This is a genomic window from Roseibaca sp. Y0-43 (assembly GCF_020667835.1).
Lineage (GTDB): Bacteria > Pseudomonadota > Alphaproteobacteria > Rhodobacterales > Rhodobacteraceae > Roseinatronobacter.
Genome location: NZ_JAFMPR010000010.1, coordinates 55,104 through 108,191 on the forward strand (window position 1 = coordinate 55,104; position 53,088 = coordinate 108,191).

Genomic DNA, 53,088 nt, shown 5'->3' on the forward strand with positions numbered 1-53,088 from the left:
TGCGCGCACTGGATCGCACCATTCTGCACACCGCTGACCAGCTCGCCACCAGAGCCGAGCTGACCGCCGGGGGCAAGACGCACATAGACCTTGCCGTTGGTGGCGTTCTGGATGTTTTCCTTCAGGTCCAGCTGCATGATCGGATAGCTGCGGGTCGCGCCCAACACATAGGCGGTCGCGATGGTCATGACATGTTCGGCGGCGGCCTGGCGCTCGCGCTCTTCGGCGGCGGTCTGCGCTGCGGCTTCGGACGACCACAAAGTGCCGGCGGCCCCCGCGACAACGGCGGCGGTAAAGCTGCCGGTCGTGGCAAGTTTCAGGAAATTGCGGCGCTCCGCACTTTCCAGCTCCATGCGAGTTTTCTTGTCCGTCATGACCTGTCTCCTCCCTAGATATTGGTCAGTTTTTCTTGCGCTCGTGCGCTTCGCGCCCAAGGCTGCCAGCGGCAAAGCACAGCACCGCGATGCCCAGCAAAATCGCTTCCTGCTTCAGGCTGATGACCGGGCTGCGCGTGCTGGCCGCGTAAACCACATGCCCGAAATACCCGGAAAACAACGTCAGCGACGCCAACAAAGCCAGATTATCCCATCGTGGCATGATGCCTCCCCTCATGCGTGCCGCGTCATGTCCTTGCTTGTGTAAACGCTTACATACCGACCCCCACGAGTCAAACAATTTCTATATAGTTTACATAAAATAATTGAATGGCGGCGGCGGCGCGTGGTATGTAAATTTTACATTTTGCAAGGCAGCACCATGCCAAAACGTTCAAAACCCACGCTTATTGATATCGCTGCCGCGTGCGACACCTCTATCGCGACGGTCTCGCGGGCCTTGTCGAAACCGGGGCTTGTGCAACCCGAAACTCTGGAACGGGTACGCTCTGTGGCCGCCAGCATGGGGTATGTGCCCAACCGCCGGGCGCGCGCGCTGGTCTCGGGGCGCTCGAACACGGTGGGGGTGGCGGTGCCCACGCTCAACAGCCCGATCTTTTCCGCAACGCTGCAAGAAATGCAGAAAGCGCTTTCGGCCAATGGCTACCAACTGCTGATCGCTTCGCATGAATACGACCCCGCCGCCGAAGCGGCGGCGCTGTCGCAGCTCATCTCTCATGGCGTGGATGCCTTGGTCGTGGTGGGCGGTATGCGCCCACAATCGACATGGTCGCTGATCGACAGCGCCGAAATTCCGCTGATCCAGCTTTGGGAAGGGCGCGAGGGGTTCGACCAGGTTCGGGTCGACAACCATCTGGCAGGCGACCTTGCCGCACGCCACCTGCTGGAGCTTGGGCATACGCGCATTGGCGTCATCTGCGGCCATCGCGCGATGAATGACCGGCAGGCGGCACGGGTCGAGGGGGTGCGCCGCGCGCTGGGTGATGCGGGGCTGGACCTGCCCGCTGCGCTGATCTCGGAGCAGACGCCAACGATCATGGCCGGGCGGGCGGGCTGCGCGGAATTGTTGGCACACGACCCGCGCCCGACCGCGCTGATCGGCGCGATGGATATGCTGGCGATGGGGGCCATGCTGGAAGCTCAAGCGCGCGGCATATCCGTGCCGGGTGACATGTCGATCATCGGGATCGACAATATCGACGTCTCGGCGCATCTGTCGCCCGCGCTGACCACGGTCGAGATTCCGGCCACTCGTATTGGTGCCGAAGCCGCCGCAATGGTCCTGCGGCGGCTGGGCGATGAAAGCTTGGAATGTGAGAAACTGCTCTTGCCGATCAGCCTGGTCCTGCGCCAATCGACCGCCGCCTACCCCATGCGTTCCGACGCGTAAGAGCCGGGCGATGCCGGGAACACGACCGTCTTGTTCCCGTTCAGGAACACGCGGCGGTGGATATGCGCATGGATCGCGCGGGCCAGAACCTGGCTTTCGACATCGCGCCCAAGGCTGACATAGTCGCCAGCAGATTGCGCATGGGTCACGCGCACCGTGTCTTGCTCGATGATCGGACCTTCGTCCAGATCGGCCGTCACATAATGCGAGGTCGCGCCAATCAGCTTCACGCCGCGCTCGAACGCCTGCTTATAGGGGTTCGCCCCCTTGAAGCTGGGCAAAAAGCTGTGGTGGATGTTGATGATCCGCCCCGACATCTTGCGGCACATCTCGTCGGACAGAACCTGCATGTAGCGCGCCAGAACGATCAGTTCGGCGCCGGTATCCTCAACCACCTCCATTATGCGGGCCTCGGCTTGCGGTTTGTTGGCCTTGGTGACGGGAATGCAATGGAAGGGAATGTCGTGGTTCACGACCACCTTCTGATAGTCCATGTGGTTGGAAATCACCGCCACGATGTCGATGGGCAACGCCCCGATCCGCCAGCGATAGAGCAAATCGTTCAGGCAATGCCCGAAACGCGACACCATGATGATGACCTTCATGCGCGCCTTCTCGTCATGAAAGGCAAACTCCATGCCAAAGCGCGCACCGATTTCGGCAAAGGCGGCTTGCAAGCTGTCCAGCGTGGCATCCTGCTCGCTGGTGAAGCTGACGCGCATGAAAAAGCGGCCGGTTTCGATGTCGTCGAATTGCGAACTGTCGCGGATATTGCAGCCATGCTCTGCCAGAAACCCGGCAATGGCGGCCACGATCCCACGAGCGCTTTCGCAGGCAACGGTCAAGGCGAAGCTTTGCATGTGTTTTCCTTTTTCCTGCCCCGGCGGGCGCATCACGGCTTCACTATCAATCACGCCCTGAATTTCCCAGCGGGTGAAATGCGACACCACACCGGGCTTTTCCGGCGCAACCGCAAAAGGTTGCGCGCGATTGGCCGGTTGCGTTCGGCAGGATCGGTTAAAGCTCGCGCAATTCGCTGACGAAATCGTAGCGGTCGCCGCGATAGGCAGAGCGGGTGAATTCCACCATCGTGCCGTCGCGCAGGTAGCCGCGCCGCTCGATCCGCAGGATCGCGGCACCGGGCGGCACACACAGATGCCCCGCCTCTTCCTCTGTCGCCAACGATGCGGTTATCCGCTGCAAACCGGTCACGGGCTTGTTGCCAAGCCGGTCAAGCGCTTCGTAAAGCGAGCTTGTCACTTGGCCCAGATCGGGCAGGAAGCGCGCGGGCACGGTTGCCTGTTCCAGCGCCAAGGGTTCGTCATTGGCGGTGCGGATGCGCAGGAAGCGCGCCACTTGCGATGCCACGGGCAGGCCAAAGACCAGCACTTCCTCGGGCGAGGCGGGCGCAAGCACGCGCTCCAGCCAGACCGACCCCGGCGCCATGCCTCGGCGCGCAAGGTCCGCCGAGAAGCCCGCCAGAAGCGCCGAGGGCTGCTCTATCCGCGGGGCGACGAAGGTGCCTGATCCCTGCTTGCGCGACAGAACCCCCTCGCGCATCAGAAGTTCCAATGCCTTGCGCACGGTGACGCGCGACACATCCAATTGCTCTGACAGGTGGCGCTCGGACGGCAGCGCTTCGCCGACCGCGAACGCGCCGCTGCGCACCTGCTCGCGCAATAGCGCGGCCAAGCGCACATAAAGCGGGGTCGCATCTGATTTGCCCGACAGCAATTCGGGCCGCAATGTCATACCCGTGCCCCGTCGACATGGCGCAGCACGCCCTGCGCCTTGTCCAGCGCGGCATGGGCGGCTGCCAGATCATAGCCTTGGGCAACCAGAACGGCGGGTTTTATCTTCCAGCCCGTCATCTCCAGCGCAGCTTGGGCGGCAGCGTTATCGACCTGTGCGAGGCGCGCCACCATGCCCGTGGCGCGGCCACGCAACTTAATGTTCTGGGGCCGCATGTTCACCATCAACCCGCGATGCACATGACCCAGCCGCAGCATGATCTGCGTGGACAGCAGGTTCAGAATGGCCTTTTGCGCCGTGCCCGCCTTCATGCGGGTGGACCCGGCCACGGCCTCTGCCCCGGTTTCGGCAACCATGCCATGCTCTGCCACCGTGCAAATCGGCGCGCCGGGATTGCACGAAATTCCCACGGTCAGTGCGCCCGCCGCGCGCGCGGCGTCCAGCACAGCGACTGTAAAGGGAGTGCGCCCGCTGGCGGCAAGGCCGATGACCACGTCAACCGGGCCGATGCCGGCCTTCGCGACCTGCGCGCGGCCATCCTCGGCATTGTCCTCTGCGCCCTCAATGCCCAGCATCAGCGCCTGCTCCCCACCCGCGATCAGATACAGCGTGCGCGATTCGGGCCAGTCATAGGTCGGCCCCAGTTCGATCCCGTCCTGCACAGCGACCCGAATGGACGTGCCCGCGCCCGCATAGACCAGCCGCCCGCCCGCGCGCAGACGCGGCACCGCTGCGGCCACCACATCGGCCATCGCGGGCAATGCGGGCGCGATCGCGGCAATCGCGGCCATCTGCCCTTCGAGCATGGCGCGCAGCGCGGTCGCATCGTCCCAAGTGTCAATCTCGCGATAGCGGGGGTCGGCGTATTCGGTCATGGTCTGGTCCTTCAGGCAGGGGCCGGGTGCAGGCGCTGCCCGTTATCGTCGAAATAAAAGGCACGCGCCATGTCGGGGCGCATGATGACCTGATCGTTGACGGCATAGCTATGCTCGCCAAACAGCCGCACCGTGACCAACCCATGCGGGTCGGCCTTGACGTAAACCAGCGTCTCGCCGCCCAAATGTTCCACATGGCTGACACGGCCCGCGATCCCGTCGCCCTCTGTGGCCAGTTGGATATGTTCAGGACGTATGCCCACCGATTTGCCCGCCGCGCCCAGCGCGCCCGCGTTCAGGAAATTCATCTTGGGGCTGCCGATGAACCCTGCCACGAATTCGTTGGCGGGGTTGTTATACAGCTCCATCGGGGCACCGACCTGTTCGATGCGCCCGTCGCGCAGCACCACGATGCGGTCGGCCAGCGTCATCGCCTCGACCTGATCGTGGGTGACATAGATCATCGTCGCGCCAAGCTCGCGGTGCAGGTTCGCGATCTCTATCCGGGTTTGAACGCGCAACGCGGCATCAAGGTTTGACAGCGGTTCATCGAACAGGAACAGCTTGGGCTTGCGCACGATGGCGCGGCCAATGGCCACGCGCTGACGTTGCCCGCCCGACAATTCGCCGGGGCGGCGGGTCAGGTAGTTTTGCAGATCCAACATGCCTGCCGCGCGGTCCACCGCCGTGGCGATCTCTGCCTTGGGCTGGCCCGCCTGCTTCAGCCCCAGCCCCATATTGTCGCGCACGTTCAGATGCGGATAAAGCGCGTAGCTTTGGAACACCATCGCGATTTCACGCTGCGAGGGGGGCGTGGTGTTCACCAACTGCCCGTCGATCAGGATGTCGCCAGAGGTTATGTCCTCCAGCCCCGCGATCATGCGCAAGAGCGTGGATTTCCCGCAGCCCGACGGGCCGACAAAAACGCAGAATTCACCATCCTGCACCTCCAGGTTCACATCGCGGATCACATCGACCGAGCCGAAGGATTTGCAGGCGTTTTCAAGTTTCAGCTGTCCCATATTATCCTCAAGGCTTCAGGCGCACGGGCTGGCCGCTGCGCACGCTTTCATCTGCGGCAAGGCATATCGCGACCGAGCGGACGGCATCGGAAACATGGCGGCTAAGGTCATGGTCCTCGGTGATCGCCCTTGCCATTGCGGCGGCCTGACGATCGCACAAGCCTTGGTGGCCGGGGCTGTGGGCGAAATCGCGCAGGGTTTCCCCTTGCCCCGTGGGCGCGACGATCAACTGGTCAGCGGCGGTGTGCCCTTCGACATCGGCAGAGCCCACGCCAATCGGTGCGCGCAAGCTGACCGCGCCGCCGGGGCTGACCACGTCTTTCACGAAATGGGCGGTTTCCGACATCATCGGTCCCCAGCCTGCTTCATACCAGCCGCAAGAGCCGTCCTCGAACAGCACCTGGAAATGGCCGTAATTATACATCTCGGGCGCGATCTCATTCGACAGGCGCAGGCCCATGCCGCGCACTTCCACAGGCGCGGCGTCGGTGATCTGGCACATCACATCGACATAATGCACCCCACAATCCACGATGGGCGGCGTCGATTGCATCAGCGCCTTGTGGATCTCCCACGCCGGACCGGTGGAACGTTGGTTCAGGTTCAGCCGGAACACGTAAGGGCCGCGCAGCGCGCGGGCCTCTGCGATCAGCGCCTGCCATGTCGGGTGGTGGCGCAGGATATGGCCGACCATCAGCTTGCGTCCCGTGTCCTGCGCGACCTGCGCCACGCGCTCGCAATCGGCGACCGTGGTGGCAAGCGGTTTTTCCACGAAGACATGCGCGCCCGCTTGCATCGCCTTGATGGCCAGATCGGCATGGCTGTCGGAATAGGTGGCGATGGCGACCATATCGGGGTTCAGCCGCGCTAGGGCTACGTCGAAATCGCGCTCTATAGGCAGATGCGCCAAGGCATCGGGCAAGGCCACATCGCTGCGGTTGACCAGCCCGACCACGTCAAAGGCCGGGTCGGTTGCATAGGCCAAAGCGTGGCTTTGCCCCATCTGCCCAAGCCCCACGACAAGAACCCGGATCATTTGACCGCCCCTTTCGTGATGCCCCGGATCAGTTGCCGCGAGAAGATCAGATACAGCACCACCACCGGGAAGATCGCGAGCGACAGTGCCGCCAGCACCGCGTTCCAGTCGGTCACGTATTGGCCAAGGAAGATCTGGCTGCCCAGCGTCAGGGTCTTGGTGGCTTCACCCGGAGCAAGGATCAGCGGGAACCATAGGTCGTTCCAGATCGGGATCATGGTGAACACCGCCACCGTCGCCATGGCGGGCCGCACCAAGGGCAACGCGATGGTGAAAAAGATGCGGTATTCGCTCAGCCCGTCGATGCGCGCGGCGTTCTTCAGGTCATCCGACACCTGCCGCATGAATTCCGACAAGATGAACACCGCAAGCGGCAAGCCCTGCGCCGTGTAGACCAGCACCAAGGATGTGAGCGTGTTCACAAGCCCGGCGGCGACCATGATCTCCAGAATGGCGACGGTCCCAAGCCGAATGGGGATCATGATGCCCAGCGCCAGATAGAGGCCCATCAGCAGGTTGCCCCGGAAGCGGTATTCGGCCAACGCGAATGCCGCCATCGCCCCGAACAGCAGAACGAAAAACAGCGACGCGACCGTCACGATCAGGCTGTTCTGAAAATACAGCAGGAAATTTCCCTGCTCCAACACGGTCTGAAACCCAATGGGGTCGAAGGTTTCCGCCGTCGGCAGCGCCAGCGGGTCGTTGAAGATCGCGCGGCGTTGCTTGACCGAGTTGATGAGGATCAGGAACACCGGATAGAGCGCGAGGATCGTATAGGCGATCAAGATGGCATGGGCGGCGGCGGTCCGGCCCAGATTGCCGCGTGCGGATGTGAATGGATTGCTCATGCCCGCCCCCTAGAACTGATACCGCCGCAGGCGCGTCTGCACCCCGAACAGGTAGATCGACACGCCCACAAGGATGATCGCGAACATCACGGTCGCCACGGTCGCGCCCATATGCGGGTCGCCCAGTTGCAACTGGAACCCGAAGAAGGTGCGGAACAGGAACGACCCCAGAATGTCGGTGGTGAAATTCGGCCCCGCCAGCGCGCCTTGGGTGACATAAATCAGGTCGAACGCGTTGAAATTGCCGACGAAGGTCAGGATGGAAATGATGCCGATCGTGGGCAGGATGAGCGGCAGCTTGATCTTCCAGAATTGGCTGGCGCCCGTGATGCCGTCCATTTCGGCGGCTTCCAAGACCTCGTCCGGGATGGACAGCAGCGCCGCGTAGATCAGCATCATCGGGATGCCGACGAATTGCCAGACAGAGATCAGCGCCAGCGTCGTCAGCGCCGATTCCTCCAGCCCCAGCCACGGCGCGAACCAGTCGCCCAAGCCCAGCGCATCCATGAAGGTGGGGGCCACGCCCCACAAGGGCGACAGGATCAGCTTCCAGACGAAGCCCACGATCACGAAGCTCAGAATCGCCGGGATGAAAATGGCCGTGCGGTAAAAGGCGGCAAAGCGCAGTTTCGGCGTAGATAGAATAGCCGCCAGCGCAATGCCGATGGGGTTCTGCACCAGCATGTGGATGATGAAGAACCACAGGTTGTTCCAAGTCGCGTTCCAGAAACTGTCGGACCAACGCGGGTCGCCGAACAAGGTCTGGAAATTTGCCAAGCCCACGAAAACGCGCGTGCCATCCTCTGCGCGGGTGAACAGCGACAGGTTCAGCGTGCCGAAGAGCGGGATAATCATGATCGCGGTGTAGATCAGCACGGCAGGTGCCAGAAACACGACGATATGCCAACGGAACGGCCTTTTGCGGGCACGGTCGGACATGGGGCAACCTATGGGCTAAATTGCAAAGACGGGCAGCCCTGCGACCGGGCTGCCCAAGGCAGGTTTACTGCTGCGGCGCGTACCAAGAGGCCAGACCGCTTTGCATCTGCTCGGCCGCCTCTGCCGGGGTCTGGCTGCCCCGGATCACGTTGGCGGATGTGCCCCAGCTTTCGTTCGACAGGTTCGGCGTTCCGCGCGACAGGATCTGGTGGAACGGTCGGATCGAGCTTTCGCATTCGCCGCGCCAGCTGATGAATTCCTGCGCCAGCGGGTCTTCCAGCGACACCTCGGCATTCGACAGCGGGAAGAAGCCCGGAACGGCATTGGCGAACAGATTGGCGAATTCGCTGCTGCCCAGCCAGTTCAGGAACACGCGTCCCGCTTCGGCATTTGGCGACGCCGCGTTCAGGCCCATGCCCATGTCGGTATGGTCAGAGATATAGCAGGTGTCGCCCGCATTCTGCACCGGCGGCGGGAAAGCCCCCATCTCGAAATCGGCCTGCGCGCGGAAGCCCGCGATTTCCCACGACCCGGACGGATAGATCGCGGCACGGCCCAACGTGAACAGGTTCTGGCTGTCCGGGTAGCTTTGCGATTCGAACCCGCGGCCCAGATAGTCGGACCAGCGCGCCAACTGCTCGAACGGGGCGACGAATTCGGCGTCGGTCAGCTTGGCCTCGCCCGCGATCAGCGCGTTGCGGCCCTGCTCGCCCATCCAGTAATTCGGGCCGATATTGGCATAGCCCATCGTGGCTGCTTCCCACTGGTCATTCACGCCCATCGCCATGGGGATATAGCTGCCCTCGGCGGCAATCGCGTCCAGCACGGCGAAGAACTCATCGACCGTTGTCGGCTCTTCCAAGCCCAGCTCTGCGAAGGCATCGGCGTTGTAGATGAAGCCGTGGATCACCGACGCCATGGGCACACAGAATTGCTTGCTGCCATCATCGGTGGACCATGCGGATTTGGCGACGTCGGAATAATTCGCCATCCCCTCCAGATCGGTCAGGTCGGCAAGCTGGCCCTTCTGGAACAGCGCAAGCGAGGCGTCGAAGGCGCGGCAGGTGATGATGTCGCCCGCTGTGCCCGCATCCAGCTTGGAGTTGAGCGCAGAGTTATACTGCGCCGGCGCGGTTGGCTGGAAATCCAGCTTGATGCCCGGATGCGCGGCCTCGAATGCCGGGATGATCTGGTTGCGCCAGATCGAGATGTCGTCATTGCGCCAGCTTTCGATTGTCAGCGTTACATCCTGCGCCATAAGCGCGGTGCTGCTGAGCAAGAATGCCGAAGCGGCGATGGTGAACTTGCGTGCGGCCATGGTTGAACCCTCCGAGTTGCCTTAGGGTGCACCAACGCGATGCCCGCTTGCCGCGAAGCTGTCCGTTTGCATCCCCTATGCCACATGTAATGCCAAACTAATACCACTTGTCCAGAGATTTCTTTGGGCTTCGGGGCACCCGTGCCCCAAAAGGACAAATAAAAATCTGCCTTCATATTGAAAATAAATGATTTAAATGGAATTTTCTGGCCGTTGGCCCTTGCTATGCGCCCCCGACAGAGCGCCGCAGGCCGCGCGTTACCTCTTTCCTTTTGGTATTACTGTGGTATTACCACTCAAGAATGAGGTGATTGATGACTTTGCTTGTTGGCCTGGATGGTGGCGCCAGTGGGTGCCGGGCGCGCGCGGCGCGCGCGGATGGGCAGCTTGGCGCGATCATCGAGGGTGGCAGCGCCAATATCCATGCCGACCCGGCCGGCGCGGCGCAGCGCATTGCCGACACGCTTGCCCGCGTGCTGCATGCCGAAGGCTGGACCGACCCGGCCAGCCCCGACCTGCATATCGTGCTGGGCCTCGCCGGCGCATCCGAGACCGGTGCGGCCAGACCCCTGATCGCGGCCCTGCCCTATCGCAACGTCACCGTGTTGGGCGACATAGACACGTCCCTGTCGGGTGCATTTCAGGACGCGGACGGGATCGTCATGGCCATCGGCACCGGCTCTGTGCTGGCGCGACAAACACAGGGACAGATGCACCGCATTGGCGGATACGGGTTTAGCTTGGGCGATGAAGCTGGCGGCGCGTGGCTGGGGCGGCGCGCCCTCGGCGCCGCGCTGCATGTGCGCGACGGGCTTTTGCCCGACGCCCCGCTGGCGCAAGCGGTCTGGGCGCGGTTCGGCAGTTTGGGCCGCCTTCTGGATTTCGTGGCCACCGCGCGGCCTGCCGATTACGCAGCCCTTGCCCCGCAAGTGGTGGAACTGGACACCCAAGGCTGCGCCCTGTCGCGTGGCATTCTGGATGACGGGTGCGACTACCTGCTGCGCGCCATCCGACACTTGCAGGCAGGCGAGACACAGATCCCGGTCGCCGCGACCGGCGGCCTTGGACCGATCCTGCTGAAGCGCCTTGCGGGGCGGGCAGACCCGGCCCTGCACATAACAGACCCGAAAGGCACGGCACTGGACGGGGCGCTGTGGCGCGCCCGCAAGCTGGCACAATCCAAAGGACACAGCATATGACCCAGACCCATATGGCGCGCGAAGTCGCCGAGATCCCGGCGCGCGTCAGCGATCTGCTGGAAACGAACGCCCAGGCCTTGGCAGAGCTTGGCACCGCCCTGCGGGCCCATGACCCGCAGCTTCTGACCACCGTGGCGCGCGGATCGTCCGACCATGCCGCGACCTATCTGAAATACGCCTGCGAGATACTGACAGGTGTTCCCGTGGCCTCTGTCGGGCCATCCGTGGCGTCTGTTTACGGGGTGCCCTTGCGTTTGCCGCGCACGCTGTGCGTGGGCATTTCGCAATCGGGCCGTAGCCCCGACATCGTGACCATGACCCGCGCCAGCGCAGAGGCGGGGGCAAAGACCCTCGCCATCACCAACCACCCCGAAGCGCCCTTGGGTGAAAGCGCCGATTTCTGCCTGCCCTTGGGCTGCGGCACCGAGCAGAGCGTGGCCGCCACCAAGACCTTTGTCACCTCTGTCGTGGCATCTTTGGCGATGCTGGCGCATTGGTCGCAAGACGCCGTTCTGCAAGCCGCGCTCGCCCGTCTGCCAGAGGCCTGCGAGGACGCGCTCAAACAAGATTGGTCGCCGCTATCGGACCGGCTTGTCCGTGCGCCCGCGCTGTATGTTCTGGGCCGTGGCGCAGGCTATGCCATCGCCAGCGAAATCGCGCTGAAATTCAAGGAAACCAGCGCCCTGCACGCCGAGGCCTATTCCGCCGCCGAAGTGCTGCACGGCCCATCCGCCTTGGTCGAGCGCGGCTTTCCCGTGCTGGGTCTGATCTGCGATGATGCCGCGCGCGAGGGGTTTCGTGACACCGCCGCGCGGCTTGCAGGCCAAGGCGCGGACGTGTTCGTGACCGACAGCGTAAACGGCACGACCCAATTGCCCCGCGTGGCCCCGCTTCATCCGCTGCTGGACCCGCTGTTGCATGTCGTCAGCTTCTACGTCTTCATCGAAGCGCTTGCGCGGCGGCGCGGTCTGCAACCCGACACCCCGCGCCATTTGCGCAAAGTGACAGAGACCGTCTGATGACTCGCGCATTCCGGGCAGATCGCATTTTCGACGGCTGGCGCATTCTGGAGGGTCACGCCCTGTTGCTGGATGGCGACCGCGTGCAGGCCATTGTCGCCAAGGTGCCCGCCGGTGTGCCGGTGGTGGATCTGGGCGCGGGGCTGCTGGCTCCGGGATTTGTCGACCTGCAAGTCAATGGCGGCGCGGGCGAAATGGTGGGCCCTCAGACCGACCTTGACCAGCTTGCCCGCATCTGCGCCGCGCATCGGAACTTGGGCGCGACCAGCATTCTGCCCACGCTCATCACCGATCGCCCAGAGGTAACTGTGCGCGTGATCGACACCGCCCGCAAGGCGGCGGAAGCGGGGCTTCCGGGCTTTGCCGGGCTGCATCTGGAAGGACCGCATCTGGACCCGCTGCGCCATGGCGCGCATGACCCAGACTTGATCCGCCCCATGACGGATACCGATCTGGCGCTGCTGGAGCAGGCCGCGCGCGACCTGCCCGCGCTGATCGTAACGCTTGCGCCCTGTGCCGCCAGCCACGCACAGATCGCGCGGTTGCGCGCGGCCGGGGCCGTGGTCAGCCTTGGACATAGCGATTGTACCGCCGAAGATGCGCGTCAGGCCTTCGCCGCAGGCGCGCGCTGCGTAACCCATCTGTTCAACGCCATGAGCCAGCTTGGAAACCGCGCGCCCGGCTTGGTTGGGGCCACGCTGACGGGCGATGTTCAGGCGGGCATTATCGCCGATGGTGTGCATGTCGCGGCAGAGCCGTTGCGCATTGCCCTGACCATGACCGCGCCCGACCGGCTGTTTCTGGTCAGCGATGCGATGGCCGCCGCTGGCACAGACGCAACATCCTTTCTGCTGAACGGGCGCAGGGTATTCCGCCGTGACGGGCGTCTGACCTTGGCCGACGGCACGCTGGCGGGGGCGGATATATCACTGCCGCAATCAGTGGCCAATCTGGTGGCCCTTGGGGTCGCGCCAGAGCGTGCCTTGGCCATGGCCAGCCGTATCCCCGCCGATGTGATCGGGGCGGGCCATCTGGGCCGTTTCACCCCCGGCGCGCAGGCAGACATGGTGCTTTTGGATCATGATCTGCGGCTGCGTCAGGTCTGGTCGGCAGAGACGCTGACGGCCACGGCTTGACAGCGTGCACAGGGCCGGGGATCAGCCCAGATCGCGCGGGACGATGAAATCCACGCCGCGCCCGGTGCCCGGCTCGACCTTGTCCCATGACGGCGCGTCGAAATCCGCCACCAATGTCGCACAGGTCGGAAACCCGGCGAAGCCCGAATGCGCCATCGGTGCAGCCAACAAACGCGCCGCGAATTCGGCAATGCCGGGGTTATGGGCGATCAGCATGACCGTGGGCGCGGTGGCCTGACGCAAGCGCCCCATCAGCACATCCGGCCCGGCCAGATACAGGAAACGGTCGAACTTGGCGGTGGGCGCATCGGGCAATTCGGCGGCGATCAGTTCCCATGTCTGGCGGGTGCGCATGGCGTCCGACACCAGCGCCTGACCGGGCAGATACCCCTTTCCTGCCAGCCAGCGCCCGATGCGCGGCGCGGCATCGAAGCCCCGCGCGCTGAGCGGGCGGGAATGATCGCTATCAAGCGGATTGTCCCAGTCGGACTTGGCATGGCGGGTCAGGATCAGGCGCAGGGTCATCGGTGAAAATGCCTCATGTGGAAAGCGGATTGGGCCGGGTTGCGCCCGAACGCAGCAGAGACCGGGCAAGCACGGCGCACGGCACAGCCTTGGATCATACAATCCTGCCCGGCGTCGGTGTCCAGATACGCATGGCAGGCGGCGGTGTCATAGCCCTCGGGCGTCAGTGCCCCGACCGGGCAGGCTGTTGCGCAAGGTTGCGCGCAAGTGGCGCAGGGTTTGGCAACCTCGGGCAACGCGCCCAGCGGGTCTGCGAAGGCCAGCGCGCCGCGATAGGACGCCCATAGGCCCGACCGAGCACCGACCAAAAACTGCACGGGCGAGGACCAGACCTGCCCCGACGCCAGCGCCCATGTGTAAAACGGGTGCGGCGGCTGCGTGCCGAAGGGAAAGAGCGCGCGCGCCCCGAGCGCTGCGGCCAGCGCCGCGATCACCCGAAGCGACCAGCGGTCCATCGGGTCGGGTTGGCCATCGGTATATTCGGCGCTTTGGGTAAAGATGGGCCAGAAAGCCGGTTCATCCGGCGCAAGCAGAACAAGGCTTTCGCACCCATCCGGCAAAGCCACCTGCCCCGGCCCCACAAGCCCGGCCGCGTCCAGGCCTTGCCTGTGCGCCGCCTTACGAATATCGGCCAACGCCAGCAAGCTGCGTCAGCCCTTGGGCTGGATGCGCGGATCGCTGTCGCGGATGATGCTGCCCGCGCCGTGATCGGTGAACAATTCCAGCAAGCAGGCATTGGGCGCGCGCCCGTCCAGAATGACCACGGCCCGCACGCCGCCCTCTATCGCGGCCAGCGCGGTTTCGGTTTTCGGGATCATGCCGCCCGCGATCACGCCCCTGTCGATCAGATCATGCACATGGGCGGGCGACAATTGCGTCACCACGTCGCCGTTTTCATCCTTCACGCCAGCCGTATCGGTCAGCAAAAGCAGGCGATCCGCTTTCAGCGCGGCGGCAATCGCGCCGGCGGCGGTATCGCCATTTATGTTATAGGTCTCGCCCTCGCGGCCCATGCCCAGCGGCGCGATCACGGGGATGAAGCCGCCTTTGAACAGATGTTGCAACAGCTCCGCGTTCACCTCGACCGGGCGGCCGACAAGGCCCAGTTCAGGGTCATCCGCCTCGCATGTGACCATGCCGCCATCCTTGCCCGACAGGCCCACGGCACGCCCTCCCTCGTCCTGAATGGCTTGCACGATGCGTTTGTTCACCGACCCCGAAAGCACCATCTCGACCACTTCCATGGTCGCGGCATCGGTCACGCGCTTGCCGCGCACGAAATCGGACTGGATGTTCAGCTTGGCCAACATCTCGTTAATCATCGGGCCGCCGCCATGCACGATGACCGGGTTCACACCCACTTGGCGCATCAGCACGATGTCGCGGGCAAAGCTGGCCATCTCCTCGGCATCGCCCATGGCGTGGCCGCCGAATTTGATGACGACAATCGCACCTGCGTAGCGTTGCAGATAGGGCAACGCTTCAGACAGGGTGCGGGCGGTGGCGAACCAGTCTTGGGTCATAGGCTTTTGCTTCTTCATCAGGTCAAACCAGCGATAATCGCGCGTAAATTGGCAATGCCGTCGCCGGTCTCGGACGAGGTGACAACAAGTTCCGGGTAGGCGGCGGGGTGCTTGGCCAGCTTCTCGCGCACCTGAGCCAGCGTCTTTTCGCGGGCTGCCGCACCGATCTTGTCGGCCTTGGTCAGCACCACCTGAAAGGTCACGGCAGAGGTGTCGAGCATCCGCATGATCTCGGCATCCACCTCTTTCACGCCGTGGCGCATGTCGATCAGCAGGAAAGCACGGCGCAGCGTGGCGCGGCCCGACAGATAAGCCTTGAGCAGGCGCTGCCATTTCTCGACCACGGGAATGGGTGCCTTGGCGAAACCGTAGCCCGGCAGGTCCACAAGGTAATGGCTGTCCCCCGCTGTGAAATAGTTGATCTCTTGGGTGCGCCCCGGTGTGTTCGACGTGCGCGCCAGCGCCTTGCGCCCGGTCAGCGCGTTGATGAGGCTGGATTTGCCCACGTTGGAGCGGCCTGCAAAACAAACCTCCATTCGGTCGGCGGGTGGCAGCCCATCCATGGCGACCACGCCTTTCAGAAACTCCACCTGCCCGGTCATCAGCTTGCGGCCGGCTTCGATGCTCAGCTCATCCGCCTCTGGGGCCAAGGGAAAGGGAAGCGCGCTCATGCCACCAACTCCACCACGTCGCCCGCGCGGATCGGGCCGGATTGAATGACCGTGGCATAGACACCGAAATTCGTGTCGCCGCCCGCTATGCGCAAGGCTTTGAGAGTGTCATGGTCGATCTGCCCCGTCGCGCAATCGACCATGGTCGCGCGGCAACGGCCAATCGGTTCGACCACGCGCAGCCGCGCGTCGCCTATGCGCAACTCGCGCCCGATCAGGTTGCGCTCGGCCCACGCCTCCATCCCGTCCAGCCACAGGTTCGCGCGCCAGCGGTCCAGCCCCAGATCAGCCCCGATTTGCGCGCCAAGCGCTTCGTTGGACGCAAGGTTCAGAATCGAGACCGATTCGAAATCGGTATCGGTCATGCCCCGCCCGGCCTTGACCAGTTTCGCAGGCCCGGCGCGGCTGTCATCATGCAAGGGCCGGACCCATGCAAGAAACGCCGCCTCGCCCTCCGGCGTGTCGGGGTCGAAGGTCAGCGGGGCCAGATCGGGATGGGTCAGCGTCAGCAGCGCGCCATCCCAAGCCGCATTGATCGCTTGCAGGGCCGACGTCTTGGCCCCGCGCGTGAAATTCATGCAAGGGTTCCAGCCCGGCATCAGCATGGCCGCATCATGCGCAACCGCCCAATGCCGGTCCAGGGGCAGGCAGCGGCCTTCGGTCAGATCGACCGCGTCCAGCCGTTCCCGCCCATGCGCCTTGATGGGATGGCGGAAGATATGCGCCAGCCGCCACCCCATGGCGCTAGGACTTCTTCTTTTTCTTCACGCCGATATTGCCCAGCAGGTCGGGCCGCGACCCGTGCATGGTCATGATCGAGTATTGCTGGATGAAGGTGATCGTGTTGTTCGCGATCCAGTACAGGACCAGACCCGACGCGAACCAGCCCAGCATGAACATGAAGATCCACGGCATCCAGGTCATCACGGCTTGCTGGATCGGCTCTGTCGGCGCGGGGTTCAGGCGCATCTGGAAGAACATCGAAATGCCGAGGAAGATCGGCAGGATCCCGATGAAGATCAGCGACAGGAAGCTGTCGGGCGCAGGCGCGGCCCAAGGCAGCAAGCCGAAGAGGTTGAACAAGGACGTGGGGTCAGGGGCCGACAGGTCGTTGAACACCCCGAACCATTCGGCGTGGCGCAGGTCGATGGTGACGAAGATCACCTTATACAGCGAGAAGAAGATCGGGATTTGCAGCAGGATCGGCAAACAGCCCGCCGCCGGATTGACCTTCTTCTCCTTGTAAAGCTTCATCATTTCCATCTGAAGCTTCTGGCGGTCGTCGCCCGCGCGTTCCTTCAGCGCCATCATCTCGGGCTGAAGTTCCTTCATCCGCGCCATGCTGACATAGGATTTCCACGCCAGCGGCAGCAGAACCGCCTTGATAAGCAGGGTCAGCGCGATGATCGACCAGCCCATGTTGCCCAGCACGCCTTCGATGAAATAGAGCGTGGCGAAGATGGGTTTCGTCAGGAAGAAGAACCAGCCCCAGTCGATCGCGTCAACGAAGCGCTCGATGCCCAGCTCGCGCTCATAGGTGCGCAGCGTGGTCCATTCCTTGGCACCCGCGAAGAGCATGGTCTGCGCTTCGGCGCGCTCGCCCGGCCCGACGGTGACGGTCGGCATGTCGGCGCGGGTCTGATACACATCGCGCGCAGGCACATAGCGCGACACGGCCGTAAAGCTTTCGCCCGGCACCGGCACGATCATGGACATCCAGTACTTGTCGGCAATGCCAAGCCAGCCGTTTTCCTGCACCTCGACCACACGGGCATGGGTGCCTTCACGTTCGTCAACGCGGAAATCGCGCACATTGCCGTAGTCTTCTTCGGTCAAGGTGCCATCAGCGACCTCGATAAAGCCTTCGTGGCTGATGAAGAAATTTTCCAGATCGGCAGGTTCGCCATGCCGCGACAAGAGGCTGTAGGGCGCAAGGCGCGCGGTGCCCGTGCCGGTATTCTCGACCGCCTGGGTGATGGTGAACATGTAGTTTTCATCCACCGCGAAGCTGCGCACGAAGCGCAGGCCCGCGCCATTGTCCCAAGCGATGGTCACATCCTGACCGGGGGCAAGAGTGTCGCCTTCAACCACCTGCCATGGCGTATTGGCACCCGGCACGTCATCCCAGGACATATCGCGGCCCGGACGCCAGCCTTGCAGGGCATAGAATGCGTCTGTCTGGCCTTCGGGGGTCAGCAGATGCACGATGTCCGAACCGGGATCGGTCGTCTCGAAATAGTCTTTCAGCGACAGATCGTCGATCCGGCCGCCCAGCATGTTGATCGACCCGCGCAGGCGGGGCGTGTCGATGGTCACGCGCGGCAGTTCCTCGGCCACGGGGGCATCGGCCTCTGCCATGGTCTGCGCGCCCTCGGCAGGCGGCAGGCTCAGCTCGGCGGCCTCTTGCTCGGTTGGGGCAACCGGCTCTGGCGGCGGGAACATGTACATCCAGCCTACAAGAACCAGCAGCGAAAGCGCGAATGCTAGCAGTAGATTGCGATTCTGATCGTCCATGGAAGGGCGTTCCTGTGGTTGCGGCTGTCGCGCCCGGTTCAACAGAAGGGGCGCGCAAAGGTCAAGCGGTTTTCCCGGAAATGCGGCGTCACATCCCGCTTAGTGCGGGTCATCATGGCCCGCGCTGCCACGGGCAAGGCCAAGGAAATCGAACAGCTCGGGGTCGGGCATATGCGAGGGGCGCACGTTCAGCAGCGCGCGGAACATCTTGTTGCGGCGTCCGGGCGTGCGCTTTTCCCATTCGTTCAGCAGCGCCTTGACCTGCATCCGCTGCAAGCCGTCCTGCGACCCGCACAGATCGCAGGGGATGATCGGGTAGTTCATGGCACGGGCAAAGCGGTCGCAATCATCTTCGGCCACGAAGGCAAGCGGGCGGTAGACGAACAGGTCGCCTTCTTCGTTCACCAGCTTGGGCGGCATGGTCGCCACGCGCCCGCCATGGAACAGGTTCATGAAGAACGTCTCGAGCAGGTCGTCGCGGTGATGACCCAGCACGACCGCCGAGCACCCTTCCTCTCGGGCGATGCGATAGAGGTTCCCGCGCCGCAGCCGCGAGCACAGCGCGCAATAGGTGCGGCCCGCCGGCACCTTGTCCATCACGATGGAATAGGTGTCCTGGTATTCAATGCGGTGGGGCACCTGCATCCGCGTCAGGAACTCTGGCAGAACGGTCGCGGGAAAGCCCGGCTGGCCCTGATCCAGGTTGCAGGCCAACAGCTCTACCGGCAAAAGCCCCCGCCATTGCAGTTCCACCAATGCCGCCAGCAGCGTGTAGCTGTCCTTGCCGCCCGACAGGCACACCAGCCAACGCGCGCCCGGCTCTATCATGCCGTATTGGTCGATTGCCGCGCGGGTTTCGCGGATGATGCGTTTGCGCAGCTTGCGGAATTCGGTGCTGTCGGGCGCGTTTTGCAAGAGCGGCGGCAGGTCGGTATCGTCGAACATGTCAGTCCTTTCCGTGCTTGCAGGCATCATGCGCGGGGTCCGCGCCCGGAACCGGGTCATAGCCGGAACTGCCCAAGGGCTGGCAGCGGCCAAGGCGGCGGATGGTCAGCCATGTGCCCTTGAGCGCGCCGTGACGTTCCAGCGCTTCCATCGCGTAGGCCGAGCAGGTGGGCTGAAAGCGGCAGCCATGGCCGACCCATGGGCTGAACACCACCCGGTAAAAGCGGATGGGAAGCGACACGATCCACGCCAAGGGGGTCATGCGCGCCCCCCATGCAGCTTCCCCAGCGCCCGCGTCAGGTCGGCGACCATCTCGGCGAAACCGTGGCTGACCGTCGCGCCGGGGCGGCCCACCAGCACATAGTCCCAGCCGGGGCGCCCATGTTGCGCCATCACCTCGCGCGCCATCGCGCGCAAGCGGCGCTTGGCGCGGTTGCGCGTGACCGCGTTGCCGATTTTCTTGGAACAAGTGTAGCCCACGCGGATCAGCGCCGAGTCATCCCGATGGCGGGCTTGCAGCAAAAACGCCGGGCATGGCGCGCGCCTGGCCTTGGCCGCGCGCAGGAAATCGGCCCGCATTTTCAGCGTTTCAACACTCACGCATGACGAAGCCGGGCCAGTCAGGGCCGAGGCGCTGCCCCTTTCCCTGTCTGGACCCGGCACATTCATGCTGTCACCCATGGCGCGGCCCGAACCGGGCCGGACGGCTTAGGCCGTCAGCTTCTTGCGGCCCATGCGGCGGCGCGCATTGATGATCTTGCGGCCAGCCTTGGTGGCCATGCGCGCGCGGAACCCGTGACGGTGCTTGCGAACCAGATTGCTGGGCTGGAAAGTGCGTTTCATCGCTTGGCGTCCTTGTAAGTCATATTACGGTCGGTATGGCACGCAAAATCCCTGCCGGAATCGGCGGCCCTTAATCTCAGATGGGCGAGTTACAGGGGCCGCGCCGCCAAGTCAATTCGAAAACCCGGACCAAACGGCGCAATCGGTGCGGAATTGAAACATTCGGCCCGATTTTGTCACGCATGGTCAAGCCGGCGTGATAGGGCTGTCACATTGGCAACGCATGGGGCATTCAGAACGAAGTGCAGCCTGAAACCGCCAAGCACGAAGGACAAGCACCCGTGACAGACCCCAAGCAAACATCTACTTGGCGCGCAAGGCTGCCGCTGATTGCCGTGATCGTTATCGCCGCCATCGGCGCTTTTGCCCTGCGCGACTATCTGAGCTTCGAAGCCCTGCGCGAAAATCGCGAGGCGCTTCTGGCCTTCCGCGATGAAAACTACCTGCTGACGGCACTTGCCTTTGTCACGGCCTATATCGCGATCGTGGCCTTCTCGCTGCCCGGTGCCACGCCCGCCACGCTGACCGGCGGCTTTCTGTTCGGACTGTTTCCGGGGGCGCTGTTCAACGTGCTGGGCGCGACCATCGGCGCGGTTCTGATCTTTCTGGCCGTGCGCACGGGTCTGGGCAAGGGGCTGGCGGCCAAGATCGACGCCAGCGACGGGCGCGTGAAACGTATGACCCAAGCGATTCGCGACAATGGCGCATCGGTGCTGTTTTCCATGCGGCTGGTGCCGGTGCTGCCCTTCTTCGTCGCCAACATCATCCCCGCGCTGATCGGGGTGCGCACGTCGGTCTTTGCCCTGACCACGTTCTTCGGCATCATCCCCGGCGGGATCGTCTACACATGGGTTGGCGTGGGCTTGGGCGAAGTATTCGCCCGCGGGGAAACCCCGAACCTTGGCATTATATTCGAACCGCATATCCTTGGCCCGCTGCTGGGCCTGGCGGCGCTGTCCTTCCTGCCGACCCTGGTGAAATCCATCCGCAAGGAGCCGAAAGCATGACCACGATCACAACGGATATCTGTGTTATCGGCGGCGGCTCTGGCGGGTTGTCGGTGGCAGCGGGCGCGGTGCAGATGGGCGCGCGTGTCGTGCTGATCGAAGGCCACAAGATGGGCGGCGACTGCCTGAATTACGGCTGCGTGCCCTCCAAGGCGCTGCTGGCCAAGGCACGAGAGGCGAAGGCGCGCGGTACGAAGCCCACCGCCGCCGATTTCACCAATGCCATGGCCCATGTGAAAGCCACCATCGCCGCCATCGAACCGCATGATTCGGTGGAACGGTTCGAAGGGTTGGGCGTGCAGGTCATCCAAGGCTATGGCCGCTTCACCAGCCCCGACGCGGTCGAGGTGAACGGCACGACCGTCAAGGCCCGCCGCTTCGTCATCGCGACCGGGTCGAGCGCTTTTGTGCCCCCGATCGACGGCATCGACAGCGTGCCCTACATGACCAACGAAACCGTGTTCGATCAAAAAGCCTGCCCCGGCCATTTGCTGATTATCGGCGGTGGGCCAATCGGCTTGGAAATGGCGCTGGCGCATCGCCGCCTTGGGGCCGAAGTGACGGTAATCGAGGGCGCGAAAGCCATGGGCCGCGACGACCCCGAGGCCGCTGCTATCGTGCTGGACAGCCTGCGCGCCGAAGGGATCGACATCATCGAGGGCGCGCAGGTCGAGAAACTCTCGGGCCGCGCGGGCGCGCTGGAAGTGCAGGTCAAAGGCGGCACCATTTTCACCGGCACGCATCTGCTGGTGGCGGTCGGGCGCAAACCGAATATCGACAAGCTGGACCTGCACCGCGCGGGCATCAAACACGACCGCGGCGGGGTCAAGGTCGGGGCCGATCTGCGCAGCAGCAACAAGCGGGTCTATGCCATTGGCGATGTCGCGGGCAAAGGGCAGTTTACGCATCTGGCGGGGTATCATGCCGGTGTCATCATCCGCGCCATGCTGTTCGGCCTGCCCGCGAAGGCACGGGCCGACCATATTCCCCATGTCACCTATACGGACCCGGAACTGGCCCATGTCGGCCTGTCAGAGGCCGAGGCGCGCAAGACATACGGCGCGCGGCTGTCGGTCCACAAGGTGGGTTACGACCAGATCGACCGCGCGCAGGCCGAAGGGGCCACCACGGGCTTTCTGAAGCTGATGGTGGCCGGTGGGCGGCCCGTGGGCTGCACGATTGTCGGCCGTCAGGCGGGCGAATTGATCGCGCCTTATGCACTGGCGCTTGCCAACAATCTGAAGCTGTCAGCCATAGCCAACACGGTGCTGCCCTACCCGACATTGGCGGAAATCGGCAAACGCGGCGCGGGGGTCTATTTCTCTGGCAAACTGTTTGATAATCCTAATGTAAAGCGCGTGGTGCGGTTGGTGCAGAAATGGCTGCCCTGATCTGCCCCATGCACAACATGGGCAGATATGTTTTCGAACAGTCTTTCAGGGCGGTTTTTGTGGCTGGTCGTCATCTTCGTGATGCTGGCCGAGGTGCTGATCTTCGGCCCCTCGGTCGCGCGGTATCGGGCGGACTACCTGGAAGCGCGGCTGGAGCGGGCACAGATCGCCTCGCTCGCGCTGCTGGCCTCTGACGGGTCCATTGCGGGCGATCTGGCGGCGGAGCTGCTGGACAATGCGGGCGTGTTCAACGTGGTGCTGCGCCGCGACGAAGTGCGTGAACTTGTCCTCGCGTCGCCCCTGCCCGGCCCGGTGGATGCCAGCTTTGACCTGCGCGACGCCTCGCTTCTGGGGCTGACGCGTGACGCGCTTCAGGAAATGGCCCGCGCAGAACCGCGCATCATTCGTGTCATCGGCAACCCCGTGCAGCGTGGCGGGTTGCTGATCGAAATCACGCTGGACACGTCACAATTGCAACAAGAGCTTTGGGAATTCGGCGCGCGCATCCTTGTGCTGTCGTTGGCGATCTCGCTGTTCACCGCGCTGCTTCTGTATCTGTCCGTCCGTCTGTTCGTGGTCGCCCCCATGAGCCGCGTGATCCGGTCCATGTCCGACTATGCCGAAGCGCCGCAAGACGCGACGCGGATCATCACGCCAAAATCCAACATCGCGGAATTGCGCGAGGCCGAGGAAGCCCTGCAAAAGATGCAGAAAGACCTGACGGGGCTGCTGCGCCAAAAGGACCGGCTGGCGCAGCTTGGCGGGTCGGTCGCGCGCATCAGCCACGATCTGCGCAACATGTTGACCACCGCGTCCATGCTGGCCGACCGGATCGAGATGAGCGAAGACCCCAGCGTGAAACGCGCGGCCCCCAAGCTGGTGGGGTCACTGTCGCGGGCGATCAACCTCTGCGAATCGACCCTCGCCTTTGGCAAGGCCGAAGAGCCCCCGCCCCGGCTGGAACGGCTGCGCCTTGCCCCCTTGGTTGAGGATGTGGTCGATAGCGAGCGACTGGCCAGCAGCGGCGACATCACCTTCGTGACCGATGTCAGCCCCGGCCTGCACTTGCGCGCCGATGGCGAGCAATTGTTCCGCGTGCTTGGCAACCTGGTGCGCAACGCGCGGCAGGCGCTGGAAGCCGCGCGCAACCCCGGCGTGATCGAAATAACGGCCGCCGAAGCCGTGGTCGATGGTCAAGCCGGGGTCGCCATCCGCATTGGCGACAGCGGGCCGGGCCTGCCGCCCAAGGCCCGCGAGCATCTGTTCGAGGCCTTTCAGGGCGGGGCACGCAAGGGCGGTGTCGGCCTTGGTCTGGCCATCGCCGCAGAGCTTGTGCGCGGTCACGGCGGTGCGCTGGAACTGGTGCGCTCTGATTCCGAGGGAACCGAATTCCGGATATGGCTGCCCGAAACCGCGTGACAGGTTTTTGACAAAAACCCGCAAAAACCCCGCGCGCCCCCCCTTGCAAACCCCGTGCCGGGGGGGTAACTACCCGCCAACGCACCCGTAGCTCAGCTGGATAGAGCACTTGACTACGAATCAAGGGGTCAGAGGTTCGAATCCTTTCGGGTGCGCCATTCCCCTCTTTTTATGACAGGCACGCAATCAGGCGCGGCAGCAAATGTTCGGCTGCTGCGGATGCATTCATGGGGGCTTGATAGCCTTCGCCTATCACCAATAACAAAACTGATATTGATTTAGCTATGGCATTCTGTCTCAGGTTACATGGCAACCGAAAGGCCCGCCATGACCGACGCCAGCGCCGCAGACCAGTCGCAGATCCAACGGATCATAGACGCGCATCGTACGCTTGAAGGGCCGCTTCTGCCGCTGCTTCATGCCTTGCAGGATACGTTCGGCCACGTTCCCGCTGCCGCCCATGTCCCGATCTGCGAGGCGCTGAATATCAGCAAGGCAGAACTGCATGGCGTCATCAGCTTTTACCATGATTTCCGCGACGCGCCCGCAGGGCGGCATGTGCTCAAGATTTGCCGCGCCGAGGCCTGTCAGGCCATGGGCGGCGCGGCTTTGGCGGAGAGTGTCTTGGCCAAGCTGGGGCTGGATTGGCACGGCACCACCCGCAACGGCGCGGTCACTATAGAACCGGTCTATTGCCTTGGGCTTTGCGCCTGCGCGCCTGCCGCGATGGTGGATGACCGCGTCGTCGGGCGCGTTGACGCCGCCAAGCTAGACAAGCTTCTGGCCGAGGTGGGCGCATGAAGATTTTCGTCCCCATGGACAGCGCCGCCAAGGCGCTTGGCGCGGAAGAGGTTGTGACCACTTTGTGCAAGGCCGCACCGGATGCGCAGATCATCCGCACCGGCACGCGTGGCATGATCTGGCTGGAACCGCTGGTCGAGGTAGAGATTGACGGCATCCGCCACGGGTTTGGCCCGGCGGAACCGGGTGACGTGGCCGGTATTCTGGACGGCACCAGCGCCAAGGCACTTGGCCCGGTCGACGATCTGGACTGGATGAAGCGCCAGACCCGGCTGACCTTCGCGCGCGTGGGCGTGATCGACCCGCTGTCGCTGGCAGATTACACGGCTCATGGCGGGCTTTCTGGCCTGCGCCGCGCGCTAGACATGACCGGCCAGCAGATCGTGGACGAGGTGAAAGCATCCGGCCTGCGCGGTCGCGGCGGCGCGGGCTTCCCTACGGGCATTAAGTGGCAGACCGTGCATGACGCGGAAGCGCCGCAGAAATACATCGTCTGCAACGCCGATGAGGGCGACAGCGGCACCTTCGCCGACCGTATGCTGATGGAAGGCGACCCCTTCACCCTGATCGAAGGCATGGCCATCGCGGGTTTGGGCGTGGGCGCGACGCGCGGCTATGTTTACCTTCGCTCGGAATACCCGGATGCCATCGCGGTCATGCGCCAAGCGGTGGAACTGGCACGCAAGGCGGGCGTCTTGGGGCCGGATGTGTTGGGCTCTGGCCGCGCGTTCGACATGGAAATACGCGTCGGCGCGGGTGCCTATGTCTGCGGCGAGGAAACTTCGCTTCTGAACTCACTCGAAGGAAAACGCGGCGTTGTGCGCGCGAAGCCCCCCCTGCCCGCGCTGGAAGGCTTCCTTGGTCGTCCGACCGTGGTGAATAACGTCATTTCGCTTGCGACCGTGCCGGTCATCTTCGAGAGCGGCGCGCAGTTCTATGCCGATTTCGGGCTGGGCCGGTCGCGCGGGACCGTCACCTTGCAGATTGCCGGGAATGTCGCGCGCGGCGGGTTGTTTGAAACCGCCTTCGGCATTTCCTTGGCCGAGGTTGTGAACGACCTTGGCGGCGGCACGGCAACGGGCCGCCCGGTCAAGGCCGTTCAGGTGGGCGGGCCGTTGGGCGCCTATCTGCCGCCGTCGAAATTCGACGCGCAACTGGGCTACGAGGAGCTGGATTCCGAAGGCGGCTTGCTGGGCCATGCCGGGCTGGTTGTCTTTGACGACCGCACCGACATGCTGGGCATGGCGCGCTTCGCGATGGAGTTCTGCGCGGTGGAATCCTGCGGCAAATGCACGCCTTGCCGCATAGGTGCCGTGCGCGGGGTCGAGACCATCGACCGCATCGCGCAAGGCGACCCCGCCGCCATTCCGTTGCTGACGGACCTGTGCGCGACGATGAAGGACGGCTCTCTCTGCGCGCTTGGGGGCTTCACGCCCTTCCCGGTCATGTCGGCGCTGACGCATTTTCCAGACGATTTCGCCCGCGCGACGGAGGCCGCTGAATGAAGGACTTCATCATCCCTCCGGCAGACTGGAAAGACGACCGCGACATGGGCACGCCTGCCAAGCAAGGCGCGCCGGTCACGCTGACGATTGACGGGTTCGAGGTCACGGTGCCCGAGGGCACGAGCGTGATGCGCGCGGCGGCAGAGGCTGGCATCGCGGTGCCGAAGCTGTGCGCGACCGACAGTCTGGAAGCGTTTGGGTCGTGCCGTCTGTGCGTGGTCGAGATCGAGGGCCGTCGCGGCACGCCCGCATCATGCACCACGCCCGTCGCCCCCGGCATGGTGGTGCGCACGCAATCCGATACTGTGCGCAAGATCCGCCGCGGCGTGATGGAGCTGTATATCAGCGACCACCCGCTGGATTGCCTGACCTGTTCGGCCAATGGCGATTGCGAATTGCAGGATATGGCGGGCGCGGTCGGCCTGCGCGATGTGCGCTATACCGCACCCGAAGGCGGCATGGCCACGCATTTCGCGCCCCGCAATACATCGGGCGAGGCCAACCCCGAATGGCGGCCCAAGGACGACAGCAACCCCTATTTCAGCTATGACCCTGCCAAGTGCATTGTCTGCAATCGCTGCGTACGCGCTTGCGAGGAGGTGCAGGGCAGCTTTGCGCTGACCATCGAAGGGCGCGGCTTTGACAGCCGCGTGTCCTTTGGCGCGAAGACCGACAATGCGCTGGCGTCCGACTGCGTGTCTTGCGGGGCCTGCATTCAGGCCTGCCCGACCGCTACGCTGCAAGAGAAATCGGTGATCGAGATGGGCACGCCCGACCGGTCTGTCGTGACGACCTGCGCCTATTGCGGCGTGGGCTGTTCTTTCAAGGCCGAGTTGCAGGGCGACCAGCTTGTGCGCATGGTGCCCTATAAGCACGGCAAGGCAAACCGGGGCCATAGCTGCGTGAAAGGCCGTTTCGCCTATGGCTATGCCAGCCACAAGGACCGCATCCTGAACCCGATGATCCGCGACCGGGTTTCCGACCCGTGGCGCGAAGTGTCTTGGGACGAAGCACTGGGCTTCGCCGCCAAGAAGCTGCGCGGCATTCAGGAGCGCTACGGGCAGAAATCCATCGGGGTGATTACGTCGTCGCGTTGCACCAATGAAGAGACTTACCTTGTGCAAAAGCTGGCCCGCGCGGTGTTCGGCAACAACAACACCGACACCTGCGCGCGGGTATGCCATTCGCCCACCGGCTATGGCTTGGGCCAGACCTTTGGCACAAGCGCGGGCACGCAGGATTTCGACAGTGTCGAGCACACGGATGTCGTCATCGTCATCGGTGCGAACCCGACCGATGGGCACCCGGTCTTTGCCAGCCGCCTGAAGAAACGCCTGCGCGCGGGCGCGAAGCTGATCGTTATCGACCCACGCCGCATTGACCTCGTGAAATCGCCGCATATCAAGGCAGCCCACCACCTGCCCCTGCGCCCTGGCACCAACGTGGCCGTTGTCACGGCCTTGGCGCATGTGATCGTGACCGAGGGGCTGATGGACGAAGCCTTCATCCGCGAGCGCTGCGACTGGGAGGCGTTCCAAGATTTTACCGCCTTCGTCAGCGACCCGCGCCACAGCCCAGAGGCGGTCGAGATGCTGACAGGCGTGCCCAGCGCCGAATTGCGCGCCGCCGCACGCCTGTTTGCCACCGGCGGCAATGGCGCGATCTATTACGGGCTTGGCGTGACCGAGCACTCCCAAGGCTCTACCACCGTGATGGCGATTGCGAACCTTGCCATGCTGACCGGCAATATCGGTCGCCCCGGCGTGGGTGTGAACCCGTTGCGCGGGCAGAACAACGTGCAAGGGTCGTGCGACATGGGGTCCTTCCCGCATGAATTGCCGGGCTACCGCCACGTCAAACATGCCGATGTGCGCGAGATGTTCGAACGCGTCTGGGGCGTCACGCTTGACCCGGAACCCGGCCTGCGCATCCCGAACATGCTGGATGCGGCGGTGGATGGCACCTTCAAGGGGCTCTACTGCCAAGGCGAGGACATCCTGCAATCCGACCCCGACACCAAGCATGTCGCCGCCGGGCTTGCCGCGATGGACTGTGTCATCGTGCATGACCTGTTCCTGAACGAGACCGCGAATTACGCGCATGTGTTCCTGCCCGGCTCAAGCTTTCTGGAAAAGGACGGCACTTTCACCAATGCCGAACGCCGCATCAACCGTGTGCGCAAGGTCATGGCCCCGCGCAATGGCTACGCCGATTGGGAGATCACGCAGATGCTGGCCAATGCGATGGGGGCGAACTGGTCCTACATGCACCCCAGCCAGATCATGGATGAGATCGCGCTGACCACGCCCTCTTTTGGGGGTGTCAGCTATTCGGTTCTGGAGGAGAAGGGTTCCGTTCAGTGGCCCTGCAACGAAGCGCACCCGGACGGCACACCACTGATGCATGTCGACGGCTTCGTGCGCGGCAAGGGGCGGTTCATCGTGACCGAATATGTCGCCACCGACGAAAAGACGGGCCCACGCTATCCGCTGCTGCTGACGACCGGGCGCATCCTGTCACAATATAACGTCGGCGCACAAACGCGGCGGACAGAGAACGTGATTTGGCACGAGGCCGATTTGCTGGAAATCCACCCGCATGACGCCGAAAACCGCGGGCTGAAGGATGGCGATTGGGTGAAGCTTGCCTCGCGCTCGGGCGAGACGACGCTGCGCGCCAAGCTGACCGACCGTGTCAGCCCCGGCGTGGTCTACACCACCTTCCACCACCCCGACACGCAGGCCAATGTGATCACCACCGACCATTCGGATTGGGCGACGAACTGCCCCGAATACAAGGTGACGGCGGTGCAGGTCAGCCCCTCGAACGGGCCGACGGATTGGCAGGAAGATTATGCCGCGCAAGCCGTTCAGGCGCGGCGCATCCTGCCGGCGGCGGAATGATGATCCGGCGCGCGCATAGCAGCCACCCCGGCCTGTCGGTCCAACCCGAGCGGGCCGTCGCGGTGCATCGCACCCTGCCCGAAGAGGTGGCCGTGGCGATGGTGTTCGACGGGTCGAGCGCGGCGGTTATGATGGCCACGCCCGCCGATATGCAGGATTTCGCCACGGGCTTTGCCTTGTCCGAAGGCATTGTCACCGCGCCCGACCAGTTGGACGGGTTCGAGTTGGCCGAACACCCGAACGGGCTGGAAGCACGCTTCTGGCTGCGCGAGGACCGGGCCGAGGCGCTGGCCAGGCGCCGCCGCTTCATGGCCGGGCCTGTGGGCTGCGGGCTGTGCGGGATCGACAGCTTGGACGCTGCCGCCCGCGCGTTGCCGCAAGTGGGCGATGGCCCGCGCTTTAACCGCTCCGAGGTCGCGCGCGCCACCGACATGCTGCGCGACCAGCAACCCTTGCATGACCAGACTCATGCCACGCACGCAGCAGGCTTTCTGCTGCCGGGCCAAGGCATCGTTCTCGTGCGCGAAGATGTGGGACGCCACAACGCGCTGGATAAACTGATCGGCGCGATGGCGCGACAGGGGATCGACGCAAGCGCGGGCGCGATCGTGATGACCAGCCGCCTGTCGGTCGAACTGGTGCAGAAATGCGCTGTCGCGGGTGTGACCACGCTGATCGCCGTCTCTGCGCCCACGGCCCACGCGCTACGCTTGGCCGAAAATGCGGGCATGACGCTGGCGGCCTTTGCCCGTGGCGGGGCGTTTGACCTCTATTCCCACCCGCAGCGCATTGCAGACGAGGGGTCCGATGTCGCCTGAGAAAATGGTCCGCATGGCGAACCAGATTGCTACTTTCTTCAAGACCCAGCCCAAGGCAGACGCGCCCGCCTGCGTGGCCGAGCATATCAAGGATTACTGGGATCCAAGTATGCGCGCGCAGCTTTGCGACTATGTCGAAGCCGGTGGCGAAGGGCTGGATGACGTCGTGGTACGCGCCGCGCGGCTGACCTGCTGACGCGACAGGCTATCCCACCGCGCCAATGTCGGTGGCCGCAACCGCGACCGTCTTGATAACGGCATGGACCTGCACGCCGGGGGCTAAACCCATGGCATTGGCAGAGCGCCGCGTCACCCGCGCAAGCACCCGGCCCGCAGCCGTATCCAGCGCCACAATCGCGCCCGGCCCGTCGCCCGCGCGCATCTCGGCAATCGTGCCGGGCAGGATGTTCAGCGCCGACAAGCCTTGGGGCCGGTCGCGCGACAGGATCACGTCATGCGCGGCAATGCGGATGCGTAGCCCCGTGCCGGGGCTTGCGGTGACATGTGGCAGGAACAGGGGCAGGCCGCCTGCCTCTAGCTCTGTCAGCCCGTCGTCGTGATGGCGCAGGATGCGCGCGGTCAGGACCGCACCCACATCGCGCGCGCCGCCGGGGCGCAGTTGAGGGTTGCCAAGCACATCGGCCGCCGGACCTTGGGCCATGACCCGGCCGTTGTCCAAGGCGACCACGGTCGTCGCCAGCCGTGCTACTTCCGACGCGGAATGACTGACATACAGGATCGGCACCGACACTTCATCGCGCAACCGCTCGAAATAGGGCAGGATTTCCGCCTTGCGCGCATCATCCAGCGCGGCGAGCGGTTCATCCGCCAAGATCAGCTTCGGCGCGGACAACAGCGCGCGCCCGATGGCCACACGCTGCTTTTCGCCGCCAGAGAGCGCGGCGGGGCGGCGGTCCATAAGCGGGCCGATGCCCAACATGTCGACCACGCGGGCCGTGTTTTCGCGCGGTGCATCCTTGGGGGCGAACCACGCGCCATAGGCAAGGTTCTGGCGCACGCTCAGATGCGGGAACAAGCGCCCCTCTTGGAACACATACCCAAGGCGGCGTTTATGCGGGCGCAGGCGGATGTTGCGGTCCGTGTCCAGCAACACCCAGTCGCCCGACGCGATGCGCCCGTGCTGCGGCATCAGCAGACCCGCGACCGCGTTCACGATGGTCGTCTTGCCCGACCCGGACCGCCCGAACAGCACTGTCACCCCCGGCGGTGCCTTGAAGGCGGCATCCAGCTTGAAGCCGCCGAAATCATGGGTCAGCGACACTTCCAGCATCAGGTGCCCCCCACACGCGCGGCCACGCGACGCCCGATCAGTTCCGACAGCAACAGCGCCGCCATCGCCACCACGACCGACACGATGACCAGCCGCATGGCGGATGCTTCGCCGCCGGGCACCTGCAAGAAGGCATAAATGGCCGAAGGAATGGTCCGCGTCTGGCCGGGAATGTTCGAGACAAAGGTGATCGTCGCCCCGAATTCACCCATCGCCTTGGCAAAGGCCAGGATGGTGCCCGCGATGATGCCGGGCAGCGCCATGGGCAGCGTGACCGTCAGGAACACCCACAAGGGCGATGCGCCGAGCGTGGCGCTGGCTTGTTCAAGCTTTGGATCCACCGCCTCTATGGACAGGCGGATCGCGCGCACCATCAGCGGAAATGCCATGACGGCCGCCGCCACGGCCGCGCCGGTCCAGCGGAAAGCCAGCACCACGCCCCAATCGGCCAGAATCCGGCCCAGCGGGCCTTGGGTGCCAAAGGTCAGCAACAGCACATAGCCCGTGACCACCGGCGGCAGGATCAGCGGTAGATGCACCAGCCCGTTCAGCACTTGCTTGCCCGGAAAACGCCAGCGCGCCAGCGCATAGGCCACCAGAATACCCAGCGGCAAGCTGGCGAGCGTGGCCCAGAAGGACACGCGCAGCGACAGCGCCACCGCCTGCCATTCCGCCGGGCCAAGCCAATCCTGCATGTGCTATTCCGCCAAGACCACGAATCCCTGACGCTCGAACGCGGCGCGCGCGTCAGGGCCGCGCAGGTACTCCATGAAGGCGGCTTCGGCAAGCGTGTCGCGATTGGCCAGATCGGCAACCGGGTAGATGATGGGCGGATGAGAGCCTGCGGGGAAAGTGCCGATGATGCTGACATCAGGCGCGGCAGCGGCATCGGTGGCATAGACAATGCCCAAAGGGGCTTCGCCAATCGAGACAAAGGCAAGCGCCGCGCGCACGTTGTCGGCTTGGGCCACTTGTGCCTGCACACTGGACCACAGCCCAAGGTTTTCGAGTGCCGCCTTGCCATATATGCCCGCAGGCACGGCATCGACCAGCGCCATGGCCAAGCGCCCCTGCCCCAGCAGGCCAGCCAGGTCCAGCTCTGGCCCGATCTGAACCGGGGCCAGATCGGGCCCATGAGCGACCAGAACCAGAGTGTTGCCCAGAAGGTCGGTGCGGGTGTCAGGCTCAAGCAGCCCGTCACGCTCCAGCACATCCATCCAGTCGGTATTGGCAGAGATGAAGATGTCGGCAGGCGCGCCTTGCTGGATCTGGCGGGCAAGTTGCGACGAGCCAGCAAGCGACACGATCAGATCATGCCCCGAGGCCGCCTCGAACCCGGTTTCGATGTCGGCCATCGCATTGGCCATGCTGGCGGCGGCAAAGACCGTCACCTCTTCGGCCTGTGCGCCACCTGCGAAGACCGACATGGCAAAAGCGGCGCAGAGGGTTCTGGACGGAAACATGGGGGTGGACCTGTCATTGGATATGTTCAGGAAAACATATCGCAGCCACGCGCCGAGCGATCAAGCGTTATTTTTCATGGGACATATCGGACAGCATGGCCTGCAAGGCCGCGATCTGGTCCGCGCCAGCGTCCGCGACCGCCTGCTCCAAGGCGCGGTATTGGGTCAGCACGGCCAGTCCCGTTTCGGTCAGATAGGCCCCGCCGCCCTTGGCACCGCCGCGCGACGATGCGACCAAAGGCGCTTGAAACGCCGCGTTCATCTCCTCCACCAGCATCCAGGCGCGCTTGTAGCTCATGGACATGCTGCGCCCGGCGGCGGCAATGGACCCGGTTTCGCGGATACGTTCCAGCAAATCGGCCTTGCCGGGGCCAAGCATGGCGTCATCGCCAAAGACGATCCGAATGCGCAAACTGGGCGAAGGCTGGGTCATGGCCCCAACTATGCCAAAGCTGGCGCGTGGCACAAGCGCGGCGGCACGCCGTCACGCGTTCGGCTGAAGCGCGAAATAAAAGCGCGCGGCATCCATAAAGGCGCGACGGCGGCCCTCGGCCAAGGCCTCGGCCTCTTCATCCGTGCCCCATTGCGAGATTTGCCAATCCTCATCCACGCGCGAGGTTGTCCAGAGCGCCTCTGGCGTATTGAAGCCGTCAATCACCGCCAGCGCGATCAGAAGCGAGCCGGACATGGCAACAAGATCATGGAAACAGGTCAACTCAAACGCGGTCAGGCGCGCGACATCGGCGCGCAGGTTGTCCAGCAGCTCGGCAGGCTGGGGCGCGTGCACCACACCCACGCGTGGGACCGGCCGCACCCCGTAGCGATGCGCCGCCCAGTCCAGAACAGGATCCCACGCTGCCGCTTCCAGGTCCGTCAGGGTTTGCGGGGCCTCTGCCCGGTAGCACACAAGGTCGCTGTCGCCGTAATCGGTAATCAGCCCGGCCACCTCTGCCATCTGCCCGCGGACCTTGTCGATGGCGGCATTCGCGGCACGGGTGGCGGGCATGGTGGCGGGATCGATCGTCTTGGCTTGCGCGCGCCATTCCTCGGCAATGATTTCGGCAAAAGCGCTTGTCGGCACGATCAGCGCGGATTTTGCCGGTGTCTTGATCCCGCGCCCATCAAGGTGAACGGTCACGCCCCCTTCGACCTGGGCAATCGTAACCTCTTTCCAGAACCGTTTCTTGGCCCAACCGCTCATGCTGCTGCCTCTTGCCAGATCATCTGCAATGCACCCTCCAACTGTGCGAAGTCGTCAATCACGCGCGGGCCAAGCCGCGTTGCGGGATGGTAGCCCCATGCCACGCCCAGACCATGCAGACCAGCGGCGCGCGCCATGTCCATGTCGAACTCTGTATCGCCCACCATGACCGCATTGCTGGCCACGACACCGGTATCGGCCAGACAGGCCTGCAACATGGATGGGTCGGGCTTTGACGGGTGGTCATCGGCACAATGAACGGTCTGGAACAGACCCTGCCACCCATGCGCCGCGATGATATGGTCCAGACCGCGCCGCGATTTGCCCGTGGCAAGGCCCAGCGCGACATCATCCCGGCCGGCGAGCCGTTCCAGAACCTGCGCGGCACCGGGGTAAAGCGGCGACAGGCTCTCGGCCCGTGCCGTGGCAAAGCCATCCTTGTAGGATGCAACAATCCGCGCAAGTTCGGCATCGCCAATCCCCGGCGCAAGCCGCGCCATGGCTTGCGGCAGGGACAGGCCCACCACGCTCAGGCATTCCGCACGCGACGGCATGGGGCGGCCCAAAGCGGCAAAAGCCTGTTCCATCGCGTGCAGAATATGCGCTTGGCTGTCGACCAAGGTGCCATCCACGTCAAAGACCACAAGCTTCATCATTCGTCCTCGAACGGGTCGGCGGGCGCGTCGGCCTCGCGCCAGCCAAACAAGGCCCAGCTTTTGGCCATGTGTTCGGGCAAGGGCGCGGTCACACTCAGCGCAGCACCCGTGACGGGGTGCTCCAGCACAAGCGATCGCGCGTGCAGATGCAGCTTGCGGCTGACCTCGCCGCCAATGCCCGCGCCCCAGCCGTCGCCAAGATTTTCCTGCGCAGAGCCGCCATATTTACCGTCGCCAATGATCGGATGGCCCATCTCGGCCATATGCGCGCGCAACTGGTGGGTGCGGCCCGTGATGGGGGATAGGCCCATCCACGCCGCCCGGCTGCCCAGCCGTTCAATGACGACGAAATCGGTCATGGCGCGCTTTGCACCCTCGGTGCTTTCGACCTCGTTCGGATGAATACAGCGCATCTTCTCGGCCCCGCGCCCGCCGGTTTTCAACAATCCATAGCGCACGGTGCCCTTCAAGGGTTGCGGCACACCCGCGACCAAGGCCCAGTAAATCTTGCGCGTGTTGCGGTGGCGAAAGCTTTCGGACAAGCGCCGCGCCACACGCGGGGTGCGCGCCAGAAGCAGCACACCAGACGTGTCCTTGTCCAGCCGGTGCACCAGCATCGGGCGTTCCTTGTAATCGAACATCAGCGCATCGGCCAACCCGTCGACATGGCGCTTGCCCTGCCCGCTACCGCCTTGGCTGGGCAGGCCCGGCGGCTTGTTCAGCGCGATCACATGCTGGTCGCGGAAGATGACGCAAGAGCGGATCATCTCTGCATCGGCATCTGACGGGCCGGTTTTGATAACGGGTGGCGCGGCAGGCGCATCGGGCAAAGGCGGCACGCGCACGGATTGACCCGCTTCCACGCGGGCATTGGCCTTGACCCGCCCGCCATCGACGCGGATTTCGCCCTTGCGGCAGGCCTTCTCGATCAGCCCTTGCGTGATCTGCGGAAACTGACGTTTCAGCCAACGGTCCAGCCGCTGCCCGCCATCGTCTGGCCCGACCTGCCGTGTCTCTACCCTGCTCATGGCAATCCCCTGAAAATCGTCTGTCTCTTGCGCGCAGCCGCGCCCGAATGTCAACGCCCGCTCAGCCGCCCTGACGCTTTGCGCGCAGCTTCGCGAACCACGCCAGCCGTTTGCCCAAATCCCGCTCGAACCCGCGTTCCGGCGGCTGATAGAGCACCGGACGCGTCACACCATCGGGGAAGTAGTTCTGCCCCGAGAACCCGTGCTCGGCATCATGGTCATAGGCGTAACCCTCGCCGTAGCCCTGCTCTTTCATCAGGCCCGTGGGGGCGTTCAGGATGTGCTTGGGCGGCGGTTCAGACCCGGTTTTCTTGGCCAGTTTCAACGCGCCCTTCCACGCAACATAGCCGGCGTTCGACTTGGGGGCGAGGGCAAGGTAGATCACCGCCTGCGCCAGCGCCAGATCGCCCTCTGGGCTGCCAAGGCGTTCATAGGTATTCCACGCATCCAGACAAACGGCCTGCGCTTGCGGGTCGGCAAGGCCAATATCTTCGACCGCCATGCGGACCATGCGGCGCGCCAGGTAGCGCGGGTCTTCGCCGCCCTCGATCATCCGCGCCAGCCAGTACAGCGCTGCATCCGGGTCCGACCCGCGCACCGATTTGTGCAAGGCCGAGATCAGGTTGTAATGCGCATCGCCCGATTTGTCGTATTGCGCCGCGCGCCGCATCAATCGCTGCGACAGCGCCTTGCGATCCAGCTTGCCCGTGACCTGCCAGCCCATGACCTGTTCGATCAGGTTCAGCCCCGCGCGCCCATCGCCATCGGCCATTTCCAGAAGCGCCTCGCGCGCCGGGCCATCAAGCGGCAAGGCGCGGCCCAACTCCTTCTCGGCGCGTTGTGCAAGCAATTCCAAGTCGGCCAGCGTCAGCCGCTCCAGCACGATCACCTGCGCGCGCGACAGGACGGCGGCGTTCAACTCGAAGGACGGGTTTTCGGTCGTGGCCCCCACCAGCGTGATGGTGCCATCTTCCATATGCGGCAGGAAACTGTCCTGTTGCGCGCGGTTGAAGCGGTGAATCTCATCGACGAACAGCATGGTGCCGCGCCCGGTCTGGCGGCGCAGCTTGGCCGCGTCGAACACCTTGCGCAATTCCGGCACGCCCGAAAAAATCGCGCTGATCTGGACGAATTCCTGCTGCGTGTGATCCGCCAATAGCCGCGCGATAGTTGTCTTGCCGACGCCGGGCGGGCCCCAAAGCACAAGGCTGGCCAATTGGCCGCTGGCCAACATCGCGCCCAAGGGGCCATCGGGGCCGAGCGCTTTTTGCTGCCCGATCACCTCTGACAATGCACGCGGACGCAGCCGGTCCGCCAAGGGACGCGGGCCGGGTTTCGGGCCGTCAGAGGGCGCGGTATCGAAGAGGTCAGCCATGGGGCAATCTAGCGCGGCCCGACCTGCCGTTACAGCCGAAACCGCAGCGCGACTTGACGGCCTTCGCGGATCAGGTCGATGACCCATGTGCGCGTTTGCTCTTGCGACAGGCGCAGCACATCATCCGTGCTGCCCACGCGCGTGCCATTGATCGCCAACAACACATCGCCGGGCCGCAGGCCCACGCGCCCCGCAAGATCGCGGGCTTGGGTGACAAGAATGCCCTCTGCATCGGGCGCAAGGCCGAATTCGGAGATAACAGCGGGGTTGATGCGCATCACCTCTAGCCCCGTCAACGCGCTGCGCCCCGCGATCTGACGCGTCTCTCGCGCGGGCTGCTCGGGCGGTGCGATCAGCTCGATCGTGACCGCCCGCGCCTCTGACCCGCGGCGTGTTTGCAGCACGGATTGTCCGCCAATGCCCTTGGCCGCCAGCCGGAACATCATTTCCGGGGCGGAATTCACCTCGCCCCCATCGACGGACAGGATGACATCGCCCCGCTGAAGCCCGGCTTGCGCCAAGGGGCTGTCGGGGTGCAGGTCCAGAAGCACGACACCGGCGGGGATGGTCTGGTCAAACGCTTCGGCCAGCGCCGCATCGACCGCCTGCGCGGTCACGCCGGCCCAAGGCCGCTGGAACCGCTCGCGTCCCTCGCGGGCCTGCGCCACGACCTGCGCCACCAGATTGGCGGGGATGGCAAAGCCGATCCCGTTCGACCCGCCCGAACGGGTGATGATAGCGGTGTTCACACCAACCAATTCGCCCGCCATGTTCACCAGCGCGCCGCCCGAATTGCCGGGATTGATGGGCGCGTCCGTTTGCAGGAAATAGCCCCGGCCAGAGCCGACAGCGATGCCAGAACGCGCAAGGCCAGAAACAATGCCACTCGACACCGTTTGCCCCACGCCGAAGGGGTTTCCGATAGCAAGGATCAGGTCGCCCACTTCAACGCGGTCGGAATCGGCCAAGGGCAAGGCGGGCAGATCACGCGCGCCCTGCAATTGCAAAACGGCCAGATCGCTATCCTCATCGGTCAGCACTACATCGGCAGCGAATTCGCGCCGGTCATTCAGCACAACACGAATTTCCGTCGCTTCCCCGACGACATGGTAATTCGACACGACCAGCCCATCTGGGCTGACGATGACGCCCGAGCCCAAGGAGTTCTGCACACGCGGTGTGACCTGTCCGAAATTGCGGAACAGATCGCCGAAGAACGGGTCATCGGCAAAAGGGCTGCGGCGTTCGGCGACAACACGCTGGGCGTAGATATTGACCACGGCGGGCGCGGCCTGCTTGACGACTGGCGCGTAACTCAGCTGCACCTGCGCCATGGATTGCGGAACCGTCTGCGCCAGAACTGGCGGACAAAGCGATATGACCAGCGCCAAACAAAGCGGCACGATACGATACATGTCTGTCACCTCTCGCTGTGCTTTGATCCAGATATGGGGGCTGGCCCGGAAAAGCAAAAGGCCCGTATGCGCGGTGCATACGGGCCTGTTTGTCCGAACGGACAAAACCTTAGTCTTCGGCAGCCGCAGCGGCCTCTTCGCGGGCGATATCTGCCGCACCCTTGGCAGAGACGTCGCGCTCGACAAATTCGATGATCGCCATCGGGGCCATGTCACCATAGCGGAAGCCGGCTTTCAGAATGCGGACATAGCCACCCTGACGGTCCTTGTAGCGCGGGCCGAGGATGTCGAACAGTTTCTTGACGTCCTTGTCCTGCTTCAGCTGCGCGGCCGCCTGACGGCGTGCGTGCAGATCGCCGCGCTTGCCGAGCGTAATCAGCTTCTCGACGATCGGGCGCAGTTCCTTGGCCTTGGGCAGGGTGGTCTTGATCTGTTCGTGTTCAATAAGCGAACCGGCCATGTTGGCGAACAACGCCTTGCGGTGTTCGGCGGTGCGGTTCAGGCGGCGGTAGCCACGAGCATGACGCATGTAAAATCTCCTTCAACGTCGTGTTTTGCTTTGTCCGGCCATGGCTGCGTGACCACGGCTCTCCTTGGGGCATGTGCCCGGTAGTCTGGAACGGGCGCTCGGTGCGCCCGTTCCGCAGAAATCAGAACTGGTCTTCGAATCGCTTCGCCAGCTCATCAATGTTCTCAGGCGGCCATTCCTCGACATCCATGCCAAGATGCAGGCCCATACCCGACAGCACTTCCTTGATTTCGTTCAAGGATTTGCGGCCAAAGTTCGGGGTGCGCAGCATTTCTGCTTCGGTCTTCTGGATCAGATCGCCGATATAGACGATGTTGTCGTTCTTCAGGCAGTTCGCCGAACGCACGGACAGTTCCAGCTCGTCCACCTTCTTCAGCAGAAGCGGGTTGAACTCCAGACCGTCATCATCATCCTTCGAGCCAGCCGATTCAGGCTCGTCGAAATTGACGAAGATTTGCAGCTGGTCTTGCAGGATACGGGCCGCATAGGCGATGGCGTCTTCCGGGCGGACGGAGCCGTCGGTTTCAACCTTCATCGTCAGCTTGTCATAGTCCAGAACCTGACCTTCGCGGGTCGGCTGCACATCGTAGCTGACGCGCTTCACCGGCGAGAAAATCGCGTCAATCGGGATCAGGCCGATGGGCGCATCTTCCGGGCGGTTCTTGTCGGCGCTGACATAGCCTTTGCCAGTGTTGACCGTCAGTTCCATGTAAACCGACGCGCCATCGTCGATATGGCAGATGACGAGGTCTTTGTTCAGGATCTCGATCCCTGCCGTCGTCTCGATGTCGCCCGCCGTTACAACGCCCGGACCTTGGGCGGAAATCGACACGCGCTTCGGCCCTTCGACATCCATGCGCAGGGCGACGCTTTTCAGGTTCAGAACGATGTCGGTCACGTCTTCGCGCACACCGGGCACCGAAGAGAATTCATGCAGGACGTTGTCGATCTGCACAGAGGTGATCGCCGCCCCTTGCAGCGACGCCATCAGCACGCGACGCAGCGCGTTGCCCAGCGTCAGACCGAAGCCGCGTTCCAGCGGTTCGGCGATGATGGTCGCCTTGCGTGCGCTGTCAGCGCCCGGTTTCACGTCTAGCTGTGCCGGCTTGATAAGCTCTTGCCAGTTTTTATGGATCATGTGTCGCCTCCATTCTTGTCGCGGGGCCATGCCCAAGCCCGTGCGACGCCCGAGGATCTAAAAGACAGAAAACCAGACCCCGCGAAACTGCGGGGTCTGGCAAAAACCGGACCAACCTTAGACGCGACGACGCTTCGGCGGGCGGCAACCGTTATGCGCCATCGGGGTGACATCACGAATAGAGGTGATGTTGAACCCAACGGCAGCCAGCGCGCGCAGCGCCGACTCGCGGCCCGAACCCGGACCCTGCACTTCCACGTCCAGCGTTTTCACGCCATGTTCCTGAGCTTTCTTGCCAGCATCTTCAGCAGCCAGCTGCGCGGCATAAGGGGTCGATTTACGCGACCCCTTGAAGCCCATCGTGCCGGCGGACGACCACGAAATGGCGTTGCCCTGCACGTCAGAGATCAGGATCTTGGTGTTGTTGAAGCTGGAATTCACATGAGCGACACCAGCGGCGATATTCTTGCGAACCTTGCGCTTAACGCGCGTTTTATCACGAGCCATGGATCAACCCTTCCCTTACTTCTTCTTGCCGGCAATAGCTTTTGCCGGGCCCTTGCGCGTGCGCGCATTGGTGTGGGTGCGCTGACCGCGCACGGGAAGGTTGCGACGATGGCGCAGACCGCGATACGAGCCGATATCCATCATGCGCTTGATGTTCATCTGAACTTCGCGGCGCAGGTCGCCTTCGACGGTGTAGTTCGCGTCGATATGCTCGCGGACCGCCAGCACCTCGGCATCGGACAATTCGTTGACACGGCGGGTCGTTTCAATGCCGACTGCGGCGCAGATGTCTGCGGCAGCTTTCGGACCGATGCCGTGGATATAGGTCAGCGCGATGGGAACGCGCTTACCCGTGGGGATGTTTACGCCAGCAATACGTGCCACGCGGATAGTTCCTTTCGTTGCGGTTCCGTAACTCCAGAACCTTTTTTCACAACACGGGGCGCAATGACCCCCCGCGTGCATTCCAATACGAATAGCGCCTGTGGCAGTCCAAGCTGCCGCGCAGGCGCGATTCTCGTCTCAGGCGTGTCGGGTATGTGCTTTTGGGGCCAAGGTCAAGACCCGATGACAGCACCGGTCACAGGGGCACCGTGACGGTCGCATTCATCAGCCGTTTAACCACCGATTGCCAGTAGACGAAATAGGCAAGACCCAAGGTCAGGATGGTCAATATCAGCCACAGAATAGCATGGCCAAGGATGTCCGCAAAGCCCACATCGACCGACAAGCGCGCGACGGCGTTGCCGCTGGCATCCAACACAAAGGTTTTGTTGATCGGCGCTTTCAGGAAGTAATAAGGCAAAACGAACAACGCCAGCCCGAAGGTCACAAGTGTTAGAAGCACCCAGATCAGCAACTGGCCAAGCGCTTCTGTCAGGCTGAAATCGCAGCGAAACCGGTGGCCGGACCCTAGGATCATGCGTCGAGGATCGCCGCGATCTGGGCCGCAACCTCGTCCATGCTGGCCATGCCATCGACGCGCTTCAAGCCGCCCTTGGCGTGGTAATAGCCCAGCAGAGGCGCGGTTTGCTTGTAATAGGCGCGCAAACGGTCGTCGAAAACCTCTGGCGTGTCGTCCTTGCGGACGGGCTGGCCTGCGGCCTTCGCCTCTTCGGCGCGCTTCACGATACGCCCGACAAGGGCCGTGTCATCGACCACCAGCTCGATCACGGTGTGCAGCTTGGTGTCATGGCGCGCCAGCAACTCGCCCAAGGCGTCGGCTTGCGCCAGCGTGCGGGGAAAGCCGTCGAAGATGAACCCGCCAGCGGACCCTTCTTCCAGCTTCTCCTCGATCAGGCCGATGACGATCTCGTCCGTCACAAGCTCGCCCCGGTCCATCACCTCTGCCACGCGCTTGCCCATCTCTGTGCCAGAGGTCTTGGCAGCGCGCAGCATGTCGCCCGTAGACAGCTGCACCATCCCGCGCGACTGGACCAGCTTTTGCGCCTGGGTGCCTTTGCCCGCCCCCGGAGGCCCGATCAGGATAATATTCATCGCCGCGCCGGAGCCTTCGGCTTGGTGCTGCGCTTGCGCGACTTGCCGCGCAGGTTCGAGCGTTCCAGCAAGCCTTCATACTGGTGCGCGATCAGGTGCGATTGCACGCGGTTGATCGTATCCATCGTGACAGAGACGATAATCAGCACGGATGTGCCGCCGAAATAGAACGGGATCGCCAGTTGACCGCGCAGGATTTCCGGCAGCAAACAGACCGCCGCCAGATAGATCGCGCCAATGGTCACAAGACGGGTGACGACGTAGTCCAGATATTCCTCGGTGCGCTTGCCGGGACGGATGCCCGGAACAAAGCCGTTCTGGTTCTTCAGGTTCTCGGCCACTTCATCGGTCTTGAACGCCACGTTCTGCGTGTAGAAGAACGTGAAGAAGATAATCATGGCCGTGAAGAACAGCAGATATGCGGGCTGGCCGGGGCCGAAATACGCAAGGATCGTCGCCATGATCTCGGACTGCGAATTACCCGAGAAGGTGGCGAGCGTCGTCGGCAGGAGCAGAAGCGACGAAGCAAAGATCGCAGGGATCACGTTCGCCGGGTTCACCTTGATCGGCAGATGCGACGTGCCACCATCGAACACTTTCATGCCGACCTGGCGGCGCGGATACTGGATGCTGATCTTGCGGATCGCGCGCTCCATGAAGACCACGAAAGCGATCACGGCCACAACCATCACGATCACACCGATGATAACGGCAGGCGAAATCTCGCCCGAGCGGCCCTGTGCGAGGAAATTCGCCAAGGCTGCGGGGATCTCGGCAATGATGCCCACGAAGATGATGAGCGAGATACCGTTGCCGATGCCACGTTCGGTGATCTGCTCACCCAGCCACATCAGGAACATCGTGCCGCCGACCAGGGTGATGACCACGGCGGCGCGGAAGAACCAGCCCGGATCGGTCGCCAGATCGCCCGCTTCGAGCGACACGGCCAGACCGTAGGACTGCCCCAAAGCCAACATGACGGTCAGGTAACGGGTATATTGGTTCAGCTTGCGCCGCCCCAGTTCACCCTCTTTCTTCAGGGCTTTCCAAGGCTCATACATCGCGCCGATCAGCTGCACGATAATCGCGGCAGAGATATAGGGCATGATACCAAGCGCGAAGATGCCCATGCGGCTGATCGCGCCGCCGGTGAACATGTTCAACATGCCGCCAATGCCGGACGCGGCCTCGTCCATGAATTCGCGCAGCGCAAGCCCGTCGATGCCCGGAACCGGGATATACGTGCCGATGCGGTAAACGATCAGCAGGCCAAGCGCGAAGAAGATGCGTTTGCGAAGGTCGGTTGCCTTTGCCAGCGCCCCCCAGCTTGTATTTGCCGCGAGTTGGTCAGCACCAGAAGCCATCTGCGTCTCTCTCTGTCATGTCAGCGCCGCCAGACCGGGGTCCGGTCGGCGGCGCGAAAACCCTGTTATGGGTGATGTAAGGGGCTAATCATCCCCTCACAACCTTTATTCGGCTGCCGCACCTTCGTTTTTCGGTGCAGGCGCGATGATTTGAACCGAACCGCCGGCCTTCTCGACAGCGTCGACAGCCGATTTCGAAGCGCCCGTCACTTCCAGCGTGACCTTCGAGGTGATCTCACCCTTCGCCAGCACGCGCACACCGTCCAGCTTGCGGCGCACCAAGCCCGAAGCGACCAGCGCGTCTTCGGTGATGGTGGCTTTTGCGTCCAGCTTGCCTTCGCCGATGAACTTCTCGATCAGGCCAAGGTTGACGACAGCAAAGCTCTTGCGGTTGGGCTTGTTGAAGCCACGCTTCGGCAGACGCATGTAGAGCGGCATCTGGCCGCCTTCATAACCATTGATGGCCACACCCGAGCGGGATTTCTGGCCCTTGATACCACGGCCACCCATCTTGCCCTTGCCAGAGCCGGGGCCACGGCCAACGCGCATCCGTTTCTTGGTTGCGCCAGCGTTGTCGCGAAGTTCATTCAGTTTCATGTCGCTTCTCCTTTGCCGGAACTACCCCCCAGCGACGGATTGGGGCAAACACGGCGTGCAAAATTGAGTCGTGGCCCCCCTTGGGCCACCGGGGGCGTATACGAGCAAGGGGCGGCGCGATCAAGCCCCCTGTTTCGGGCCCGGCTTTCGCGCGCCCCAAACGCCCAGAACAATTCCGCCAAGGATCAGGCCAGAGGCAAGGGCCGCGCGGGCGCTGATCGGCTCTGCCAGCAAGAGCGCCCCACCCAGAAGCGCGAATACCGGGGCGGATAGCTGCGCAAGCGCCCCACGCGTTGCCCCAAGTGCGGGTAAGACCTGATACCACAGGGCATAGCCCAGCCCGGACGTGATGGCCCCCGAAAGGATTGCCAAAGCCACACCCATGGTGCTTGGGGCCGAACTGGACCCGGCAAGCAGTGCGGCCCCCAGCACCACCGGGCTGGCAAGGAGAAAATTCGACGCCGTCGCAACCAAGGGATCGGCCACTTTGCGACCAGCCAAGGAATAGACACCCCAGCCCACCGCCGCCAGCGCCATCAAGGCCAGCGAAACCGGCGGCAGGGGAACCGCCGTGCCTGGCCAGCCAAGGTAGACCAGCCCCGCCAGCGAAAGCGCCATGCCAAGCCAGCGCAGGGCAGCGGGACGTTCCCCTTCCAGAAGCGCGCCCGCGAACATGGTCAGTTGCACGCCCCCGAACAGGATGACCGCGCCCAGCCCTGCATCGAGCTGCAAATAGGCAAAGGAAAAGCCCACAAGGTAGGCTACAAGCCCCGCCACTGCGACCCAGTCGGGGCGCCGCGCAATGGCGCGCGGACCAGAGCGCAGGCTGACCAGCACCCAAAGCATAAGCGCCCCGCTGACCACACGCAGCGCGGCGAATTCAGCAGGCCCGATATGGTCGCCGACAAGCGCCGCGCGATTCAGAAGCGAATTCGCGGCGAAGGCGATCATGGTCAGAATGGTCAGGGCGAATAGGCGCATGAGTTCAGTTTCCGAAAGACCGCCCAGAGATGGCATAGCAGGCGCGGCTTCCCAACAAGGATTTTGCATCGCACAAAGCAAAACGCCCCGGCCATAACAGCCGGGGCGCTTGCAAATTCAAAAGCAGAGCGGATTAGCCGCGCTCTTCCACGATCTGCACCAGGTGCGGGATCGAGTTCACCATGCCGCGCACGGAAGGAGTATCTTCCAGCTCGCGGGTGCGGTGCATCTTGTTCAGGCCCAGGCCCTTCAACGTGGCGCGCTGAATGGCGGGGCGGCGGATCGGCGAACCGACCTGCTTGACGACGATGGTTTTAGCCATTGTGCTTACCCTTCCTTACGCGTCGGCGGTTTCGGTCTCGGCTTCAGGCTTGCGCAGGATGTCTGCCACCTTCTTGCCGCGACGCTGCGCCACCTGACGGGGGCTGGCCGAATTCTTCAGCGCGTCAAACGTCGCGCGGACCATGTTGTAGGGGTTCTGGCTGCCGAGCGACTTGGCCACAACGTCTTGCAGGCCCAGCATCTCGAACACGGCGCGCATCGGACCACCGGCAATGATACCGGTCCCCGGCACGGCCTGACGCATGACAACCTTGCCCGCACCGTGGCGGCCTTCGATGTCATGGTGCAGCGTGCGGCCGTCTTTCAGCGGAACGCGAACCATCTGGCGCTTTGCCTGTTCGGTTGCCTTGCGGATGGCTTCGGGCACTTCTTTCGCTTTGCCTTTGCCAAAACCCACACGACCACGCTGATCGCCGACAACCACGAGCGCCGCAAAGCCGAAACGCTTGCCGCCTTTCACGGTTTTCGACACGCGGTTGATCGCAACCAGACGATCGGCGAATTCCGGGGTTTCCTCGCGGTCGCGACGGTCCCGGCGGTTTTCTCTTTCTGCCATAATCGTCTCCTCAGAACTTCAGGCCGCCTTCACGAGCGGCATCGGCGAGCGCCTTGACCTTCCCGTGAAAGATGAAACCGCCACGGTCGAAATAGCACTCTTCGACGCCAGCGGCTTTCGCACGCTCGGCAATCGCGGCACCAATCTTGGCGGCTGCGTCCTTGTTGTTGACACCCACGACACCGAAATCCTTTTCCAGCGTCGAGGCCGAAGCCAACGTCACACCGCGCACATCGTCGATCAGCTGAACGCTGATGTTCTTGTTGGAGCGGTGGACAGACAGGCGCGGACGCCCATTGGCCATTTTCTTCAGTTTGTTCCGAACGCGCAGGCGGCGTTTTTGGAACAGCTTTTGCTTTGTGTTCGCCATCTTTCGCGCCCTTACTTCTTCTTGCCTTCCTTACGGAAGATATACTCGTCCTTGTAGCGGATACCTTTGCCCTTGTAGGGCTCGGGCGAACGCCACTTGCGGATGTTTGCGGCCACTTCGCCGACCTGCTGCTGGTCGATACCTTCGACAACAACCTCGGTTTGCTTGGGGGCGGAAACGGTGATGCCGGCGGGAACCTCGAAGATCACTTCGTGGCTGTAACCCAGCGACAGTTTCAGGTCTTTGCCCTGCATCGCGGCACGATAACCAACGCCGACCAGTTCCAGCTCTTTCTTGAAGCCGGTGGTCACGCCGGTGGCCAGGTTGGCGACCATCGAGCGGGTCATGCCCCACTGCTGACGGGCGCGCTTGGACAGGCCGCGCGGCTTGACGGTGACGGTGTTGCCTTCCAGCACGATATCCACGTCATCACCAGCGGTGAAGCTGCGGGTGCCCTTGGGGCCCTTGACCTCGATGGTCTGGCCCGAGACCTGCGCGCTCACACCCGAAGGCAGTTCGACAGGCTTTTTGCCAATACGAGACATCTCAGCCCTCCTTAGAACACACGGCAGAGCACTTCGCCACCAACATTGGCGGCGCGGGCTGCTGCGTCGGACATCACGCCTTTCGGCGTGGAGACAACCGAAATACCCAGACCATTGCGGACCTGCGGAATTTCACGAACACCGGAATACACGCGGCGACCGGGCGTCGAAATACGCTTCAATTCGCGAATGGCAGGGGCGCCATCGGCATATTTCAGCGAGATTTCCAGTTCGGCATGGCCACCTTCAGAGGTGACGCGCTCATAGCCACGGATGTAGCCTTCGCTTGCCAGAACATCGAGCACCCAGGCACGCAACTTCGACGCGGGCGTGCGCACGGTCGATTTGCCACGCATCTGCGCGTTGCGGATACGGGTCAGCATATCGCCGAGAGGATCGTTCATGGACATGATCCCTTCTCCTTACCAGCTCGACTTGACCATGCCCGGGATCTGACCTTTCGAGGCCAGATCACGCAGCGCGATCCGCGACAGTTTCAGTTTGCGATAGTAAGCTTTCGGACGGCCCGACAGCTGGCAACGGTTGTGCAGGCGGGTTTCCGAGGAATTCCGCGGCAGTTGTGCCAGTTTCAGGTTCGCCTTGAAACGCTCTTCCATCGGGCGTTCGGCATCGGCAGCGATTGCTTTCAGCTCAGCGCGCTTGGCGGCATATTTCGCCACCAGCTTCTGACGCTTCTTCTCGCGCTCGACCATTGCTTTTTTAGCCATTGGTTCTCTCCCTCTCGCGTCAGCTGGTGAAGGGCATGTTGAAATGCTTCAACAGCGCCTTGGCTTCAGCGTCGGTTCTCGCGGTGGTGCAGATGATGACATCCATGCCCCACATCTCGTCGATCTGATCGAAATTGATCTCGGGGAACACGATATGTTCCTTGATGCCCATGGCGTAGTTGCCATTGCCATCGAACGACGTGCCCTTGACGCCGCGGAAGTCGCGGACGCGCGGCAGCGCGATGTTGATGAGGCGGTCAAGGAATTCATACATGCGCGCACCGCGCAGAGTGACCTTCACGCCCAGCGGCATTTCCTCACGAACGCGGAAACCCGCGATCGAGTTGCGTGCTTTTGTGATGACGGCTTTCTGACCGGCAATCGCGGTCAGATCGGCCTGGGCCGACTTGATCTTCTTGGTGTCCTTGACGGCTTCACCAATCCCCATGTTCAGCACGATCTTGTCGAGCTTGGGGATCATCATGTCGTTCTTGTAGCCGAACTCTTCTTTCAGCGCCGCACGGATCTGGTCTGCATAGACCGTCTTCAGGCGCGGGGTGTAATTGGCTTGATCCAACATCAGACCGCCTCCCCGGTTGTCTTGGCATAACGCACCTTCTTGCCGTCTTCCATGCGGAAGCCGACGCGGGTTGCCTTGCCGTTGCTGTCCACAAGCGCCAGGTTCGACAGGTCGATGGGCATTGCCTTGGGCAGGCGGCCACCTTGGCTGGTCTGGCTTTGCTTGGTGTGGCGGATGGCGATATTGATGCCGTCAACGACCGCTTTGTTGTCCTTGGGCATGACGGCGGAAATCTCGCCCTGCTTGCCCTTGTCCTTGCCGGTCAGAACGACGACCTTGTCGCCTTTTTTCAACTTGGCAGCCATTACAGCACCTCCGGAGCGAGCGAGATGATCTTCATGAAGTTCTTCGCGCGCAGCTCGCGCACCACCGGCCCGAAGATACGGGTGCCGACAGGTTCGCCAGAGTTGTTGAGGATGACGGCCGCGTTGCGGTCGAAGCGGATCGAGGTGCCATCTTCACGACGGACTTCTTTCGCGGTCCGAACGACGACGGCTTTACGCACGTCACCCTTCTTCACGCGGCCCCGCGGAATGGCTTCCTTGACCGACACCACGATGATGTCGCCCACCGACGCATAGCGCCGCTTGGAGCCGCCGAGGACCTTGATGCACTGAACCCGGCGTGCGCCAGAGTTGTCAGCAACATCCAGATTGGTCTGCATCTGGATCATTTGGTTTCTCCCGACCTTTGGGCACTACGCCCAGGGTTTCGATAAGTCTGAAGGGTCCGGGTCTTACGCTTCAGCGTCGACCAGAACCTCCCAGCGCTTGGACTTCGAGATCGGTGCACATTCGATGATGCGAACGGTGTCACCAACCTTGAACTGGTTGAGCGGATCGTGAGCCCGGTATTTCTTGGTGCTACGAACCGTCTTCTTCATGACGGGGTGCGTGAAGCGGCGCTCGACCAGAACCGTGACGGTCTGTTCGTTCTTGTCGCTCGTCACCTTGCCTTGCAGGATGCGTTTGGGCATGGGCCAGCTCCTTAGTTCGCCGCCGCTTCAGCGGCTTTTTCGTTGAGGATGGTCGAAACGCGTGCGGCGTCACGACGGACCTGGCGAATACGAGCCGTGTTTTCCAGCTGGTTGGTCGCCTTCTGGAAGCGCAGGTTGAACGCTTCCTTTTTCAGCGCAACGAGTTCGTCACGCAGTTGATCCGGTGTCTTGGATCGCAGATCTTCGGCTTTCATGGCCATTCCTTCAGTCAACAATCACCGGAAGGCCCCTGTGACAGGGTCACCCTGATTCCCGGCGGAGGTGGATGAGCGTGCCGTATAGGCGCGTTGCGCCCGCTTGGCAAGTGCCCCTTCAAAAGAAGATGTCCCGGCCAATAGTTCAGCCGGGACATCCGAATGCAAACTAGGGTGCGTGCCGGGCACGCACCCTACGGATTACCAGTCTTCGCGCTGGACGACGCGGGTCTTGATCGGCAGCTTCATTGCGGCCAGACGCAGCGCTTCGCGCGCCACGGCGTCGCCGACACCGTCGATCTCGAACATCACGCGGCCGGGCTTGACCTTGGCGGCCCAGAAATCGACCGAGCCCTTACCTTTACCCATACGCACTTCGGTGGGTTTCGAGGTGACGGGCACATCCGGGAAGATGCGGATCCAGACGCGACCCTGACGCTTCATGTGGCGCGTCATGGCACGACGCGCAGCTTCGATCTGGCGCGCGGTGATGCGCTCAGGCTCGAGTGCCTTCAGGCCGTAGCCGCCAAAGTTCAGGTCGAACCCGCCCTTGGCTTCGCCCTTGATCCGGCCCTTGTGCTGTTTGCGGAACTTGGTCCGTTTCGGTTGCAGCATTGTCTTACTCCTTCAACCGGATCAACGGCGCGGGCGCTGAGCGCCGCCGCTGTCCTGAAGTTCCTGATGCCGACGATCGCGGGCTTGCGGATCATGTTCCATGATCTCACCCTTGAAGATCCACACCTTCACGCCGATGATGCCGTAAGCCGTCAGGCCTTCGGAATGGGCGTAATCGATATCCGCACGCAGCGTGTGCAGCGGAACGCGGCCCTCGCGATACCATTCGGTCCGTGCAATCTCTGCACCGCCCAGACGGCCGGCAAGGTTCACACGGATACCAAGGGCACCCATGCGCATCGCGTTCTGCACCGCGCGCTTCATGGCGCGACGGAAGCTGACACGACGTTCCAGCTGCTGCGTGATCGATTCTGCCACCAGCTGCGCATCAAGTTCCGGCTTGCGGATTTCGACGATGTTCAGGTGCAGGTCAGACGCAGTGAAATTCGCCAGCTTCTTGCGCAGGGTTTCGATGTCTGCGCCTTTCTTGCCGATGATGACACCCGGACGTGCCGTGTGGATCGTGACGCGGCACTTCTTGTGCGGACGCTCGATAATCACGCGGCTGATGCCGGCCTGCTTGCATTCGTCATGGATGAAGTCACGGATTTTCAGGTCTTCCAGCAACAGGTTGCCGTAATCCTTGCTTTCCGCGAACCAGCGGCTGTCCCAGGTGCGGTTGACCTGAAGGCGCATACCAATCGGATTTACCTTGTGACCCATTATGCTTGCTCCTCGGCCTGACGAACCTTGATGGTCAGTTCGGAAAACGGCTTCATGATCTTGCCGAAGCGACCGCGCGCACGCGGACGGCCCCGCTTCATGACCAGGTTCTTGCCGACCCATGCTTCCGCCACAACCAGCGCGTCCACATCCAGACCGTGGTTGTTTTCAGCGTTGGCAATTGCCGATTGCAGGCATTTCTTGACGTCGCCGGCAATGCGCTTCTTCGAGAAGGTCAGATCGGTCAAAGCGCGATCAACCTTCTTGCCGCGGATCATGGCAGCAACGAGGTTCAGCTTCTGCGGCGAGGTGCGCAGCATGCGCGTCTTCGCCATTGCTTCGTTCTCGGCCACGCGGCGCGGATTTGTCTCTTTACCCATGGCTTACTTCCGTTTCGCTTTTTTGTCAGCCGCGTGCCCGTAATAGGTGCGCGTCGGCGAGTATTCACCGAACTTCTGGCCGATCATGTCCTCGGTCACGCTGACGGGAACGTGCTTTTTCCCGTTGTAAACGCCGAACGTCAGGCCCACGAACTGGGGCAGGATGGTCGAGCGGCGCGACCAGATCTTGATAACTTCATTGCGACCCGATTCGCGTGCTTTCTCGGCCTTTTTCAGGACGTAAGCATCGACGAAAGGGCCCTTCCAAACTGAACGTGCCATGGATTAGCGACCCTTCTTCTTCGCGTGGCGAGACCGCAGGATATACTTGTCGGTCTGCTTGTTGGAGCGCGTCTTGCGGCCCTTGGTGTCCTTACCCCAAGGCGTAACCGGCGTGCGGCCACCCGAGGTGCGACCTTCACCACCACCATGGGGGTGGTCGATCGGGTTCATGGCGACACCACGCACCGACGGGCGCTTGCCCTGGTGACGGGTGCGGCCGGCTTTCCCGAAGTTCTGGTTCGAGTGGTCGGGGTTTGACACGGCACCGACGGTCGCGAAGCATTCCTGGCGAACCATGCGCAGCTCGCCCGAGGACAGGCGGATCTGTGCGTAGCCGCCGTCACGACCGACGAACTGGGCGTAGGTGCCCGCGGAACGGGCGATCTGACCGCCTTTGCCGGGCTTCATTTCAATGTTGTGGACAATCGTCCCGATGGGCATACCCGAGAAGGGCATCGCGTTGCCGGGCTTGATGTCTGCTTTCAGCGAAGCGACAACCTTGTCACCCACGGCCAGACGCTGCGGGGCCAGGATATAGGCCTGCTCGCCGTCTTCATACTTCACCAATGCGATGAAGGCCGTACGGTTCGGGTCGTATTCGATCCGCTCGACGGTGGCCGGAACATCCAGCTTGTTGCGCTTGAAATCGACGATGCGATACAGGCGCTTTGCGCCGCCGCCGATGCGGCGTGCGGTAATCCGTCCGGTGTTGTTCCGACCGCCCGATTTGGTCAGACCCTCTGTAAGAGCCTTGACCGGGCGACCTTTCCAAAGCTCCGAACGGTCGATCAGAACCAGCCCACGCTGGCCCGGCGTCGTTGGTTTATACGACTTGAGTGCCATGCTTTCTGTCTTCCGTTAGCTTTGCGTCCCCGAAGGGAGCGTTCAGTCAAAATTTGCAGGCCCCGGAACGAATCCGAGGCCTTGCGTGCGGAGCAGATAGCAGGTGGGTCAAGGTATGTCTATAGCCCCCCGGCTCTTTCTGGCACAGGCGGGCTACAGACGCCCAAATGCCTTATTCACAAGGTATTTGGGGAATTGCGCATGAACCTTACCTTGCGTCCAGCCCGCCCATTCGGCGCGTGCATCGGCAAATATCTGTTCCATCGGGCGCGCCGCCCCGCGTTGAAAGATCATGCCGATATTGGCATCGTCCATGACCGCGACGGGCGTCAGGCCGACCTTCGCCCCCAGCGCTTCCATGGAATACCGCGTGAACCCCAAGGTGTGCGCGAAATGCAGGCTTGCAAAGCCCTTGCGTTCAATCCCGCGCAGGGCATTGGGGGTTTCAAGATAGATCACCCCATCCGGTTCCAGCCAAGTCAGCATCCGCTCCAATGCGGCGCAAGGGTCAACCAAATGCTCGAACACATGAAAAGAGGTGATCCCGCTGAACAGCCCTTCAAAGCTCACATCCTGCCAGCGCCCGGTTTGCACCTCGAGCTTGCGCTCTTCGCGGGCGTAATGGGCGTAATCCTCGCCCGGCTCGAACCCGGCGGCGGAAAAACCGGCGGCGTTGCAGGTCTCTATGAACTCGCCAGAGCCGCAACCGAAATCCAGCACGCGCCCGCCTGCCGGCAAGAAAGCAGCAATACGGTCCAAACGCGGTTTCGCGACCGCCAGCCGCTTGTGACGTTTGCTTTCACTGGGGGCGCGAAACACAAGATGGTAATCTGCGCGATAGTCGGAGGCGTAGTATTGCTCCAACGCCGCTTCGCTCGGCAAGGGCACGTGGCGAACAAGGCCACATGTGGTGCAAACCCCTTGGTCAAGACGTTTCAACCGTCGGTCAATCGCAGCAAGCGGACGGTACTCCGTGGCTTGGCACAAAGGGCAAGCCATATGACCTTCCGAGACGTTGTAGCGCGTCAGGGGCAGGGCCAGAAGCGTCGGTAGTTTCACAACACCAGTTCCTTCAGGGGCGGTTCGGCGGCACGCTA

Annotated in this window: 67 protein-coding genes and 1 tRNA gene (1 of these 68 cut by a window edge); 13 read left to right on the top strand and 55 right to left on the bottom strand. The window is 63.1% G+C overall.

Features of this window, described 5'->3' with window-relative positions:
• On the bottom strand, positions 1-374 hold the 5' portion of the coding sequence (locus tag J1C52_RS12480) for a TRAP transporter substrate-binding protein (RefSeq protein WP_227428286.1). 781 nt of this gene lie to the left of the window's left edge; the window shows 374 of its 1,155 coding nt (coding positions 1-374); its start codon is at positions 372-374; the stop codon falls past the left edge of the window.
• Between the two features lie 25 nt (positions 375-399).
• On the bottom strand, positions 400-597 hold the full coding sequence (locus J1C52_RS12485) for a hypothetical protein (RefSeq protein ID WP_227428287.1): 198 nt from the start codon (positions 595-597) through the stop codon (positions 400-402).
• 159 nt (positions 598-756) lie between these two features.
• On the opposite strand from J1C52_RS12485, the gene J1C52_RS12490 reads away from it, so the two are divergent.
• On the top strand, positions 757-1,785 hold the full coding sequence (locus J1C52_RS12490) for a LacI family DNA-binding transcriptional regulator (RefSeq protein ID WP_227428288.1): 1,029 nt from the start codon (positions 757-759) through the stop codon (positions 1,783-1,785).
• On the opposite strand, the gene purU is transcribed toward J1C52_RS12490, so the two are convergent.
• The 8 genes from purU to J1C52_RS12530 form a co-directional block, all read right to left on the bottom strand.
• The gene (gene purU, locus J1C52_RS12495) at positions 1,761-2,645 is read right to left on the bottom strand and encodes a formyltetrahydrofolate deformylase (RefSeq protein ID WP_227428289.1); all 885 of its coding nucleotides are present in this window, start codon (positions 2,643-2,645) and stop codon (positions 1,761-1,763) included. The two genes, J1C52_RS12490 and purU, sit on opposite strands and share 25 nt — an antisense overlap.
• 157 nt (positions 2,646-2,802) lie before the next feature.
• Positions 2,803-3,537: a GntR family transcriptional regulator gene (locus J1C52_RS12500; protein ID WP_227428290.1), complete on the bottom strand. Its 735-nt coding sequence runs from the start codon at positions 3,535-3,537 to the stop codon at positions 2,803-2,805.
• On the bottom strand, positions 3,534-4,412 hold the full coding sequence (locus J1C52_RS12505; protein WP_227428291.1) for an N-acetylmuramic acid 6-phosphate etherase: 879 nt from the start codon (positions 4,410-4,412) through the stop codon (positions 3,534-3,536). The genes J1C52_RS12500 and J1C52_RS12505 overlap by 4 nt, the downstream gene beginning before the upstream one ends.
• An 11-nt stretch (positions 4,413-4,423) precedes the next feature.
• The gene (locus J1C52_RS12510; protein WP_227428292.1) at positions 4,424-5,434 is read right to left on the bottom strand and encodes an ABC transporter ATP-binding protein; all 1,011 of its coding nucleotides are present in this window, start codon (positions 5,432-5,434) and stop codon (positions 4,424-4,426) included.
• A 7-nt stretch (positions 5,435-5,441) separates the two neighbouring features.
• A complete protein-coding gene (locus J1C52_RS12515) occupies positions 5,442-6,470 on the bottom strand; it encodes a Gfo/Idh/MocA family protein (protein ID WP_227428293.1) in 1,029 nt (342 codons plus the stop codon).
• Positions 6,467-7,318 carry a carbohydrate ABC transporter permease gene (locus J1C52_RS12520; protein ID WP_227428294.1) on the bottom strand — a complete coding sequence of 284 codons (852 nt, stop codon included), beginning with the start codon at positions 7,316-7,318 and terminating at the stop codon, positions 6,467-6,469. Before J1C52_RS12520 ends, J1C52_RS12515 begins: the two co-directional genes overlap by 4 nt.
• A gap of 9 nt (positions 7,319-7,327) precedes the next feature.
• The gene (locus tag J1C52_RS12525; RefSeq protein WP_227428295.1) at positions 7,328-8,257 is read right to left on the bottom strand and encodes a carbohydrate ABC transporter permease; all 930 of its coding nucleotides are present in this window, start codon (positions 8,255-8,257) and stop codon (positions 7,328-7,330) included.
• Positions 8,258-8,321: 64 nt separating this feature from the next.
• Positions 8,322-9,575, bottom strand: coding sequence for an ABC transporter substrate-binding protein (locus J1C52_RS12530; RefSeq protein WP_227428296.1), 1,254 nt, complete (start codon positions 9,573-9,575; stop codon positions 8,322-8,324).
• A gap of 314 nt (positions 9,576-9,889) precedes the next feature.
• Here J1C52_RS12530 and J1C52_RS12535 point away from each other — a divergent pair, with 314 nt between their 5' ends.
• The 3 genes from J1C52_RS12535 to nagA are packed head-to-tail and all read left to right on the top strand — an operon-like array spanning position 9,890 to position 12,929.
• Positions 9,890-10,774, top strand: coding sequence for a BadF/BadG/BcrA/BcrD ATPase family protein (locus tag J1C52_RS12535; RefSeq protein WP_227428297.1), 885 nt, complete (start codon positions 9,890-9,892; stop codon positions 10,772-10,774).
• Positions 10,771-11,793: an SIS domain-containing protein gene (locus J1C52_RS12540; RefSeq protein ID WP_227428298.1), complete on the top strand. Its 1,023-nt coding sequence runs from the start codon at positions 10,771-10,773 to the stop codon at positions 11,791-11,793. Before J1C52_RS12535 ends, J1C52_RS12540 begins: the two co-directional genes overlap by 4 nt.
• Positions 11,793-12,929 (top strand): N-acetylglucosamine-6-phosphate deacetylase, encoded by a 1,137-nt coding sequence (gene nagA / locus J1C52_RS12545; protein ID WP_227428299.1) that lies wholly within the window; start codon positions 11,793-11,795, stop codon positions 12,927-12,929. The genes J1C52_RS12540 and nagA overlap by 1 nt, the downstream gene beginning before the upstream one ends.
• A 21-nt stretch (positions 12,930-12,950) precedes the next feature.
• Here the strand turns inward: nagA and J1C52_RS12550 are convergent, their stop codons facing one another.
• From J1C52_RS12550 to rpmH, 10 genes are all read right to left on the bottom strand, one after another.
• Positions 12,951-13,454, bottom strand: a complete 504-nt coding sequence (locus J1C52_RS12550; protein ID WP_227428300.1) for a SixA phosphatase family protein — start codon at positions 13,452-13,454, stop codon at positions 12,951-12,953.
• Positions 13,451-14,098, bottom strand: coding sequence for a ferredoxin (locus tag J1C52_RS12555; protein WP_227428301.1), 648 nt, complete (start codon positions 14,096-14,098; stop codon positions 13,451-13,453). The genes J1C52_RS12550 and J1C52_RS12555 overlap by 4 nt, the downstream gene beginning before the upstream one ends.
• 6 nt (positions 14,099-14,104) lie before the next feature.
• Entirely contained in the window at positions 14,105-14,995 is an 891-nt protein-coding gene (argB, locus tag J1C52_RS12560) for an acetylglutamate kinase (RefSeq protein WP_227428302.1), read from the bottom strand.
• On the bottom strand, positions 14,995-15,648 hold the full coding sequence (yihA, locus tag J1C52_RS12565) for a ribosome biogenesis GTP-binding protein YihA/YsxC (protein ID WP_227428303.1): 654 nt from the start codon (positions 15,646-15,648) through the stop codon (positions 14,995-14,997). Before yihA ends, argB begins: the two co-directional genes overlap by 1 nt.
• The gene (locus J1C52_RS12570) at positions 15,645-16,388 is read right to left on the bottom strand and encodes an MOSC domain-containing protein (protein WP_227428304.1); all 744 of its coding nucleotides are present in this window, start codon (positions 16,386-16,388) and stop codon (positions 15,645-15,647) included. The genes yihA and J1C52_RS12570 overlap by 4 nt, the downstream gene beginning before the upstream one ends.
• Before the next feature lie 4 nt (positions 16,389-16,392).
• Positions 16,393-18,162 (bottom strand): membrane protein insertase YidC, encoded by a 1,770-nt coding sequence (yidC, locus tag J1C52_RS12575; RefSeq protein ID WP_227428305.1) that lies wholly within the window; start codon positions 18,160-18,162, stop codon positions 16,393-16,395.
• A 99-nt stretch (positions 18,163-18,261) separates the two neighbouring features.
• On the bottom strand, positions 18,262-19,107 hold the full coding sequence (ttcA, locus tag J1C52_RS12580; protein WP_227428306.1) for a tRNA 2-thiocytidine(32) synthetase TtcA: 846 nt from the start codon (positions 19,105-19,107) through the stop codon (positions 18,262-18,264).
• A 1-nt stretch (position 19,108) separates the two neighbouring features.
• The gene (gene yidD / locus J1C52_RS12585; protein WP_227428307.1) at positions 19,109-19,369 is read right to left on the bottom strand and encodes a membrane protein insertion efficiency factor YidD; all 261 of its coding nucleotides are present in this window, start codon (positions 19,367-19,369) and stop codon (positions 19,109-19,111) included.
• Positions 19,366-19,776 carry a ribonuclease P protein component gene (gene rnpA, locus J1C52_RS12590; protein ID WP_227428347.1) on the bottom strand — a complete coding sequence of 137 codons (411 nt, stop codon included), beginning with the start codon at positions 19,774-19,776 and terminating at the stop codon, positions 19,366-19,368. Before rnpA ends, yidD begins: the two co-directional genes overlap by 4 nt.
• Positions 19,777-19,815: 39 nt before the next feature.
• Entirely contained in the window at positions 19,816-19,950 is a 135-nt protein-coding gene (rpmH, locus tag J1C52_RS12595) for a 50S ribosomal protein L34 (protein WP_072244369.1), read from the bottom strand.
• Between the two features lie 281 nt (positions 19,951-20,231).
• On the opposite strand from rpmH, the gene J1C52_RS12600 reads away from it, so the two are divergent.
• The 9 genes from J1C52_RS12600 (at position 20,232) to J1C52_RS12640 (ending at position 29,990) form a co-directional block, all read left to right on the top strand.
• The gene (locus J1C52_RS12600) at positions 20,232-20,957 is read left to right on the top strand and encodes a TVP38/TMEM64 family protein (RefSeq protein ID WP_227428308.1); all 726 of its coding nucleotides are present in this window, start codon (positions 20,232-20,234) and stop codon (positions 20,955-20,957) included.
• Positions 20,954-22,348 (top strand): dihydrolipoyl dehydrogenase family protein, encoded by a 1,395-nt coding sequence (locus J1C52_RS12605; protein ID WP_227428309.1) that lies wholly within the window; start codon positions 20,954-20,956, stop codon positions 22,346-22,348. The genes J1C52_RS12600 and J1C52_RS12605 overlap by 4 nt, the downstream gene beginning before the upstream one ends.
• A 27-nt stretch (positions 22,349-22,375) precedes the next feature.
• Entirely contained in the window at positions 22,376-23,767 is a 1,392-nt protein-coding gene (locus J1C52_RS12610) for a sensor histidine kinase (protein ID WP_227428310.1), read from the top strand.
• A gap of 81 nt (positions 23,768-23,848) precedes the next feature.
• Positions 23,849-23,925 (top strand) — tRNA-Arg (locus tag J1C52_RS12615).
• A 169-nt stretch (positions 23,926-24,094) separates the two neighbouring features.
• Complete coding sequence (locus J1C52_RS12620) at positions 24,095-24,568, top strand: formate dehydrogenase subunit gamma (protein WP_227428311.1); 474 nt, start codon at positions 24,095-24,097, stop codon at positions 24,566-24,568.
• Complete coding sequence (locus J1C52_RS12625) at positions 24,565-26,073, top strand: NADH-ubiquinone oxidoreductase-F iron-sulfur binding region domain-containing protein (protein WP_227428312.1); 1,509 nt, start codon at positions 24,565-24,567, stop codon at positions 26,071-26,073. The genes J1C52_RS12620 and J1C52_RS12625 overlap by 4 nt, the downstream gene beginning before the upstream one ends.
• Positions 26,070-28,976 carry a formate dehydrogenase subunit alpha gene (fdhF, locus tag J1C52_RS12630; protein WP_227428313.1) on the top strand — a complete coding sequence of 969 codons (2,907 nt, stop codon included), beginning with the start codon at positions 26,070-26,072 and terminating at the stop codon, positions 28,974-28,976. Before J1C52_RS12625 ends, fdhF begins: the two co-directional genes overlap by 4 nt.
• A complete protein-coding gene (gene fdhD, locus J1C52_RS12635) occupies positions 28,973-29,794 on the top strand; it encodes a formate dehydrogenase accessory sulfurtransferase FdhD (RefSeq protein ID WP_227428314.1) in 822 nt (273 codons plus the stop codon). The genes fdhF and fdhD overlap by 4 nt, the downstream gene beginning before the upstream one ends.
• Positions 29,784-29,990, top strand: a complete 207-nt coding sequence (locus J1C52_RS12640) for a formate dehydrogenase subunit delta (RefSeq protein WP_227428315.1) — start codon at positions 29,784-29,786, stop codon at positions 29,988-29,990. The genes fdhD and J1C52_RS12640 overlap by 11 nt, the downstream gene beginning before the upstream one ends.
• Before the next feature lie 9 nt (positions 29,991-29,999).
• Here J1C52_RS12640 and modC read toward each other — a convergent pair whose 3' ends face one another.
• From modC to J1C52_RS12815, 35 genes are all read right to left on the bottom strand, one after another.
• A complete protein-coding gene (modC, locus tag J1C52_RS12645; RefSeq protein ID WP_227428316.1) occupies positions 30,000-31,085 on the bottom strand; it encodes a molybdenum ABC transporter ATP-binding protein in 1,086 nt (361 codons plus the stop codon).
• The gene (gene modB / locus J1C52_RS12650; RefSeq protein ID WP_227428317.1) at positions 31,085-31,780 is read right to left on the bottom strand and encodes a molybdate ABC transporter permease subunit; all 696 of its coding nucleotides are present in this window, start codon (positions 31,778-31,780) and stop codon (positions 31,085-31,087) included. Before modB ends, modC begins: the two co-directional genes overlap by 1 nt.
• A 3-nt stretch (positions 31,781-31,783) precedes the next feature.
• Positions 31,784-32,548 (bottom strand): molybdate ABC transporter substrate-binding protein, encoded by a 765-nt coding sequence (gene modA, locus J1C52_RS12655; protein ID WP_227428318.1) that lies wholly within the window; start codon positions 32,546-32,548, stop codon positions 31,784-31,786.
• Between the two features lie 67 nt (positions 32,549-32,615).
• Positions 32,616-32,981 carry a winged helix-turn-helix domain-containing protein gene (locus J1C52_RS12660; RefSeq protein WP_227428319.1) on the bottom strand — a complete coding sequence of 122 codons (366 nt, stop codon included), beginning with the start codon at positions 32,979-32,981 and terminating at the stop codon, positions 32,616-32,618.
• A gap of 51 nt (positions 32,982-33,032) precedes the next feature.
• Positions 33,033-33,749: an ATP12 family chaperone protein gene (locus J1C52_RS12665; protein WP_227428320.1), complete on the bottom strand. Its 717-nt coding sequence runs from the start codon at positions 33,747-33,749 to the stop codon at positions 33,033-33,035.
• Complete coding sequence (locus tag J1C52_RS12670; protein WP_227428321.1) at positions 33,746-34,402, bottom strand: HAD-IA family hydrolase; 657 nt, start codon at positions 34,400-34,402, stop codon at positions 33,746-33,748. Before J1C52_RS12670 ends, J1C52_RS12665 begins: the two co-directional genes overlap by 4 nt.
• Positions 34,402-35,433 carry an RluA family pseudouridine synthase gene (locus J1C52_RS12675; protein ID WP_227428322.1) on the bottom strand — a complete coding sequence of 344 codons (1,032 nt, stop codon included), beginning with the start codon at positions 35,431-35,433 and terminating at the stop codon, positions 34,402-34,404. The genes J1C52_RS12670 and J1C52_RS12675 overlap by 1 nt, the downstream gene beginning before the upstream one ends.
• Before the next feature lie 61 nt (positions 35,434-35,494).
• Positions 35,495-36,808, bottom strand: a complete 1,314-nt coding sequence (locus J1C52_RS12680) for a replication-associated recombination protein A (protein ID WP_227428323.1) — start codon at positions 36,806-36,808, stop codon at positions 35,495-35,497.
• 29 nt (positions 36,809-36,837) lie between these two features.
• The gene (locus J1C52_RS12685) at positions 36,838-38,223 is read right to left on the bottom strand and encodes a trypsin-like peptidase domain-containing protein (RefSeq protein WP_227428324.1); all 1,386 of its coding nucleotides are present in this window, start codon (positions 38,221-38,223) and stop codon (positions 36,838-36,840) included.
• A gap of 109 nt (positions 38,224-38,332) precedes the next feature.
• Positions 38,333-38,752, bottom strand: a complete 420-nt coding sequence (rplQ, locus tag J1C52_RS12690) for a 50S ribosomal protein L17 (protein WP_227428325.1) — start codon at positions 38,750-38,752, stop codon at positions 38,333-38,335.
• A 121-nt stretch (positions 38,753-38,873) separates the two neighbouring features.
• Positions 38,874-39,890, bottom strand: coding sequence for a DNA-directed RNA polymerase subunit alpha (locus tag J1C52_RS12695; protein WP_227428326.1), 1,017 nt, complete (start codon positions 39,888-39,890; stop codon positions 38,874-38,876).
• A gap of 117 nt (positions 39,891-40,007) precedes the next feature.
• Entirely contained in the window at positions 40,008-40,397 is a 390-nt protein-coding gene (gene rpsK / locus J1C52_RS12700) for a 30S ribosomal protein S11 (RefSeq protein ID WP_072244330.1), read from the bottom strand.
• Positions 40,398-40,412: 15 nt separating this feature from the next.
• A complete protein-coding gene (gene rpsM, locus J1C52_RS12705; protein WP_227428327.1) occupies positions 40,413-40,781 on the bottom strand; it encodes a 30S ribosomal protein S13 in 369 nt (122 codons plus the stop codon).
• A 196-nt stretch (positions 40,782-40,977) separates the two neighbouring features.
• Complete coding sequence (locus J1C52_RS12710) at positions 40,978-41,319, bottom strand: DUF6693 family protein (protein WP_227428328.1); 342 nt, start codon at positions 41,317-41,319, stop codon at positions 40,978-40,980.
• Positions 41,316-41,894, bottom strand: coding sequence for an adenylate kinase (locus J1C52_RS12715; protein ID WP_227428329.1), 579 nt, complete (start codon positions 41,892-41,894; stop codon positions 41,316-41,318). Before J1C52_RS12715 ends, J1C52_RS12710 begins: the two co-directional genes overlap by 4 nt.
• Positions 41,891-43,258, bottom strand: a complete 1,368-nt coding sequence (gene secY, locus J1C52_RS12720; protein ID WP_227428330.1) for a preprotein translocase subunit SecY — start codon at positions 43,256-43,258, stop codon at positions 41,891-41,893. Before secY ends, J1C52_RS12715 begins: the two co-directional genes overlap by 4 nt.
• A gap of 105 nt (positions 43,259-43,363) precedes the next feature.
• Positions 43,364-43,855, bottom strand: a complete 492-nt coding sequence (gene rplO / locus J1C52_RS12725) for a 50S ribosomal protein L15 (protein WP_227428331.1) — start codon at positions 43,853-43,855, stop codon at positions 43,364-43,366.
• Positions 43,856-43,975: 120 nt separating this feature from the next.
• Positions 43,976-44,836 (bottom strand): DMT family transporter, encoded by an 861-nt coding sequence (locus tag J1C52_RS12730; RefSeq protein ID WP_227428332.1) that lies wholly within the window; start codon positions 44,834-44,836, stop codon positions 43,976-43,978.
• A gap of 133 nt (positions 44,837-44,969) precedes the next feature.
• Complete coding sequence (gene rpmD / locus J1C52_RS12735; protein ID WP_227428333.1) at positions 44,970-45,158, bottom strand: 50S ribosomal protein L30; 189 nt, start codon at positions 45,156-45,158, stop codon at positions 44,970-44,972.
• A 15-nt stretch (positions 45,159-45,173) separates the two neighbouring features.
• Positions 45,174-45,734 (bottom strand): 30S ribosomal protein S5, encoded by a 561-nt coding sequence (gene rpsE / locus J1C52_RS12740; RefSeq protein ID WP_227428334.1) that lies wholly within the window; start codon positions 45,732-45,734, stop codon positions 45,174-45,176.
• Between the two features lie 10 nt (positions 45,735-45,744).
• Positions 45,745-46,104 carry a 50S ribosomal protein L18 gene (gene rplR, locus J1C52_RS12745; RefSeq protein ID WP_227428335.1) on the bottom strand — a complete coding sequence of 120 codons (360 nt, stop codon included), beginning with the start codon at positions 46,102-46,104 and terminating at the stop codon, positions 45,745-45,747.
• Between the two features lie 11 nt (positions 46,105-46,115).
• Complete coding sequence (gene rplF / locus J1C52_RS12750; protein ID WP_227428336.1) at positions 46,116-46,649, bottom strand: 50S ribosomal protein L6; 534 nt, start codon at positions 46,647-46,649, stop codon at positions 46,116-46,118.
• Positions 46,650-46,660: 11 nt separating this feature from the next.
• Positions 46,661-47,059, bottom strand: coding sequence for a 30S ribosomal protein S8 (rpsH, locus tag J1C52_RS12755; RefSeq protein ID WP_227428337.1), 399 nt, complete (start codon positions 47,057-47,059; stop codon positions 46,661-46,663).
• Positions 47,060-47,071: 12 nt separating this feature from the next.
• A complete protein-coding gene (gene rpsN, locus J1C52_RS12760; protein WP_121096962.1) occupies positions 47,072-47,377 on the bottom strand; it encodes a 30S ribosomal protein S14 in 306 nt (101 codons plus the stop codon).
• 19 nt (positions 47,378-47,396) lie between these two features.
• Positions 47,397-47,957 (bottom strand): 50S ribosomal protein L5, encoded by a 561-nt coding sequence (gene rplE / locus J1C52_RS12765; protein WP_227428338.1) that lies wholly within the window; start codon positions 47,955-47,957, stop codon positions 47,397-47,399.
• On the bottom strand, positions 47,957-48,262 hold the full coding sequence (gene rplX / locus J1C52_RS12770; protein WP_227428339.1) for a 50S ribosomal protein L24: 306 nt from the start codon (positions 48,260-48,262) through the stop codon (positions 47,957-47,959). Before rplX ends, rplE begins: the two co-directional genes overlap by 1 nt.
• Positions 48,262-48,630 carry a 50S ribosomal protein L14 gene (gene rplN / locus J1C52_RS12775; protein WP_072244317.1) on the bottom strand — a complete coding sequence of 123 codons (369 nt, stop codon included), beginning with the start codon at positions 48,628-48,630 and terminating at the stop codon, positions 48,262-48,264. The genes rplX and rplN overlap by 1 nt, the downstream gene beginning before the upstream one ends.
• Positions 48,631-48,693: 63 nt before the next feature.
• A complete protein-coding gene (gene rpsQ / locus J1C52_RS12780) occupies positions 48,694-48,933 on the bottom strand; it encodes a 30S ribosomal protein S17 (protein WP_072244316.1) in 240 nt (79 codons plus the stop codon).
• A gap of 11 nt (positions 48,934-48,944) precedes the next feature.
• Entirely contained in the window at positions 48,945-49,148 is a 204-nt protein-coding gene (rpmC, locus tag J1C52_RS12785; protein WP_072244681.1) for a 50S ribosomal protein L29, read from the bottom strand.
• Positions 49,149-49,349: 201 nt separating this feature from the next.
• Positions 49,350-49,763 carry a 50S ribosomal protein L16 gene (rplP, locus tag J1C52_RS12790; protein WP_072244315.1) on the bottom strand — a complete coding sequence of 138 codons (414 nt, stop codon included), beginning with the start codon at positions 49,761-49,763 and terminating at the stop codon, positions 49,350-49,352.
• Positions 49,764-49,784: 21 nt separating this feature from the next.
• A complete protein-coding gene (rpsC, locus tag J1C52_RS12795) occupies positions 49,785-50,486 on the bottom strand; it encodes a 30S ribosomal protein S3 (RefSeq protein WP_227428340.1) in 702 nt (233 codons plus the stop codon).
• Positions 50,486-50,866, bottom strand: coding sequence for a 50S ribosomal protein L22 (gene rplV / locus J1C52_RS12800; RefSeq protein WP_072244313.1), 381 nt, complete (start codon positions 50,864-50,866; stop codon positions 50,486-50,488). The genes rpsC and rplV overlap by 1 nt, the downstream gene beginning before the upstream one ends.
• A 3-nt stretch (positions 50,867-50,869) precedes the next feature.
• Complete coding sequence (gene rpsS, locus J1C52_RS12805; protein WP_227428341.1) at positions 50,870-51,148, bottom strand: 30S ribosomal protein S19; 279 nt, start codon at positions 51,146-51,148, stop codon at positions 50,870-50,872.
• A gap of 3 nt (positions 51,149-51,151) precedes the next feature.
• A complete protein-coding gene (rplB, locus tag J1C52_RS12810) occupies positions 51,152-51,991 on the bottom strand; it encodes a 50S ribosomal protein L2 (protein ID WP_227428342.1) in 840 nt (279 codons plus the stop codon).
• 153 nt (positions 51,992-52,144) lie between these two features.
• Positions 52,145-53,050, bottom strand: coding sequence for a class I SAM-dependent methyltransferase (locus J1C52_RS12815; RefSeq protein ID WP_227428343.1), 906 nt, complete (start codon positions 53,048-53,050; stop codon positions 52,145-52,147).
• Between the last annotated feature and the right edge of the window lie 38 nt (positions 53,051-53,088).

Excerpts from the sequence above, each read along its gene's own strand:
- J1C52_RS12485 (WP_227428287.1), bottom strand. The coding sequence starts at position 597 with ATGCCACGATGGGATAATCTGGCTTTGTTGGCGTCGCTGACGTTGTTT.
- J1C52_RS12490 (WP_227428288.1), top strand. The coding sequence starts at position 757 with ATGCCAAAACGTTCAAAACCCACGCTTATTGATATCGCTGCCGCGTGC.
- purU (WP_227428289.1), bottom strand. The coding sequence starts at position 2,645 with ATGCAAAGCTTCGCCTTGACCGTTGCCTGCGAAAGCGCTCGTGGGATC.
- J1C52_RS12500 (WP_227428290.1), bottom strand. The coding sequence starts at position 3,537 with ATGACATTGCGGCCCGAATTGCTGTCGGGCAAATCAGATGCGACCCCG.
- J1C52_RS12505 (WP_227428291.1), bottom strand. The coding sequence starts at position 4,412 with ATGACCGAATACGCCGACCCCCGCTATCGCGAGATTGACACTTGGGAC.
- J1C52_RS12510 (WP_227428292.1), bottom strand. The coding sequence starts at position 5,434 with ATGGGACAGCTGAAACTTGAAAACGCCTGCAAATCCTTCGGCTCGGTC.
- J1C52_RS12515 (WP_227428293.1), bottom strand. The coding sequence starts at position 6,470 with ATGATCCGGGTTCTTGTCGTGGGGCTTGGGCAGATGGGGCAAAGCCAC.
- J1C52_RS12520 (WP_227428294.1), bottom strand. The coding sequence starts at position 7,318 with ATGAGCAATCCATTCACATCCGCACGCGGCAATCTGGGCCGGACCGCC.
- J1C52_RS12525 (WP_227428295.1), bottom strand. The coding sequence starts at position 8,257 with ATGTCCGACCGTGCCCGCAAAAGGCCGTTCCGTTGGCATATCGTCGTG.
- J1C52_RS12530 (WP_227428296.1), bottom strand. The coding sequence starts at position 9,575 with ATGGCCGCACGCAAGTTCACCATCGCCGCTTCGGCATTCTTGCTCAGC.
- J1C52_RS12535 (WP_227428297.1), top strand. The coding sequence starts at position 9,890 with ATGACTTTGCTTGTTGGCCTGGATGGTGGCGCCAGTGGGTGCCGGGCG.
- J1C52_RS12540 (WP_227428298.1), top strand. The coding sequence starts at position 10,771 with ATGACCCAGACCCATATGGCGCGCGAAGTCGCCGAGATCCCGGCGCGC.
- nagA (WP_227428299.1), top strand. The coding sequence starts at position 11,793 with ATGACTCGCGCATTCCGGGCAGATCGCATTTTCGACGGCTGGCGCATT.
- J1C52_RS12550 (WP_227428300.1), bottom strand. The coding sequence starts at position 13,454 with ATGACCCTGCGCCTGATCCTGACCCGCCATGCCAAGTCCGACTGGGAC.
- argB (WP_227428302.1), bottom strand. The coding sequence starts at position 14,995 with ATGAAGAAGCAAAAGCCTATGACCCAAGACTGGTTCGCCACCGCCCGC.
- yihA (WP_227428303.1), bottom strand. The coding sequence starts at position 15,648 with ATGAGCGCGCTTCCCTTTCCCTTGGCCCCAGAGGCGGATGAGCTGAGC.
- J1C52_RS12570 (WP_227428304.1), bottom strand. The coding sequence starts at position 16,388 with ATGGGGTGGCGGCTGGCGCATATCTTCCGCCATCCCATCAAGGCGCAT.
- yidC (WP_227428305.1), bottom strand. The coding sequence starts at position 18,162 with ATGGACGATCAGAATCGCAATCTACTGCTAGCATTCGCGCTTTCGCTG.
- ttcA (WP_227428306.1), bottom strand. The coding sequence starts at position 19,107 with ATGTTCGACGATACCGACCTGCCGCCGCTCTTGCAAAACGCGCCCGAC.
- yidD (WP_227428307.1), bottom strand. The coding sequence starts at position 19,369 with ATGACCCCCTTGGCGTGGATCGTGTCGCTTCCCATCCGCTTTTACCGG.
- rnpA (WP_227428347.1), bottom strand. The coding sequence starts at position 19,776 with ATGAATGTGCCGGGTCCAGACAGGGAAAGGGGCAGCGCCTCGGCCCTG.
- rpmH (WP_072244369.1), bottom strand. The coding sequence starts at position 19,950 with ATGAAACGCACTTTCCAGCCCAGCAATCTGGTTCGCAAGCACCGTCAC.
- J1C52_RS12605 (WP_227428309.1), top strand. The coding sequence starts at position 20,954 with ATGACCACGATCACAACGGATATCTGTGTTATCGGCGGCGGCTCTGGC.
- J1C52_RS12610 (WP_227428310.1), top strand. The coding sequence starts at position 22,376 with ATGTTTTCGAACAGTCTTTCAGGGCGGTTTTTGTGGCTGGTCGTCATC.
- J1C52_RS12620 (WP_227428311.1), top strand. The coding sequence starts at position 24,095 with ATGACCGACGCCAGCGCCGCAGACCAGTCGCAGATCCAACGGATCATA.
- J1C52_RS12625 (WP_227428312.1), top strand. The coding sequence starts at position 24,565 with ATGAAGATTTTCGTCCCCATGGACAGCGCCGCCAAGGCGCTTGGCGCG.
- fdhF (WP_227428313.1), top strand. The coding sequence starts at position 26,070 with ATGAAGGACTTCATCATCCCTCCGGCAGACTGGAAAGACGACCGCGAC.
- fdhD (WP_227428314.1), top strand. The coding sequence starts at position 28,973 with ATGATGATCCGGCGCGCGCATAGCAGCCACCCCGGCCTGTCGGTCCAA.
- J1C52_RS12640 (WP_227428315.1), top strand. The coding sequence starts at position 29,784 with ATGTCGCCTGAGAAAATGGTCCGCATGGCGAACCAGATTGCTACTTTC.
- modC (WP_227428316.1), bottom strand. The coding sequence starts at position 31,085 with ATGCTGGAAGTGTCGCTGACCCATGATTTCGGCGGCTTCAAGCTGGAT.
- modB (WP_227428317.1), bottom strand. The coding sequence starts at position 31,780 with ATGCAGGATTGGCTTGGCCCGGCGGAATGGCAGGCGGTGGCGCTGTCG.
- modA (WP_227428318.1), bottom strand. The coding sequence starts at position 32,548 with ATGTTTCCGTCCAGAACCCTCTGCGCCGCTTTTGCCATGTCGGTCTTC.
- J1C52_RS12660 (WP_227428319.1), bottom strand. The coding sequence starts at position 32,981 with ATGACCCAGCCTTCGCCCAGTTTGCGCATTCGGATCGTCTTTGGCGAT.
- J1C52_RS12665 (WP_227428320.1), bottom strand. The coding sequence starts at position 33,749 with ATGAGCGGTTGGGCCAAGAAACGGTTCTGGAAAGAGGTTACGATTGCC.
- J1C52_RS12670 (WP_227428321.1), bottom strand. The coding sequence starts at position 34,402 with ATGAAGCTTGTGGTCTTTGACGTGGATGGCACCTTGGTCGACAGCCAA.
- J1C52_RS12675 (WP_227428322.1), bottom strand. The coding sequence starts at position 35,433 with ATGAGCAGGGTAGAGACACGGCAGGTCGGGCCAGACGATGGCGGGCAG.
- J1C52_RS12680 (WP_227428323.1), bottom strand. The coding sequence starts at position 36,808 with ATGGCTGACCTCTTCGATACCGCGCCCTCTGACGGCCCGAAACCCGGC.
- J1C52_RS12685 (WP_227428324.1), bottom strand. The coding sequence starts at position 38,223 with ATGTATCGTATCGTGCCGCTTTGTTTGGCGCTGGTCATATCGCTTTGT.
- rplQ (WP_227428325.1), bottom strand. The coding sequence starts at position 38,752 with ATGCGTCATGCTCGTGGCTACCGCCGCCTGAACCGCACCGCCGAACAC.
- J1C52_RS12695 (WP_227428326.1), bottom strand. The coding sequence starts at position 39,890 with ATGATCCATAAAAACTGGCAAGAGCTTATCAAGCCGGCACAGCTAGAC.
- rpsK (WP_072244330.1), bottom strand. The coding sequence starts at position 40,397 with ATGGCTCGTGATAAAACGCGCGTTAAGCGCAAGGTTCGCAAGAATATC.
- J1C52_RS12710 (WP_227428328.1), bottom strand. The coding sequence starts at position 41,319 with ATGATCCTAGGGTCCGGCCACCGGTTTCGCTGCGATTTCAGCCTGACA.
- J1C52_RS12715 (WP_227428329.1), bottom strand. The coding sequence starts at position 41,894 with ATGAATATTATCCTGATCGGGCCTCCGGGGGCGGGCAAAGGCACCCAG.
- secY (WP_227428330.1), bottom strand. The coding sequence starts at position 43,258 with ATGGCTTCTGGTGCTGACCAACTCGCGGCAAATACAAGCTGGGGGGCG.
- rplO (WP_227428331.1), bottom strand. The coding sequence starts at position 43,855 with ATGAAACTGAATGAACTTCGCGACAACGCTGGCGCAACCAAGAAACGG.
- J1C52_RS12730 (WP_227428332.1), bottom strand. The coding sequence starts at position 44,836 with ATGCGCCTATTCGCCCTGACCATTCTGACCATGATCGCCTTCGCCGCG.
- rpmD (WP_227428333.1), bottom strand. The coding sequence starts at position 45,158 with ATGGCTAAAACCATCGTCGTCAAGCAGGTCGGTTCGCCGATCCGCCGC.
- rpsE (WP_227428334.1), bottom strand. The coding sequence starts at position 45,734 with ATGGCAGAAAGAGAAAACCGCCGGGACCGTCGCGACCGCGAGGAAACC.
- rplR (WP_227428335.1), bottom strand. The coding sequence starts at position 46,104 with ATGGCGAACACAAAGCAAAAGCTGTTCCAAAAACGCCGCCTGCGCGTT.
- rplF (WP_227428336.1), bottom strand. The coding sequence starts at position 46,649 with ATGTCTCGTATTGGCAAAAAGCCTGTCGAACTGCCTTCGGGTGTGAGC.
- rpsH (WP_227428337.1), bottom strand. The coding sequence starts at position 47,059 with ATGTCCATGAACGATCCTCTCGGCGATATGCTGACCCGTATCCGCAAC.
- rpsN (WP_121096962.1), bottom strand. The coding sequence starts at position 47,377 with ATGGCTAAAAAAGCAATGGTCGAGCGCGAGAAGAAGCGTCAGAAGCTG.
- rplE (WP_227428338.1), bottom strand. The coding sequence starts at position 47,957 with ATGTTGGATCAAGCCAATTACACCCCGCGCCTGAAGACGGTCTATGCA.
- rplX (WP_227428339.1), bottom strand. The coding sequence starts at position 48,262 with ATGGCTGCCAAGTTGAAAAAAGGCGACAAGGTCGTCGTTCTGACCGGC.
- rplN (WP_072244317.1), bottom strand. The coding sequence starts at position 48,630 with ATGATCCAGATGCAGACCAATCTGGATGTTGCTGACAACTCTGGCGCA.
- rpsQ (WP_072244316.1), bottom strand. The coding sequence starts at position 48,933 with ATGCCCAAACGCATCCTGCAAGGCAAGGTGACGAGCGACAAGAACGAA.
- rpmC (WP_072244681.1), bottom strand. The coding sequence starts at position 49,148 with ATGAAAGCCGAAGATCTGCGATCCAAGACACCGGATCAACTGCGTGAC.
- rplP (WP_072244315.1), bottom strand. The coding sequence starts at position 49,763 with ATGCTGCAACCGAAACGGACCAAGTTCCGCAAACAGCACAAGGGCCGG.
- rpsC (WP_227428340.1), bottom strand. The coding sequence starts at position 50,486 with ATGGGTCACAAGGTAAATCCGATTGGTATGCGCCTTCAGGTCAACCGC.
- rplV (WP_072244313.1), bottom strand. The coding sequence starts at position 50,866 with ATGGGTAAAGAGACAAATCCGCGCCGCGTGGCCGAGAACGAAGCAATG.
- rpsS (WP_227428341.1), bottom strand. The coding sequence starts at position 51,148 with ATGGCACGTTCAGTTTGGAAGGGCCCTTTCGTCGATGCTTACGTCCTG.
- rplB (WP_227428342.1), bottom strand. The coding sequence starts at position 51,991 with ATGGCACTCAAGTCGTATAAACCAACGACGCCGGGCCAGCGTGGGCTG.